The organism is Bacillota bacterium (genome assembly GCA_023511835.1).
Taxonomy (GTDB): Bacteria; Bacillota; Sulfobacillia; order JAIMAT01; family JAIMAT01; genus JAIMAT01.
The window spans coordinates 1-56,107 of record JAIMAT010000005.1; the positions used below are offsets into that span (position 1 = coordinate 1).

General features: G+C 74.8%; 53 protein-coding genes and 1 pseudogene (1 of these 54 cut by a window edge). 37 read left to right on the plus strand and 17 right to left on the minus strand.

Features of this window, described 5'->3' with window-relative positions; translation table 11 throughout:
- The first annotated feature begins 749 nt into the window (after positions 1-749).
- The 6 genes and pseudogenes from leuC (at position 750) to mtnA (ending at position 8,149) form a co-directional block, all read left to right on the plus strand.
- Positions 750-2,213: a 3-isopropylmalate dehydratase large subunit gene (leuC, locus tag K6U79_01810; GenBank protein MCL6521098.1), complete on the plus strand. Its 1,464-nt coding sequence runs from the start codon at positions 750-752 to the stop codon at positions 2,211-2,213.
- Positions 2,213-2,833, plus strand: coding sequence for a 3-isopropylmalate dehydratase small subunit (leuD, locus tag K6U79_01815; GenBank protein MCL6521099.1), 621 nt, complete (start codon positions 2,213-2,215; stop codon positions 2,831-2,833). Before leuC ends, leuD begins: the two co-directional genes overlap by 1 nt.
- A 19-nt stretch (positions 2,834-2,852) precedes the next feature.
- Positions 2,853-4,583 carry a dihydroxy-acid dehydratase gene (gene ilvD / locus K6U79_01820; GenBank protein ID MCL6521100.1) on the plus strand — a complete coding sequence of 577 codons (1,731 nt, stop codon included), beginning with the start codon at positions 2,853-2,855 and terminating at the stop codon, positions 4,581-4,583.
- A gap of 167 nt (positions 4,584-4,750) precedes the next feature.
- Positions 4,751-5,182 (plus strand): annotated as a pseudogene (locus tag K6U79_01825) (metalloregulator ArsR/SmtB family transcription factor).
- 313 nt (positions 5,183-5,495) lie between these two features.
- A complete protein-coding gene (locus K6U79_01830) occupies positions 5,496-6,794 on the plus strand; it encodes an arsenic transporter (GenBank protein MCL6521101.1) in 1,299 nt (432 codons plus the stop codon).
- 203 nt (positions 6,795-6,997) lie between these two features.
- The gene (mtnA, locus tag K6U79_01835) at positions 6,998-8,149 is read left to right on the plus strand and encodes an S-methyl-5-thioribose-1-phosphate isomerase (protein ID MCL6521102.1); all 1,152 of its coding nucleotides are present in this window, start codon (positions 6,998-7,000) and stop codon (positions 8,147-8,149) included.
- Here mtnA and cydC read toward each other — a convergent pair.
- The 5 genes from cydC to K6U79_01860 all read right to left on the minus strand — a co-directional run bounded on the left by cydC (position 8,137) and on the right by K6U79_01860 (position 15,000).
- Positions 8,137-9,930, minus strand: a complete 1,794-nt coding sequence (cydC, locus tag K6U79_01840; GenBank protein MCL6521103.1) for a thiol reductant ABC exporter subunit CydC — start codon at positions 9,928-9,930, stop codon at positions 8,137-8,139. The two genes, mtnA and cydC, sit on opposite strands and share 13 nt — an antisense overlap.
- Positions 9,927-11,717, minus strand: a complete 1,791-nt coding sequence (gene cydD, locus K6U79_01845; protein MCL6521104.1) for a thiol reductant ABC exporter subunit CydD — start codon at positions 11,715-11,717, stop codon at positions 9,927-9,929. The genes cydC and cydD overlap by 4 nt, the downstream gene beginning before the upstream one ends.
- Positions 11,718-11,796: 79 nt before the next feature.
- Complete coding sequence (gene cydB / locus K6U79_01850; GenBank protein MCL6521105.1) at positions 11,797-12,810, minus strand: cytochrome d ubiquinol oxidase subunit II; 1,014 nt, start codon at positions 12,808-12,810, stop codon at positions 11,797-11,799.
- Positions 12,811-12,823: 13 nt separating this feature from the next.
- The gene (locus K6U79_01855) at positions 12,824-14,218 is read right to left on the minus strand and encodes a cytochrome ubiquinol oxidase subunit I (protein ID MCL6521106.1); all 1,395 of its coding nucleotides are present in this window, start codon (positions 14,216-14,218) and stop codon (positions 12,824-12,826) included.
- Positions 14,219-14,478: 260 nt separating this feature from the next.
- Entirely contained in the window at positions 14,479-15,000 is a 522-nt protein-coding gene (locus K6U79_01860; protein ID MCL6521107.1) for an OsmC family protein, read from the minus strand.
- 122 nt (positions 15,001-15,122) lie between these two features.
- Here K6U79_01860 and K6U79_01865 point away from each other — a divergent pair, with 122 nt between their 5' ends.
- The 3 genes from K6U79_01865 to K6U79_01875 all read left to right on the plus strand — a co-directional run bounded on the left by K6U79_01865 (position 15,123) and on the right by K6U79_01875 (position 17,396).
- Positions 15,123-15,860 carry a metalloregulator ArsR/SmtB family transcription factor gene (locus K6U79_01865; GenBank protein ID MCL6521108.1) on the plus strand — a complete coding sequence of 246 codons (738 nt, stop codon included), beginning with the start codon at positions 15,123-15,125 and terminating at the stop codon, positions 15,858-15,860.
- A gap of 43 nt (positions 15,861-15,903) precedes the next feature.
- Entirely contained in the window at positions 15,904-17,067 is a 1,164-nt protein-coding gene (locus K6U79_01870) for an aminotransferase class V-fold PLP-dependent enzyme (protein ID MCL6521109.1), read from the plus strand.
- Positions 17,068-17,174: 107 nt separating this feature from the next.
- Positions 17,175-17,396, plus strand: a complete 222-nt coding sequence (locus K6U79_01875) for an alpha/beta-type small acid-soluble spore protein (GenBank protein ID MCL6521110.1) — start codon at positions 17,175-17,177, stop codon at positions 17,394-17,396.
- Between the two features lie 84 nt (positions 17,397-17,480).
- Here K6U79_01875 and K6U79_01880 read toward each other — a convergent pair whose 3' ends face one another.
- Positions 17,481-18,881: a class II fumarate hydratase gene (locus K6U79_01880; GenBank protein MCL6521111.1), complete on the minus strand. Its 1,401-nt coding sequence runs from the start codon at positions 18,879-18,881 to the stop codon at positions 17,481-17,483.
- Positions 18,882-19,049: 168 nt separating this feature from the next.
- Here K6U79_01880 and K6U79_01885 point away from each other — a divergent pair, with 168 nt between their 5' ends.
- The 4 genes from K6U79_01885 (at position 19,050) to K6U79_01900 (ending at position 24,200) form a co-directional block, all read left to right on the plus strand.
- Complete coding sequence (locus K6U79_01885; protein ID MCL6521112.1) at positions 19,050-20,057, plus strand: TIGR01777 family oxidoreductase; 1,008 nt, start codon at positions 19,050-19,052, stop codon at positions 20,055-20,057.
- A gap of 74 nt (positions 20,058-20,131) precedes the next feature.
- Entirely contained in the window at positions 20,132-21,172 is a 1,041-nt protein-coding gene (locus K6U79_01890) for a hypothetical protein (GenBank protein ID MCL6521113.1), read from the plus strand.
- Positions 21,169-22,206 carry a methionine synthase gene (locus K6U79_01895; GenBank protein ID MCL6521114.1) on the plus strand — a complete coding sequence of 346 codons (1,038 nt, stop codon included), beginning with the start codon at positions 21,169-21,171 and terminating at the stop codon, positions 22,204-22,206. The genes K6U79_01890 and K6U79_01895 overlap by 4 nt, the downstream gene beginning before the upstream one ends.
- On the plus strand, positions 22,203-24,200 hold the full coding sequence (locus K6U79_01900) for a bifunctional homocysteine S-methyltransferase/methylenetetrahydrofolate reductase (GenBank protein MCL6521115.1): 1,998 nt from the start codon (positions 22,203-22,205) through the stop codon (positions 24,198-24,200). Before K6U79_01895 ends, K6U79_01900 begins: the two co-directional genes overlap by 4 nt.
- On the opposite strand, the gene K6U79_01905 is transcribed toward K6U79_01900, so the two are convergent.
- On the minus strand, positions 24,107-24,637 hold the full coding sequence (locus tag K6U79_01905) for an acyl-CoA thioesterase (protein MCL6521116.1): 531 nt from the start codon (positions 24,635-24,637) through the stop codon (positions 24,107-24,109). The two genes, K6U79_01900 and K6U79_01905, sit on opposite strands and share 94 nt — an antisense overlap.
- A 19-nt stretch (positions 24,638-24,656) precedes the next feature.
- A complete protein-coding gene (locus tag K6U79_01910; GenBank protein ID MCL6521117.1) occupies positions 24,657-25,565 on the minus strand; it encodes a serine acetyltransferase in 909 nt (302 codons plus the stop codon).
- A 132-nt stretch (positions 25,566-25,697) separates the two neighbouring features.
- Between K6U79_01910 and K6U79_01915 the strand changes: the two genes are divergently transcribed.
- The 9 genes from K6U79_01915 to K6U79_01955 all read left to right on the plus strand — a co-directional run bounded on the left by K6U79_01915 (position 25,698) and on the right by K6U79_01955 (position 32,211).
- Positions 25,698-26,093 (plus strand): SH3 domain-containing protein, encoded by a 396-nt coding sequence (locus K6U79_01915; GenBank protein MCL6521118.1) that lies wholly within the window; start codon positions 25,698-25,700, stop codon positions 26,091-26,093.
- 73 nt (positions 26,094-26,166) lie between these two features.
- On the plus strand, positions 26,167-27,432 hold the full coding sequence (locus tag K6U79_01920; protein ID MCL6521119.1) for an HD domain-containing protein: 1,266 nt from the start codon (positions 26,167-26,169) through the stop codon (positions 27,430-27,432).
- A 285-nt stretch (positions 27,433-27,717) separates the two neighbouring features.
- Positions 27,718-28,389, plus strand: a complete 672-nt coding sequence (locus K6U79_01925; protein MCL6521120.1) for a cytochrome b N-terminal domain-containing protein — start codon at positions 27,718-27,720, stop codon at positions 28,387-28,389.
- Entirely contained in the window at positions 28,370-29,137 is a 768-nt protein-coding gene (locus K6U79_01930) for a menaquinol-cytochrome C reductase (GenBank protein ID MCL6521121.1), read from the plus strand. Before K6U79_01925 ends, K6U79_01930 begins: the two co-directional genes overlap by 20 nt.
- 36 nt (positions 29,138-29,173) lie before the next feature.
- The gene (locus K6U79_01935) at positions 29,174-29,725 is read left to right on the plus strand and encodes a Rieske 2Fe-2S domain-containing protein (GenBank protein MCL6521122.1); all 552 of its coding nucleotides are present in this window, start codon (positions 29,174-29,176) and stop codon (positions 29,723-29,725) included.
- Positions 29,726-29,791: 66 nt separating this feature from the next.
- A complete protein-coding gene (locus K6U79_01940) occupies positions 29,792-29,953 on the plus strand; it encodes a hypothetical protein (protein ID MCL6521123.1) in 162 nt (53 codons plus the stop codon).
- Positions 29,943-30,920, plus strand: a complete 978-nt coding sequence (locus K6U79_01945; GenBank protein MCL6521124.1) for a c-type cytochrome — start codon at positions 29,943-29,945, stop codon at positions 30,918-30,920. Before K6U79_01940 ends, K6U79_01945 begins: the two co-directional genes overlap by 11 nt.
- 25 nt (positions 30,921-30,945) lie before the next feature.
- Complete coding sequence (locus tag K6U79_01950; protein ID MCL6521125.1) at positions 30,946-31,779, plus strand: hypothetical protein; 834 nt, start codon at positions 30,946-30,948, stop codon at positions 31,777-31,779.
- A gap of 3 nt (positions 31,780-31,782) precedes the next feature.
- The gene (locus K6U79_01955) at positions 31,783-32,211 is read left to right on the plus strand and encodes a 4Fe-4S binding protein (GenBank protein MCL6521126.1); all 429 of its coding nucleotides are present in this window, start codon (positions 31,783-31,785) and stop codon (positions 32,209-32,211) included.
- 31 nt (positions 32,212-32,242) lie between these two features.
- Here K6U79_01955 and K6U79_01960 read toward each other — a convergent pair whose 3' ends face one another.
- The 3 genes from K6U79_01960 to K6U79_01970 all read right to left on the minus strand — a co-directional run bounded on the left by K6U79_01960 (position 32,243) and on the right by K6U79_01970 (position 34,427).
- Positions 32,243-33,034 (minus strand): type III pantothenate kinase, encoded by a 792-nt coding sequence (locus K6U79_01960; GenBank protein MCL6521127.1) that lies wholly within the window; start codon positions 33,032-33,034, stop codon positions 32,243-32,245.
- Positions 33,018-33,806 (minus strand): ECF transporter S component, encoded by a 789-nt coding sequence (locus tag K6U79_01965; protein ID MCL6521128.1) that lies wholly within the window; start codon positions 33,804-33,806, stop codon positions 33,018-33,020. Before K6U79_01965 ends, K6U79_01960 begins: the two co-directional genes overlap by 17 nt.
- Positions 33,807-33,974: 168 nt before the next feature.
- Positions 33,975-34,427, minus strand: coding sequence for a DUF441 domain-containing protein (locus tag K6U79_01970; GenBank protein MCL6521129.1), 453 nt, complete (start codon positions 34,425-34,427; stop codon positions 33,975-33,977).
- Here K6U79_01970 and K6U79_01975 point away from each other — a divergent pair.
- A complete protein-coding gene (locus K6U79_01975; protein ID MCL6521130.1) occupies positions 34,399-35,505 on the plus strand; it encodes a phosphosulfolactate synthase in 1,107 nt (368 codons plus the stop codon). The genes K6U79_01970 and K6U79_01975 overlap by 29 nt on opposite strands.
- Here the strand turns inward: K6U79_01975 and K6U79_01980 are convergent.
- The 5 genes from K6U79_01980 to K6U79_02000 form a co-directional block, all read right to left on the minus strand.
- Positions 35,438-36,454: a 3-phosphoglycerate dehydrogenase gene (locus K6U79_01980; protein MCL6521131.1), complete on the minus strand. Its 1,017-nt coding sequence runs from the start codon at positions 36,452-36,454 to the stop codon at positions 35,438-35,440. The genes K6U79_01975 and K6U79_01980 overlap by 68 nt on opposite strands.
- A gap of 20 nt (positions 36,455-36,474) precedes the next feature.
- A complete protein-coding gene (locus K6U79_01985; GenBank protein MCL6521132.1) occupies positions 36,475-37,392 on the minus strand; it encodes an amidohydrolase family protein in 918 nt (305 codons plus the stop codon).
- 160 nt (positions 37,393-37,552) lie between these two features.
- Positions 37,553-38,347, minus strand: coding sequence for a succinate dehydrogenase iron-sulfur subunit (sdhB, locus tag K6U79_01990; protein MCL6521133.1), 795 nt, complete (start codon positions 38,345-38,347; stop codon positions 37,553-37,555).
- The gene (gene sdhA / locus K6U79_01995) at positions 38,344-40,032 is read right to left on the minus strand and encodes a succinate dehydrogenase flavoprotein subunit (protein MCL6521134.1); all 1,689 of its coding nucleotides are present in this window, start codon (positions 40,030-40,032) and stop codon (positions 38,344-38,346) included. The genes sdhB and sdhA overlap by 4 nt, the downstream gene beginning before the upstream one ends.
- A gap of 63 nt (positions 40,033-40,095) precedes the next feature.
- On the minus strand, positions 40,096-40,695 hold the full coding sequence (locus K6U79_02000) for a succinate dehydrogenase (protein MCL6521135.1): 600 nt from the start codon (positions 40,693-40,695) through the stop codon (positions 40,096-40,098).
- A gap of 175 nt (positions 40,696-40,870) precedes the next feature.
- On the opposite strand from K6U79_02000, the gene K6U79_02005 reads away from it, so the two are divergent.
- The 4 genes from K6U79_02005 to K6U79_02020 all read left to right on the plus strand — a co-directional run bounded on the left by K6U79_02005 (position 40,871) and on the right by K6U79_02020 (position 44,962).
- Complete coding sequence (locus K6U79_02005; protein MCL6521136.1) at positions 40,871-42,544, plus strand: ABC transporter; 1,674 nt, start codon at positions 40,871-40,873, stop codon at positions 42,542-42,544.
- 141 nt (positions 42,545-42,685) lie between these two features.
- Positions 42,686-43,435: a class I SAM-dependent methyltransferase gene (locus K6U79_02010; GenBank protein MCL6521137.1), complete on the plus strand. Its 750-nt coding sequence runs from the start codon at positions 42,686-42,688 to the stop codon at positions 43,433-43,435.
- A gap of 1 nt (position 43,436) precedes the next feature.
- Complete coding sequence (ychF, locus tag K6U79_02015; protein MCL6521138.1) at positions 43,437-44,519, plus strand: redox-regulated ATPase YchF; 1,083 nt, start codon at positions 43,437-43,439, stop codon at positions 44,517-44,519.
- Between the two features lie 68 nt (positions 44,520-44,587).
- Positions 44,588-44,962, plus strand: a complete 375-nt coding sequence (locus tag K6U79_02020; protein ID MCL6521139.1) for a HutP family protein — start codon at positions 44,588-44,590, stop codon at positions 44,960-44,962.
- A 14-nt stretch (positions 44,963-44,976) separates the two neighbouring features.
- Here K6U79_02020 and K6U79_02025 read toward each other — a convergent pair whose 3' ends face one another.
- Positions 44,977-46,047: a GGDEF domain-containing protein gene (locus K6U79_02025; protein MCL6521140.1), complete on the minus strand. Its 1,071-nt coding sequence runs from the start codon at positions 46,045-46,047 to the stop codon at positions 44,977-44,979.
- Positions 46,048-46,322: 275 nt separating this feature from the next.
- Here K6U79_02025 and aroH point away from each other — a divergent pair, with 275 nt between their 5' ends.
- The 10 genes in view from aroH to K6U79_02075 are tightly spaced (at most 46 nt apart) and all read left to right on the plus strand, a layout consistent with a single transcriptional unit that may run on beyond the window.
- Positions 46,323-46,715, plus strand: a complete 393-nt coding sequence (gene aroH / locus K6U79_02030; protein ID MCL6521141.1) for a chorismate mutase — start codon at positions 46,323-46,325, stop codon at positions 46,713-46,715.
- Positions 46,715-47,767 (plus strand): 3-deoxy-7-phosphoheptulonate synthase, encoded by a 1,053-nt coding sequence (aroF, locus tag K6U79_02035; protein ID MCL6521142.1) that lies wholly within the window; start codon positions 46,715-46,717, stop codon positions 47,765-47,767. Before aroH ends, aroF begins: the two co-directional genes overlap by 1 nt.
- Before the next feature lie 16 nt (positions 47,768-47,783).
- Entirely contained in the window at positions 47,784-48,719 is a 936-nt protein-coding gene (locus tag K6U79_02040; protein MCL6521143.1) for a prephenate dehydrogenase/arogenate dehydrogenase family protein, read from the plus strand.
- A 2-nt stretch (positions 48,720-48,721) separates the two neighbouring features.
- Positions 48,722-50,044 carry a 3-phosphoshikimate 1-carboxyvinyltransferase gene (gene aroA, locus K6U79_02045; protein MCL6521144.1) on the plus strand — a complete coding sequence of 441 codons (1,323 nt, stop codon included), beginning with the start codon at positions 48,722-48,724 and terminating at the stop codon, positions 50,042-50,044.
- A complete protein-coding gene (locus K6U79_02050; protein MCL6521145.1) occupies positions 50,044-50,910 on the plus strand; it encodes a shikimate dehydrogenase in 867 nt (288 codons plus the stop codon). The genes aroA and K6U79_02050 overlap by 1 nt, the downstream gene beginning before the upstream one ends.
- Positions 50,895-52,154: a chorismate synthase gene (aroC, locus tag K6U79_02055; protein ID MCL6521146.1), complete on the plus strand. Its 1,260-nt coding sequence runs from the start codon at positions 50,895-50,897 to the stop codon at positions 52,152-52,154. Before K6U79_02050 ends, aroC begins: the two co-directional genes overlap by 16 nt.
- Positions 52,145-53,815 carry a 3-dehydroquinate synthase gene (aroB, locus tag K6U79_02060; protein MCL6521147.1) on the plus strand — a complete coding sequence of 557 codons (1,671 nt, stop codon included), beginning with the start codon at positions 52,145-52,147 and terminating at the stop codon, positions 53,813-53,815. The genes aroC and aroB overlap by 10 nt, the downstream gene beginning before the upstream one ends.
- 4 nt (positions 53,816-53,819) lie before the next feature.
- On the plus strand, positions 53,820-54,608 hold the full coding sequence (locus K6U79_02065) for a hypothetical protein (protein ID MCL6521148.1): 789 nt from the start codon (positions 53,820-53,822) through the stop codon (positions 54,606-54,608).
- Positions 54,605-55,768, plus strand: a complete 1,164-nt coding sequence (locus K6U79_02070; protein MCL6521149.1) for a nitrilase — start codon at positions 54,605-54,607, stop codon at positions 55,766-55,768. Before K6U79_02065 ends, K6U79_02070 begins: the two co-directional genes overlap by 4 nt.
- Before the next feature lie 46 nt (positions 55,769-55,814).
- Positions 55,815-56,107: the 5' portion of a bifunctional folylpolyglutamate synthase/dihydrofolate synthase gene (locus K6U79_02075; GenBank protein ID MCL6521150.1), read on the plus strand. The gene runs 1,111 nt beyond the window's last position; the window shows 293 of its 1,404 coding nt (coding positions 1-293); it begins with the start codon at positions 55,815-55,817; its stop codon lies off the right edge, out of view.

Below are 56,107 nucleotides of genomic sequence, written 5' to 3' on the forward strand. Positions count from 1 at the left end.
CCCTTCGCCTGCCGCCTCTCCCGCCCGGCCCGCCGCCGGTCCTCGACCGCCGGCCCCCGCGGCTCCCGTCCGCGGGGTAAAAAAAAAGACCCCGCCCCTCCAGGGGCGAGGTCTCACGTGCCTCGCGGTACCACCCTGCTTTGCGCCGCACCCGGCCCCCCTCCGCTCCGGGCCCGCGCTGGGCGCCGGCCGGCAGGGCAGGATCCGAGGCGATCGCCTCGCTCCGGTATCGGCCCGTCGTGTCGGGCCGGCACGCCCTAGGCGCCGCTTCCGCCCCGCCCGGGACGGGGAGGCGCACTTCGGGCGCGCTGCTCGGGACCGAGGGACCCGCGCGGCCGGAACCGGTTCGCAGCTGCCCCGGCTCTCTGTCTCCGGCTCGCCCGCGGGCGCTGTCCCTCATCGCGCCATTCGGACTCCGGTTGTGGGAGGAGCGGCCCGGCCGGCAGCCCGGCCGGTTGTTGGCAGCGATCCTACCGGCGCTTCGACCGAAAGTCAACACCCCCTTCCGCCCTCCGGGACGACAGGCGGCGTTGACGGAGGCGAACTCGCCCTTTTTCGCCGCAAGGATCGTTCGCACTTGTGAAGAGGCGAACGCCTGCCCTCCGGCCGACGGGGGGAGGCGGCCGGGACGCCAGCGGCAGGAGTCCGCCGGGCGGCACCGTAATACCTGGAGCGATCTCCGCGTCACCGACCCTCTCTCGCGCTCGTCCCCCTTGCGAGCTCGCGCGACGCGGAGAGGAGGCTGGCGGGTGCCAGCAGAGACGCTCTTCGAGAAGCTCTGGCAGAGCCACGTGGTGCACGAGGAGCCGGGCGGCCAGGCGCTCCTCTACGTGGACCTCCACCTGGTCCACGAGGTCACCTCGCCCCAGGCCTTCGAGGGCCTCCGGCTGGCCGGGCGGCGGGTGCGGCGGCCGGACCTGACCGTGGCCACCGTCGACCACAACGTGCCCACCGAGCCCGGGCTCCTGACCCCCGAGCGGATCGCCGACCCGGTCTCGCGCCGCCAGGTGGAGGCGCTGGAGGCCAACTGCCGCGAGTTCGGGGTGCCGCTCTTCGGCCTCCAGAGCGCCGAGCGCGGCATCGTCCACGTGCTCGGGCCGGAGCTGGGCCTCACCCAGCCGGGCAAGCTGATCGTCTGCGGCGACAGCCACACCGCCACCCACGGCGCCTTCGGGGCGCTGGCCTTCGGCATCGGCACCAGCGAGGTGGAGCACGTGCTGGCCACGCAGACGCTCTGGCAGCGGCGTCCCGCCACCATGGAGGTCCGCTTCGAGGGCCGGCTGGGGCCCGGGGTGACGGCCAAGGACCTGATCCTCGCCTTCATCGGCCGCTACGGCCCGCGGGTGGGCCAGGGGTACGCCATCGAGTTCACCGGCCCCGTGGTGGAGCGGATGGGCATGGAGGAGCGGATGACGCTCTGCAACATGGCCATCGAGGCGGGAGCGCGGGTCGGCCTGGTGGCGCCCGACGAGACCACCTTCGCCTACCTGCGGGGCCGCCGCTTCGCCCCCCGGGGTGAGGACTGGGAGGCGGCGCTGGCCGCCTGGCGGCGGCTGCGCAGCGACCCCGGGGCCGCCTACGACCGGCGCCTGGTGCTGGACGCCTCCCAGGTGGCGCCGCAGGTGACCTGGGGGACGCACCCCGGCATGACGGTGGCGGTGACGGACCGGGTGCCGGATCCCGCCCGCATCGAGGAGCCGGTGGAGCGGGCGGCCGCCGAGCGGGCGCTGGCCTACATGGGGCTGGAGCCGGGCACGCCCGTCGAGTCCATCCGGGTCGACCGGGTTTTCATCGGCTCCTGCACCAACGCCCGCCTCGAGGACCTGCGCGCCGCGGCGGAGGTGGTCCGCGGGCGGCGCGTGGCGCCCGGGGTGCGCGCCATGGTGGTGCCGGGCTCGGAGGGCGTCCGCCGCCAGGCCGAGGCGGAGGGGCTGGACCGCCTCTTCCTGGAGGCGGGCTTCGAGTGGCGGGCCTCAGGCTGCTCGCTCTGCCTGGGCATGAACCCGGACGTCCTGGCTCCCGGAGAGCGCTGCGCCTCCACTTCCAACCGGAACTTCGAGGGGCGGCAGGGGCGCGGCGGCCGCACCCACCTGGTCAGCCCGGCCATGGCCGCCGCGGCCGCCATCGCCGGCCACTTCGTCGACGTGCGGCGCTGGCTGGAGCCGGCGGCGGGCGAGCGGGCGGCGGCGCCGGCGGGGGAGGTGGGCGCCTGATGGAGCGCTTCGTCCGTCACACCGGCCTGGTGGCGCCGCTGGACCGGCCCAACGTGGACACCGACGCCATCATCCCCAAGCAGTTCCTGAAGCGGATCGAGCGGACGGGCTACGGGCCCTTCCTCTTCCACGACTGGCGCTACCGCCCCGACGGCTCGCCCGACCCGGAGTTCGTCCTCAACCGGCCGGGCTACCGGGAGGCGACCATCCTGCTGGCGCGGGAGAACTTCGGCTGCGGCTCCAGCCGCGAGCACGCGCCCTGGGCGCTCCAGCAGTACGGCTTCCGGGCCATCGTGGCGCCCAGCTTCGCCGACATCTTCGAGGCCAACTGCCTCCAGAACGGCCTCCTTCCGGTCCGGCTGGAGCCGGAGGCGGTGGAGGAGCTCTTCCGGCGCGCGGCCGAGCCCGGCTACCGGCTGACGGTCGACCTGGAGCGGGAGCAGGTCCGCGACGGGGCGGGCTTCCTCGCCGCCTTCCGCATCGACCCGGAGCGGCGCCGCCGCCTGCTGGAGGGGCTGGACGACATCGGCGTGACGCTGGCCCACGAGGCGGCCATCGCCGCCTTCGAGGCGCGGCGCCCCGCCTGGAGCGAGATCGACTGGCCGGCCGGCGAGGGCTGAGCCGGGGGGAGGGGACGGCATGGCGACGAGCGAGAGGACGGCGGCGATGCGGGCGCGCAGCTCCCGGCTCCTGGACGGCCGCGACCGGGCGGCGGCGCGGGCGATGCTGAAGGCCATCGGCTTCGGCGACGAGGAGCTGCGCCGGCCGGTGGTGGGGGTGGCCAACACCTGGATCGAGACCATGCCCTGCAACTTCCACCTCCGCCGCCTGGCGGAGCACGTCAAGCGGGGCATCCGGGCGGCGGGCGGCACGCCCATGGAGTTCAACACGGTGGCCATCAGCGACGGCGTCACCATGGGCACCGAGGGCATGAAGACCTCGCTGGTCAGCCGCGAGGTGATCGCCGACTCCATCGAGCTGGTGGCGCTGGGCCACATGTTCGACGCCCTGGTGGTCCTGGTGGGCTGCGACAAGACCATCCCGGGCGGGGCCATGGCGCTGATCCGCGCCGACGTGCCGGGCCTCGTGCTCTACGGGGGCTCTATCGCGCCGGGGCGCTTCCGCGGCCGCGACGTCACCGTGCAGGACGTCTTCGAGGCCATCGGCGCGCACGCGGCGGGCCGGATCACGGACGAGGACCTGAAGGAGCTGGAGGACGCGGCCTGCCCGGGCCCCGGCGCCTGCGGCGGGCAGTACACGGCCAACACCATGGCCATGGCGCTGGAGTTCCTGGGGCTCTCCCCCTTCGGCTCGGCCGGCGTGGCCGCGGCCGACCCCTTCAAGGACCGCGTGGCGGAGGAAGTGGGGCGCCAGGTGATGGAGGTGCTGGCGCGCGGCATCCGGCCGCGCGACGTGCTGACGCGCGGCTCCTTCCTCAACGCCGTCGCCGCGGTGGCGGCCACGGGCGGCTCGACCAACGCCGTCCTCCACCTGCTGGCGCTGGCCCACGAGGCCGGGGTGGAGCTCTCCATCGACGACTTCGACGCCGTCAGCCGGAAGACACCCATCGTGGCCAGCCTGCGGCCCGGCGGCGAGTTCACCGCCGTCGACCTGGCGCGGGCGGGCGGCACCTCGCTCCTGGCCAAGGAGCTGATCGAGGCGGGGCTGGTGGACGGCGCCCAGCGCTCCATGACCGGCGCCACGCTGGCGGAGCAGGTGGCGGGGGCCGAGCCGGCGCCGGGCCAGCGGGTGCTGCGGCCGGTCCACGACCCCTTCAGCTCCAGCGGCGGCCTCGCCATCCTGCACGGCAACCTGGCGCCGGAGGGGGCGGTGGTCAAGATCGCCGGCCACGAGCGGCCCTACCACCGCGGTCCCGCACGGGTCTTCGACTCCGAGGAGGAAGCGATGCAGGCGGTCACCGGCGGCGCCCTCCGTCCCGGCGACGTGGTGGTCATCCGCTACGAGGGGCCGGCGGGAGGCCCGGGGATGCGCGAGATGCTGGGCGTGACCGCGGCCATCGTCGGCGCCGGCCTGGGCGAGAGCGTGGCGCTGGTCACCGACGGCCGCTTCTCGGGGGCCACCCACGGCCTGATGGTGGGCCACGTGGCACCGGAGGCGGCGCGCGGCGGCCCCCTGGCGCTCTTGCGCGAGGGCGACACGGTGGTCATCGACGTGGAGGCCCGGCGCCTGGACGTGGAGTTGGACGAGGCCGAGCTGGCCGCGCGTCGCCAGAGCTGGAACCCGCCCGCGCCGCGCTACACCTCCGGCGTCATGGCCAAGTACGCCGCGCTGGTGGGCTCCGCCGCCCAGGGCGCGGTCACCCGCCTGCCCGGCGGGCCGGGCGCTGCGGGCCGGCCGGCGGCGCGCTGAGCTTCCGCCGGGGAGGGCGGCGGAGACCGCATCCGGGAGCGGGCCGGCCCGGCGGCAGGCGGCCGGCCGCACGGCGCGCGGCTCCGGCTTCGGAGCGGCGCCCGGGTGCGGGCTCTTGCGGCTGGGAGGGCCGCGGCGTAGCCTGATAGGGAAATCGCGATAAGGTGATGGGATTGCGGACGCCCTCCTCGACCGTGGCCTTGGTCTTCCGCGCTCTCGGCGACGATACCCGCCTCCAGATCCTCTCCCTCCTGCGCGAGCGTTAACTCTGCGTCTGCGAGTTCGTCGAGCTCTTCGGCATCAGCCAGCCCGCCGTCAGCGAACACTTGCGCCGCCTCCGGGAGGCCGGCCTGGTGACCGCCGAGCGGCGCGGCGTCTGGGTCTTCTACGCCCTGCGCCGGCCGCTGCCCGCCTACGTCGACGAGGCGCTGCGCGCGGTGCGGCTTCCTGCGGAGCTGCAGGCCCGCTTCGCGGCCATGAGAGCCGTGGGCTCCTGCCGTCCGGAGCGCGGGGGGGGCGCGGCGGGGAGGGCCGGCATCCGGCAGGCCGGTCTGGGTCGCCTCGCCGCCCGGGAGCCCCGGGCGGACGGACGGGCATGAGCCGCCCGGAAAGGACTCCCCTCTTCAGCGCGGAGCCGTCTCACCCCGCGGCCCGGTGCCCCCTGCTCCCCGGCGCCTGCCGGCGGCTGCTCACGTGCCGGCCCCCCGCGCCGTGGCGGGCCTGCGCGCAGACGGCCCGGGCCGCCGGGCGGGAGGAGCCTCCGCTCCCCGCCGGCGGGCGCACAGGGGAGGGCTCCGCTCTCCCGGTGCCCCGGCTGTCCGAAGCGATCCCCCTCTGCCCGGCGAGCGGTTCCACCCGAAGCTTCCGAACCTCACGACGGAAGACGCGATCCTGGGGGGTGCCCTTTCCAAGATGCAGAGTCTCCTGGCCGTGGCCCTCTTCGTCGTCGTCCTCGTCCTCGTCATCTGGCAGCCCCGAGGCCTCTCCATCGGCTGGCCGGCGGCGGTCGGCGGCGCCCTGGCCGTGCTGCTGGGCATCGTGACCCCGGCCGAGGTGGGCCAGGTCGTCGGCATCGTCTGGGACGCCACGCTGGCCTTCGTCGCCGTCATCCTGATCTCGCTGGTGCTGGACGCTGTCGGCTTCTTCGAGTGGGCCGCCCTGCACATGGTCCGCCGCGCCGGCGGCAGCGGCGCCCGCCTCTTCGTCTACAGCATCATCCTCGGCGCCCTCGTGGCGGCCCTCTTCGCCAATGACGGCGCGGCGCTCATCCTGACGCCCATCGTCTACGAGCAGGTGAAGGCCCTCCGCCTCTCCTCCGCGGCCATCCTGGCTTTCGTCATGGCAGGCGGCTTCGTCGCCGACAGCACCTCCCTGCCGCTCGTCGTCAGCAACCTCGTCAACATCGTTTCGGCCGACTTTTTCCACATCGGGTTCGTCGGCTACTCCGCGCGCATGCTCCCCGTCGACCTGGCGGCGCTGGCGGCGAGCCTGCTGGCGCTCTACCTGTACTTCCGCCGCGACCTGCCAGAGCGCCTGGAGACGGCGGGGTTGAAGACGCCGGAGGAAGCCATCCGCGACCGGCGCCTCTTCCGCTTCTCCTGGCTGGTGCTCGCGCTTCTCCTGGCCGGCTATCTGGCCAGCCAGGCCCTGCACATCCCGGTCTCGGTGGTGGCCGGCGCGGCCGCGCTCCTCCTCCTCCTCGTCCTGGCCGCACGCAGCCCTGCCGTCGACGTGCGCCGTCTCGTCCTCGAGGCGCCCTGGAAGATCGTGGTCTTCTCCATCGGCATGTACGTGGTCGTCTTTGGCCTGCGGAACGCCGGGCTCATCGCCATTCTCGCCCGCTCGCTGGCCTGGGCGGCCCGCCACGGCCTGGCGGTGGCCGTCTTCTACACGGGCTATCTGGCCGCCGGGCTCTCTTCGGTCATGAACAACATGCCGACGGTGATGGTGGACGCGCTCGCCATCCACGCCAGTGGCCTCCACGGGGTGGCCCGCCTGGGCGCGGCCCTGGCCAACGTGGTCGGCAGCGACCTGGGCCCGAAGATCACGCCCATCGGCTCCCTGGCCACCCTTCTCTGGCTGCACGTGCTCGAGCGCCGGGGCGTGAAGATCGGCTGGGGGTACTACTTTCGGGTCGGCGTCACGCTGACGCTCCCCGTCCTCGCGGTCACCCTGGCCGCGTTGCTGGCCGTCCTCGCCCTCCAGGGCTGAGCCTGCCCGGGCGGGGGAACCGCGCAGGCGCCGGCTCGGGAGCGGCGCGAGCGGCGGCCCGAGCTCTACACCGGGCGCGCGCGGCGCCGACATGGGAAGGGGGGCGCCGCGCCGGCGAAGAAGCCGGTGCGGACCGGCGGTCGCGGCGCCCGCGACGACGGGCGCGGGCCGGCGGCGGAGGCGACGACGAGGTGGTGACGGGGATGGAGGCAGCCGAGCCGATCCGTCCCGTGGAGTGGACCGAAGAAGGGCTGGTCATCGTCGACCAGACGCTCCTTCCCGGCGAGCTGCGCAGGCGCTGGCTGCGCAGCGTGGAGGAGGTGTACGCGGCCATCCGCCGGCTCGAGGTGCGGGGAGCGCCGGCCATCGGCATCGCCGCCGCCTTCGGCGTGGTGCTAGGCGTCGACGAGGCCGCGCGCGGGGGGCGGGCCGGCACGGGAGGCGGCGCGGCGGGCGGGCCCGAGCGGGAGCGCTTCCTGCGCGCCGTGGAGGCGGCGGCCGACCGGCTGGCCAAGGCGCGCCCGACGGCCGTCAACCTCTTCTGGGCGCTGGGGCGCATGCGGCGCCGCGCGCATCGGGCCGTGCTGGGGGGCGACGACCGCCGCGACGGCCGCGGAGGCTGGGCCGCCTGGCGGCAGGCGCTGCTGGAGGAGGCGCTGGCCATCCTGGAAGAGGACCGGGCGCTCTGCCTTGCCATCGGCGAGCACGGGGCCGGGCTCCTGGAGGAGCTGGGGGCCGACGCCGTCCTGACGCACTGCAACGCCGGCAGCCTGGCCACGGCCCAGTACGGCACGGCGCTGGCGCCCGTCTACGTGCTGGCCGCCCGCGGCCGCCGGCTGCGGGTCTACGTCGACGAGAGCCGGCCGCTTCTCCAGGGCGCGCGGCTGACGGCCTGGGAGCTGGAGCGCGCCGGCCTGCCGGTCACGCTGATCGCCGACTCGGCGGCGGCCACGGTGCTGGCGCGGGGCTGGGTGCAGGCGGTGCTGGTGGGCGCCGACCGGGTGGCCGCCAACGGCGACGTAGCCAACAAGGTGGGCACCTACCCGCTGGCCGTGCTGGCCCGTCGCCACGGGGTGCCTTTCTTCGTCGCCCTGCCCTCGTCCACCGTCGACCTGGAGACGGAGACGGGCGAGGGCATCCCCATCGAGGAGCGGGGGCCCGAGGAGGTGCGCACCTGCGCCGGCCAGCCGGTGGCGCCCGCCGGGGTGGAGGTCTTCAACCCGGCCTTCGACGTCACGCCCCACGAGCTGGTGACCGCCTTCATCACCGAGCGGGGCGTCATCCGCCCGCCCTTCGCGGAGGGGCTGCGCGGCCTGGCCGGCGGGGCGGCGGCCGGCCGGCTTCACCCCTCCTGAGGGGGCGCCGTCCAGAGCGCGGGCTCCTCGGCCAGGACCTCCCGCTCCAGCTCCCACATGCGCCGGTAGAGGCCGCCCCGGGCGAGGAGCGCGCCGTGCGGGCCGCGCTCCACCACGCGCCCGTGGTGGAGGACGAGGATCTCGTCCATGGCCTCCAGCCCCGCCAGGCGATGGCTGACCAGGAGGAGGCTCTGCCCCTCCAGGGCGGCCAGCAGCCCCTTCAGCAGGCGGCGTTCGGTGAGCGCGTCGAGTCCGGCCGTCGGCTCGTCCAGGAGGAGGATGGGGGCCGGGCGGAGGAGCACCCGCGCCAGGGCCAGCCGCCGGCGCTCGCCGCCGGAGAGGCGGAGGCCGGCCTCGCCCACCGGGGTGGCCAGCCCGTCCGGCAGGCGGTCGAGCCAGTCGCCCAGCCCGGCCAGGCGGAGCGCGGCGCGCATCTCGGCCTCGCCGGCGGCCGGGTCGCCCAGGCGCAGGTTCTCCGCCAGACTGGCGTGGAAGAGGTGGCTCTCCTGGGCGAGGACGCTGTAGAAGGTGCGCAGCTCGCCCGGGTCCAGCGTGCGGATCTCCCGGCCGTCCAGGAGGATGCTCCCCGCCTCCGGTTCACGGAAGCGGACCAGGAGATCGAGGAGCGTGCTCTTGCCCGAGCCGCTGGCACCCACCAGCGCCAGTCGCGCCCCCGGCTCGAGCACCAGGTCGATCCCGTCCAGGGCGGGGCGTACGGTGCCGGGGTAGGTGTAGCGAAGGCCGCGCACCTCCAGCCGCACCGGCGGCCGGGCCTGCGGCCGCCGGCCGCCGGCGGCGGACGGCGAGGCCGGCGGCACCGGCGGCGGCACCCGCTCCAGCTCCTCGAGTCGCTCCGTCGCCTCCACGCTCTCGCCCAGGCCGGCCAGGGCCGCGGGGAGCGGGGCCACCGCCTCGAAGGCGGCCAGGGCGGCCAGCGCCGCGGCCACCGCCTCGGGGGCGGGGAGGCGGCCCTGACGGACCAGCGGCACGGCCAGGAGGAGGACGGCCAGCAGCGCGAGGTTCTGGAAGAGGCCCAGGAGCGCGCCGGTGGCCGCCTCCGCCCGCCGCACCCGCCGCTGGAGCGCGAGCAGGCGGTCGCCGGCCGCGTCCAGACGGCGGCTCCAGGAGGCTTCCTGGGAGAAGGCGAGCAGCTCGGCCATGCCGCGGACGGTGTCGACGGCCAGGTTGGCCAGGCGGCCGCGGGCGGCGGGCAGGGCGGCGGCGGCGCGGCCGGCCGCCCGCTGGGCGAGGAGCGGCAGGCCTGCGCCGGCCAGGAGATAGGCCAGCGTGAAGGCCGCGGCCAGGGCGAGGCCGCGCGGGGCCAGGACGGCCCAGCCCAGGAGCAGGGTGAGGAGCGCCACCCCCGGCGGGTAGAGGCCGCGCAGGAAGAGGTTCTCGAGTGTCTCCACGTCCCGGACCAGGCGGCTGAGCAGGTCACCCTGCCGCCGGCCCGCCAGGCCGGCCGGCGAGAGCGGCTCCACGGCGCGGTAGAAGGCGACGCGCAGGCGGGCGAGCAGGCGGAAGGTGGCGTCGTGCGTCACCAGCCGCTCCAGGTAGCGGAAGGCGCCGCGCGCGATACCGAAGAAACGGACGCCGACGATGGGCACCCAGAGGAGCAGGATGGTGGAGGGACGGAGCGCCGCGGCGGCGATCAGGTAGCCGGAGAGCGCCAGGAGGCCGAGGCTCGAGCCGACGGTCAGGAGACCCAGCAGGAGGCCGAGCCCCATGCGCGCCCGGAGCGGCGCGAGCCAGGCGAGCCAGCGTCGCCACGCGCGCCTCACGGCCGGCCCTCCCCGGCGGCGGCCGCGGCCGCGGGCCCGGCGTAGGCGCGCGCCAGGCGCGCGTAGAGGCCGCCGCGAGCCAGCAGCTGCTCGTGCGAGCCCTCTTCCGCCAGCCGGCCGTCCTCCAGGACGAGGATCCGGTCGACCCGCCGGACGGTGGTCAGCCGGTGGGCCACCACCAGGGCGCCGCGGCGGGCCAGCAGGCGGGCCAGCGCCTCCGCCACGGCCGCCTCGCTCTCCGGGTCAAGGTGGGCGGTGGGTTCGTCCATCACCAGCCAGGGCGCGTCGCGCAGCCAGGCGCGCGCGATGGCCAGCCGCTGCCGCTCGCCTCCGGAGAGGCCGGCCCCGTCCTCGCCCAGCCGCGTCTGGAGCCCCTCGGGCAGGGCGCGTACGAACGCCTCCGCCCCGGCCGCGCGCAGCGCCGCCCAGAGCTCCGCCTCGCTGGCGTCCGGGCGGGCGAGGCGCAGGTTCTCCGCCACGCTGGCGGCGAAGAGATACGGCCTCTGGGGCAGGAGGGCGACCTGCGCCCGCCAGGCGGCCAGGCCCACCTCCTCCAGCCGGCGTCCGCCGATGCGGACCGCCCCCGCCTGCGGCCTGAGGAAGCCCATCCAGAGCGCCAGCACCGTGCTCTTCCCGGCCCCCGTCGGCCCCACCAGCGCCACCCGCTCCCCCGGCCGCACGAGAAAGTCCAGCTCCTCCACCGCCGGCCTCTCCCTGCCCGGGTAGGTGTAGGTGACGCGCTCGAAGCGGACTTCGCGCCGCGGCCGGCCCGCGCGCGCCGCCGGCGCCTCCGCGGGGGTGGCTTCCTCCCGGGCCGTGCCGGCGGCCTCCGGCCAGGCCGCGGGCTCATCCAGCAGCTCGAAGATGCGCCGGCCGGCCGCCGCGCCGCCGGCGGCGGCATGGAACTGGGCGCCCAGCGTGCGCAGCGGCTGGTAGACCTCGGGGGCGAGGAGGAGGGCGAAGAAGGCCTCGCGGAAAGGCAGGTGCCCGTCCAGCAGGCGGAGCGCCAGCGCCACCGCCACCACCGCCGTGCTCAGCGAGGCCAGCAGCTCCAGCGCCAGCGCCGAGAGGAAGGCGACGCGCAGCGTCTCCATGGTGGCGCTCCGCAGCCGCTCGCTGCTCCGGGCCAGCGTCTCCGCCTCGCGCCGCTCCAGGCCGAAGAGCTTGAGCGTGGGCAGCCCCTGGAGCACGTCCAGAAAGTGCGCGCTCAGGCGCGAGAGCTCCCCCCAGCGACGGCGGGCGGCGGCCGCCGCCTGCCCGCCGATCAGCCACAGAAAGAAGGGGAGGAGCGGCAGGGTGACCAGGAAGATCACCGCCGAGAGCCAGTCGCGGGGGAAGACAAAGGCGACCAGCAGGAGCGGCACCAGCGCCGCCAGCGCCAGCTGCGGCAGGTAGCGGCCCAGGTAGCTCTCCAGCTGCTCGACGCCCTCCAGGAGCGTGTTGGCCAGCTCGCCCCCGCGCTCGCCCGTCGTCGCCGCCGGCCCCAGCGCCAGCAGGTGGCGGGAGAGCCGCCCGCGCAGCTCCCGCTCGACGCGTGCGGCCAGCTCGAAGGCGGCCAGCTCGCCTCCCCAGGCCAGGAGCGCCCGGGCGGCCATCACCGCCGCCAGCGCCAGCGCCGGCCGCGCCAGGGCCGCCAGGCCGGCGCCCCCCAGGAGGAGCCGATCGACGACGCCCGAGAAGAGCCAGGCCTGGGCGACGGCCAGGAGCGCGGTCAGTCCGCCCAGGAGCACCACCAGCGCCAGCAGGTGGCGGACCGGGCGGACCCGCGCCAAGAGCCTCCGGTCCATTCCCACGGCCATCCCCGTCCCGACGCCGAGGCCGGCCCGTGGGCCGGCCTCGGCCTCGCTCCTATTCTCCGTCATGCGGCTAGTAGGTCAGCCTCTCGCGCACGTCCACGCGCCGCCGGAAGACCCAGTAGCTCCACGCCTGGTAGGCCAGCACGAAGGGGACCAGCGTCAGGGCGACGATGGTCATCACCCGCAGCGTGTAAGGGCTGGAGGAGGCGTTGTAGACGGTCAGGCTCCAGGCGGGGTTGAGGCTGGAGATCATCACGTGCGGGTAGAGGCCGAGAAAGATCGCGGCCACGCTGGCGATGATGGCCAAGCCGTTGAACACGAAGGCCCAACCGGCGCGTTCGCGGCCGAGAGCGGCACGGACGGCCAGGAGCGCCGCCAGGCCGGCCAGCAGGAGGAGACCCGGCACCGGCCCCGGCCTCTGGAAAAGGCCGCTGGCGAAGTAGCTGTAGACGGCGAAGAGCGCCGCCGCCAGCGTGGCCAGGGCGCCCGACCAGAGGGCGGCCGCGCCGGCGCGCCGCCGGATCTCGCCCTCCGTCTTGAGCAGGAGAAAGAGCGCCCCGTGCAGCGTGAAGAGCAGCAGAGTGAAGAGGCCGCCCAGCAGGCCGTACGGGTTGAGGAGCGTCAGGAGGTTGCCGGTGTAGTTCATCTGCGCGTCGATGGGCAGGCCGCGAAGCAGGTTGGCCAGCGCCACCCCCCAGAGGAGGGCGGGCAGCAGGCTGCCGGCGAAGATGGCCCAGTCCCAGGCGTTCCGCCAGCGCGGGCTCTCGTCGCGGCTGCGGTACTCGAAGCCGACGCCGCGCAGGATCAGGGCCAGCAGCATCAGCACCAAAGCCAGGTAGAAGCCGCTGAAGAGCGTGGCGTACCAGTTGGGGAAGGCGGCGAACATGGCGCCGCCGGCCGTCAGCAACCAGACCTCGTTGCCGTCCCAGTGGGGTCCCACCGTGTTGAGCAGCACGCGCCGCTCGCGGTCCGAGCGCCCCAGCCAGGGAAGGAGGATGCCGACGCCGTAGTCGAAGCCCTCCAGGAAGAAGTAGCCCACGAAGAGGATCGCGATCAGCGCGAACCAGAGCGTGTTCAGGTCCATGCGCATCCCCCCCTCAGAGCCCCAGCGTCGACTCGACGCCCACTTCGGGGACTTCCTCGCTCTCGCGGCCCTCCAGGCCCAGGCGCACGTACTTGAGCGTCAGGTGCAGGTCGGCCGCGGCCATCAGGCTGTAGAGCAGCGTGAAGAGGGCGAGGCTGAGGCCGACGTCCAGCGCGCTGACGGTGGGCGAGACGGCGTCCGCCGTCTTCAGCAACCCCGTCACCACCCAGGGCTGCCGGCCGATCTCGGTCATCAGCCAGCCGGTGGCGTTGGCCACGTAGGGGAGCGCGATCGCCCAGACCAGGAGGCGCAGGTAGCGCTCCCGCGCCGCCAGGTCGCGCCCCCGCCAGAGCAGGACCGCCCCGTAGAGGCCGAGGAGCAGCATCAGCGTGCCGGCCAGCACCATCAGCCGGAAGCTCCAGAAGGTGACGCCCACGGGCGGCACGTAGTCGCCCGGACCGTAGCGCGCCACCGCCTGGGCCTGCAGCTGCTCGATGCCGGGCACGCTGCCGGAGAGGCGACCGTACGCCAGCAGGCTGAGGGCGTAGGGGATCTGGATCTCGAGGTAGTTCCGCTGGTTGGCGCTGTCCGGGATGGCCACCAGCGTCCAGGGCGCCGGGCTCGGGCTGGTCTGCCAGAGCGCTTCGGAGGCGGCCATCTTCATGGGCTGGGCGCTGACCAGGTGGACCGCCTGGGCATGGCCCATCACCACCACCAGCAGGCTGAAGACGGCGGCGAAGAGGACCCCCAGCCGCAGCGAGCGGGCGAAGAGGTCGGGGTGGTGGCGGCGCAGGATCTGGTAGGCGCTGATGCCCGCCATGAAGAAGCCGGCCGTGGCGTAGGCGCCGAAGACGGTGTGCGGGAACTCCACCCAGAGCTGCGGGTTGCCCAGCAGCGCCAGGAAGTCGGTCATCTCCGCGCGGCCGCCGCGCAGCGCGTACCCCACCGGCTCCTGCATGAAGGAGTTGGCGGTCAGGATCCAGAAGGCGGAGATCAGCGTGCCCAGCGCCACCAGCCACATGGAGGCGGCGTGGAGCGACTTGGAGATCCGGTCCCAGCCGAAGATCCAGACGCCCAGAAAGGTGGACTCCAGGAAGAAGGCGAGCAGCGCCTCCACCGCCAGCGGCGCGCCGAAGACGTCGCCGACGAAGCGCGAGTAGCTCGACCAGTTCATCCCGAACTGGAACTCCTGCAGGATCCCCGTGACCACGCCCAGCGCGAAGTTGACCAGGAAGAGCCGGCCGAAGAATTCGGCCAGCCTCCGGTACGCCTCGTCGCCGCGCCGCACGTAGATCGTCTCCAGGACGGCGATGAGCAGGCTGAGGCCGATGGTCACCGGCACGAAGAAGAAGTGGAAGACGGTCGTGACGCCGAACTGCCACCGCGCCAGCAACAGGTTGAGAGCCATGTCCCGCCCTCCTTGCGGGGGAGCGCATCCCGTAGCGAGATGGCGGCGCGGCACTAAAAATGGTTTGATCTGAATAAATAGCCCCGCCGCTAGCTAAAGCGTACGGCCCCCCGGGAAGGGCCGGAATCACCCAAGCGGGGGATCCGCTAACTATTCGCCAGGAGGATCTCCTTTCGAAGGGGACCGGGCCAAGGGGGCGAGGTGGCCGGCCAGGCCGCCACCCGGTTGGCCCGGGCGGCGGCCGGCCGGCGGAGCGACTCTCAGCGGCGGTGGACGGAAGTCTGCACGGGTACCGGGTTGCGCAGGCACCAGGTGGCCGGGCAGCGCTCCTCGGCCAGCCTCAGGAGCCGCTCCAGCTCCTCCTGCGGCGCGTCGCTCTCCACCTCCACCTCCCAGCGCAGCGCCTCGATGACCGGCGCGTCACCCAGCCCGAAGAAGCGCGCGAAGTTGACGTCGGCGGTGGAGCGGACGTGGAGGGCGCCGAGCGTGACACCCTCCAGGGCGGCCACCAACCCGAAGGTGGAGGCGAAGCAGGCCATCGCCCCGTACATGCAGTACTGGACGGCGCTGGGCGCCAGGCCGCTGCCGCCCATGTGCGGCGGGAAGTCGGCGCGGAGCGTCACCTGCCCGGCCTTGGGCGTGGCCAGCGTGGCGGCGAACTGCGGCTCCCCCGCCTCGAAGTTCCAGTCGCCCTCGAGGACGACGCTCTGGCGCGTGGAGCCTCCGGCGGACGCCTGCTGGATGGTGGCGCGCAGGGCGTCGACGTCCACGTTCTGGAACACCGCGACCCCTCCTGTCCGCGCCGGCCACCCCGGCGCCGCCCCGGGGCGGTCGGGGCGACCGGCGTTATTCAACGATGTTATTGAATATAGCAGAAGAGAACGTGGGACAGGGGCGTGAGAGCGTGGAGGGACGCGTGCGGCCGGCGGGCGGCGCCCGCCGACCCGGCCGCGGCGCCGCGGCAGCCGAGGAGCTGGCGCTGGCGGAGGTGGCGCGTTTCGCGCGGGCGCTCGCCCATCCCCAGCGGCTCCGCCTTCTCGGGCTGCTGGCCCAGGGGGCGAGGACGGTGGAAGCGCTGGCAGGGGCGGCCGGCCTCAGCGTGGCCAACGCCTCCGCGCACCTGGGCGTCCTCCGCCGCGCGGGCCTGGTCCGCGCCTCCCGGCGCGGCACGTACGTCGAGTACCGGCTCGACGGCGACGACATCCTTAATCTGTGGCTCGGCCTCCAGGAGGCGGCACGCCGCCGCTCGGAGCGCCTGGTACTGCTCGCGCGCGAGGCGGCTGGCGCCGGAAAGGCCGGCTGGGGGCCGCCGCTGGAGCCGGGCGAACTGGCCGGCCGGCTCCGGCAGGTGCTGCTCTTCGACCTGCGGCCGGCCGCGGAGTACGCCGCAGGCCACCTGCCCGGGGCCCGTCCGTTGCCGGCGGAGGAGCTGGCCGAGGGCGGCGACGCGCTGGAAAGGCTGGCGGGGGAGCGGGGCGCGACGGAGGCGGTCGCCTACTGCCGGGGGCCGTATTGCTTCCTGGGGCGGAGCCTCCTGCCCCATCTCGCGCGCCACTTCCCGCGCGTCCGGCTGCTGGCGGGAGGGTTCGCGCGCTGGAGGGCCGAAGGCTACCCTGTCGAGGGAGGGGCGGGCGGCACCTGAGCTCTGCGGGCGCCGCCCGTCCCGCGGAGGGGGGAACGGCGCGGTGTGGGACCTGGAGGCCGTGCGCAGGGAGCTGCCCGCGGTGCAGCGGTACGTCTACCTCAACACCGGCACGGCCGGCCCGCTGCCGCGCCGGGCGGCGGCGGCGCTGGAGGAGGCGCTGGCCCGGGAGCTCGAGGAGGGCCGGGCCTGGCCGGACCTCTGGCCCGAGGCGGAGCGGCGGCGCGAGCTCCTGCGCCAGCGGGTGGCCTCGCTCATCGGCGCCCGGCCCGACGAGGTCGCGCTCACCCACCATACCAGCGAGGGTCTGAACATCGTCCTCTGGGGGATCGACTGGCGCCCCGGCGACGAGGTGGTGACCACCGACGCCGAGCACGAGGGCGGCCTCGTCCCGCTCTACCTGCTCCACCGCCGGCGGGGCGTGGGTCTCCGCTTCGCGCACCTCGGCGACGGCTCGGAGGAAGCCGCCCTGGAGGCCGTCCGCCGCGCGCTGACACCCTCCACCCGGCTCCTTCTCCTCTCCCACGTCAGCTACTCCACCGGCGCCCGCCTGCCGCTGGCCGAGATGGCCGCCCTGGCCCGGGAGCGGGGCGTGCAGGTGCTGGTCGACGGCGCGCAGTCGGTCGGCGCGCTGCCCGTCGACGTGGCCGCCCTGGGCGTCGACTACTACGCCCTCCCCGGTCAGAAGTGGCTCCTGGGACCCGAGGGGACGGGGGCGCTCTACGTCCGCGCCGACCGCCTGGAGGAGCTCCAGCCTACCTTCGCCGCCTGGGCCAGCGCCCGCCACGGCTCCGTCGACCCGCGGGCTCCCGGCTTCGAGCCGGCGCCAGGCGCACGCCGCTTCGAGGTGGGCACCGTCTTCGACCCCGGCCTCGAGGCCTGGCGCGCCTCGCTGGAGTGGCTGGACTCCCTGGGCTGGCCGGCCGTCTTCGAGCGCGTCGGACGCCTGGCCCGGTACGCGCGGGAGCGGTTGGGCGGGCTCCCCGGGCTGCGGGTGACGACGCCGGGGAACGCGGCCGGCCTCCTCCACTTCCGCCTGGAGGGCCGCGAGCCGGCCGGCGTGGTGGCGGAGCTGCGCCGCTCGGGCTTCATGCTGCGCGCGACGCCGCATCCCGAGCAGCTGCGCATCTCCACCGCCTTTTTCAACACCGAGGAGGAGATCGACCGGCTCGCCCGCGCGCTGGAAGAGCTGCCGCCCTCCGCCTGAGAAGGTTCTCGCCGCCGCGCCCTCCGGACTCCTCCTGAGGCTGTAGGGCCGGGGTCGGGCAGACTTCCTTCCGCAGGCCGAAGCCAGCTGCAGAGGTGGGATCACCGGTGGCACGGCGCGGTGGCCTGATGTCGGACGCCCTCAAGTACGAGCTGGCGCGCGAGCTGGGCGTGGCCGAGGTGGTGGGGCGCGAGGGATGGGGCTCCGTCTCCTCGCGCAACTGCGGCAACCTGGTCCGCCTGGCCATCGAGCGGGCCGAACGCTCGCTGGCCGGCCAGGCCGGCGGCCCGCCCGCCGCGCCGACGGGCTCTCCGCTGCCGCGGCGCTGAGCCGGGGCGGCGGCAGGGGCGGCGGCAGACGGACGGCCCGGGGGACTCCCCCGGGCCGTCCCCGTCCTCTTGGCGGGCCGGGGCTCAGCGCCGGCCCGGCACCGTCTGGCTCATGGGATCCAGGAGCTCGTTCAGCTCCTCCGGCGGCAGCACGTTCCGCTCCAGGCAGAGCTGGCGCACGGTCTTGCCGCTGGTGTAGGCCTCGTGCGCGATCTCGGCGGCGCGGTCGTAGCCGATGCGCGGCGCCAGCACCGTCACCATGGCCAGGCTCTGCTCCACCAGCGCCTCGCAGCGCTCGCGGTTGGCCTTGAGGCCGGCCACCAGGCGTGCGTTGAAGTTGCGCGCCCCGGCCGCCAGAAGCTCCACGGACTGGAGCAGGTTGTAGGCCAGGACGGGCATCATCACGTTCAGCTCGAAGTTGCCGTGCTGGCCGGCCAGGGTGACGGTCAGGTCGTTGCCCATCACCTGGGCGGCCAGCATCATCACCGACTCGGCGATGACGGGGTTGACCTTGCCCGGCATGATGGAGGAGCCCGGCTGGACGGCGGGGATCTCCAGCTCGCCGATGCCGCAGCGCGGCCCCGAGCCCAGCCAGCGGATGTCGTTGGCGATCTTCATCAGGCTGACCGCGATGGTCTTCATCTCGCCGCTGGCCTCCACCGCGCCGTCCTTGGCCGCCTGGGCCTCGAAGTGGTTGGCCGCCTCGCGGAAGTGCATCCCGGTCAGCTCGTTGAGCCGGTCGATGACGCGCTTGGCGAACTCGGGGTGCATGTTGATGCCCGTGCCCACCGCCGTCCCGCCCAGGGCCAGCTCGGAGAGCGCCTCGCGCGCCAGCTCGGCGCGGCGGATGGCGTGGTCCACCTGGCTGGCGTAGCCGGAGAACTCCTGGCCCAGGCGGATCGGCGTCGCGTCCTGCAGGTGCGTCCGGCCGATTTTGACGATGTCGTCGAACTCGCGCGACTTGGCCCAGAGGCCGTCCGCCAGCTCGTGGAGCGCCGGCAGGAGCCGCTTCTCCACCGCCTCGGCGGCGGCCACGTAGATGGCCGTGGGGATGACGTCGTTGGAGGACTGGCCCATGTTGACGTGGTCGTTGGGGTGGACGTAGCGCGAGCCGACGGGATGGCCCAGGATCTCCGAGGCCCGGTTGGCGATCACCTCGTTGGCGTTCATGTTGGTTGAGGTGCCCGAGCCCGTCTGGAAGACGTCGACCACGAAGTGCTCGTCCCAGCGGCCCTCCGCCACCTCGGAGGCCGCCTGGACGATGGCCCGTCCCCGTTCCTCGTCCAGGAGGCCCAGCGCCATGTTGGTCTCCGCCGCCGCCTGCTTGATCCAGGCCAGCGCGCGGATCATGGCCCGGGGGAGGCGGAGGCCGCTGACGGGGAAGTTGAGCACCGCCCGCTGCGTGGAGGCGCCCCAGTAGGCCCAGGCGGGTACCTCCATTTCGCCCATCGAATCCTTCTCGACGCGGTAGGCCGTCTCGGACAAGACCGGTACCCCCTTCCGCTCTCTAGGATTCCTTTCGCCGGCCGGGGCCGGTTTCCCCACCGCCGCGGCAGGCGGGGGCCGCGGCGGGGCGAATGGCTCCAGTCGGGAGGAAGACCCGCCGGGCGCGGCGCGCCGCCGGCGGGAGCTCCGCCGGAGAGGGTGGCGGGCGTGCGCGTGGTGGTGACGGGAGGGACGGGGCTGATCGGCCGCGCCCTGGCCGGCGAGCTGGCGGCCCGGGGGGAGGAGGTGGTCCTGCTCAGCCGGCGGCCGGCCGCCGCGGCGGCCGCCGGGCTGCCGCCGGGCGTCCGCCTCCTCCCCTGGCCGGCGCTGCCGCGCGGCGAGCTGGCCCTCCTGCCGGGGCCCCGCGCCGGCGAGTCGGGGGAGTGGCGCGAGGCGCTGGAAGAGGCCGAGGCGGTCGTCCACCTGGCCGGGGAGTCCATCGCCGCCGGCCGCTGGGACGGGGCGCGCAAGGCGCGCCTCGTGGAGAGCCGGCTCCTCTCCACGCGGGCGCTGGTGGAGGCGCTGGCGGCGGCGCGGCGGAGACCCGCGGTGCTGGTCAGCGCCTCCGCGGTCGGCTACTACGGGTCGCGCGGGGAGGAGGAGCTGGCCGAGGAAGCCGGGCCCGGCGACGACTTCCTGGCGCGCCTCTGCGTCGCCTGGGAGCGCGAGGCGATGGCGGCGGAGGGGCTGGGCCTGCGCGTGGTCCGGCTGCGCACGGGCCTCGTCCTGGCCCGCGAGGGCGGAGCGCTGCCGCGCCTCCTGCTGCCTCTCCGGCTGGGCCTGGGCGGACCGCTGGGCGGCGGCCGGCAGTGGGTGCCCTGGATCCACCTGGAGGACGAGGTGGGCCTGATCCGCTGGGCGCTGGAGGAGGAGCGCCTGGCAGGGGCGCTCAACGCCGTCGCGCCGGAACCGGTGCGCGAGGCCGACCTGGCCCGGACGGCCGGCCGCCTCCTCCACCGGCCCGCCTGGCTGCCCGCCCCGGCGCCGCTCCTCCGCCTGGCACTCGGGGAGATGGCCGACGCCCTCCTCCTGGCCAGCCAGCGGGTGCTGCCTGCGCGGGCCCTGGCGCTGGGCTACCGTTTCCGCTACCCTCGCCTGGAGGGGGCTCTGGCGTCGCTCCTGGGCGGCGGAGACGGCCGCCCGCCGGCCCGGGAGCGCTACGCCGAGCCGCCCTAGCGCCGCGCCCCGGGGCGGGGCAGGGGCTTCCTCGTGAGGGACGAGTCTGGAGCGCAAAGGAGCTGGCAGCCGAGGTGGCAGAGGAGAGGAGCCGGGCGCGCGGCCCCGAGGCCGCGCTCCTGGACGGCTACCCGCACATCCCCTGGCGGCGGGACGACGTCAACCTGCGCCGGGAGCGGAACCGCTTCGAGAGCGGCGAGATCGACGCGGCGGCCCTGGCGGCCGCCTACGACGCCACCGTCCTGCGCGTCCTGCGCGAGCAGGAGGCGGCCGGCCTCGACCCGGTGACCGACGGCCAGGTACGCCAGGACGACCTCCTGGAGCCGCTGGTCCGCGACCTGGCCGGGCTGGCGCCGGGCGGCCTTGTGCGGTACTACGACAACAACTTCTACTACCGGGCGCCGCGCGTCACCGGCCGCATCGCCCCGCTGGGCATGAGCCTGGCCGGGCAGACGGCCTGGCTGGTGCGGCGCACGGAGCGGCGCGTCAAGGTGGTGCTGCCCGGGCCGCTGACGGCGACGGCGCTGGTGGAGGACGAGCACTACCACGACCGCGAGCGGCTGCTGGCCGACGTGAGCCGGGCGCTCCACCTGCTGGCGGCCGCGGCGGTGGAGGCCGGCGCCGCCGTCGTCCAGCTGGACGAGCCCGAGCTGGTCCGCCCGCAGGGCGAGGAGCGCCGGCGGGCGCTGGCGGACCGGGCCGCCTGGCTGGCCGAGGCGCGCGAGGCGACGCGGCGGGTGACGGAGGGGCTGGGCGTGCGCACCCAGCTGGCCCTCTTCTTCGGCGACGCCGCCCCGCTTCTGGACGCCCTCGGCGACTGGCCGGTGGACGACGTCCTCTTCGACCTGGCCTCGGGACCGGCGGCGGCCGACCGCCTCGCCGCCGAGGGCTTCCCCCGCGGCGTCGGCCTGGGCTGCCTGGACGCCCGCCAGCCGCGCCTGGAGAGCGTGGAGGAGATCGAGCGGCTGGTGGAGCGGCTCTCGGCGCGCGTGGCGCCGGAGCGGATGACGCTGCATCCCAGCGCCAGCCTGGAGTTCCTGCCGGCGGAGAAGGCCCGCGCCAAGCTGCTCCGACTGGGCGAGGCGCTCGCGGCCATCAGGGGGGACGGGCGATGACGGGAGAGGTGCGGGAGCCGGGGCGCGCCGGCGCGGCGGGCGTCCGGAAGACGGGCATCCCCCACCGGACGCTGCGCACCACGGGGGTCGGCAGCCTGCCCAAGCCGCCGGCGCTGCTGGAGGCGCGGGAGCGGGTGCGGCGCGGCGAGCTGGAGCCGGCCGAGCTGCGCCGCCTGGAGCGCGAGGCGACGGAGGCCTGGATCCGCTTCCAGGAGGAGATCGGCATCGACGTCCCGGTCCACGGCGAGATGGAGCGGGGCGACATGGCCACCTACTTCGCCGAACTCCTGGAGGGCTTCGCCATCTCGGGCCCGGTCCGCTCCTACGGCAACCGGTACTACAGGAAGCCCATCGTCACCGGGCCGGTGCGGCGCACGCGGCCGCTGGTGCTGGAGAGCTGGCGCGAGGCGCAGGCGTTGACCGACCGGCCCGTCAAGGCCATCCTGACCGGCCCGTATACGCTCTGCGACTGGTCCTTCAACGAGTACTACCCGGACCGTCGCAGCCTGACGCTGGCGCTGGCCGAGGCCCTCCACGAGGAGGTGCTGGATCTCCAGGCGGCCGGCGCCCAGTTCATCCAGATCGACGAGCCGGCCATCTCCACCCGCCCGGAGGAGATCGGGCTGGCCATCGAGGCCATGGGCCGCGTGACGGAAGGGCTGAAGGCGCACACCGTCAGCCACATCTGCTACGGCCACTGGGAGGAGGTGCTGCCGGCGCTGCTCGAGCTGCCGGTGGACCAGCTCGACCTGGAGATGGCCAACGGCGGCTACGCCCTGCTCGACCTGCTGCGCCGCTACCCCTTCGAGAAGGAGATCGGCCTGGGCGTCATCGACGTCCACAGCCACCGCGTGGAGAGCGTGGAGGAGGTGAAGCGGGGCATCTACCGCGCCCTGGAGTTCCTTCCTCCCGACCGGGTCTACGTGGATCCGGACTGCGGGCTGAAGACCCGCACCGAGGAGGAGGCGAGGCGGAAGCTGGAGGTGATGGTCGAGGCCGTCCGGGAGGTGCGCCAGGAGCTGGGGCTGGCATGAAGAGCCCCTTCCTGGCCGCGCTGGAGGAGGGCCCGCTCCTGGCCGACGGCGCCGTGGGCACGCAGCTGCACGCGCGCGGCGCGCCGCTCTTCGGCTCGCTGGAGCTGCTCAACGTGCAGTCGCCGGAGCTAGTCCTGGACCTGCACCTGGACTACCTGCGCGCCGGCGCCCGCCTCCTGACCACCAACACCTTCCAGGGCCACCGGCTGGCGCTGGCCCGACACGGCCTCCAGGAGGAGGTCTGGCGGCTCAACGTGGCGGCGGTCAAGCTGGCGCGGCAGGCGCGGGAGATGGCGGGGCAGGAGGCTTTCGTAGCCGCCTCGCTGGGCCCGTGCCAGGGGGCGCTGGCGCCGCTGGGCCCGCTCCGCGAGGAGGAGGTGGAGGCCGCCTACCGCGAGCAGGTGCGGGCGCTGGTGGCGGGTGGCGCCGACCTCTTCCTGCTGGAGACCTTCTCCGACCCGCGCCAGCTGGCGCTGGCGCTCCGGGCGGTGCGCGCCGAGTCCGACCTGCCGGCGGTCGCCTTCTTCACCTTCTCCGCCGACGGGACCACCCTCTACGGAAGTCCGGTGGAGCGGGTGGTGGAGGAGTTCCTGGAGGCGCTGGGCGGCGAGCCGCTGCCGGAGCTGATGGGCGTCAACTGCGGCGCCGGGCCGGCGCCCAGCCTGGAGAGCCTGGCGCGCCTGGAGCGGGCGCTGGGCGGCCGCCTGCCCGGGGACCGGGAGGGGCGCTGGGCGCTCTCGCCCAACGCGGGCCTGCCGGAGCGGAGCGCGGAGGGCGTCCGCTACCCCTCCCGACCGGGCTACTTCGCCGAGACGGTGGCACGCGGCCTGGAGCTGGGCGCGCGGCTGGTGGGCGGCTGCTGCGGCACGTCGCCGGAGCATGTCGCCCGGCTGGGGCTGGAGCTGGCCCGCCGGAGGCCGGCCTCCGGGGCCGGAGGGGCGGCCACGCCCGGCGGGGCCGGGCCGGCCGCGCTCGTCGCCCCCGCCCGGGCGGAGGGCGGCGGGGCGTCGCGGGCGGTGCCGGCGGGCCGGACGGAGGAGGGGGAGCCTCCCGAGACGGCGCGGCCGCCGACCGGCGAGGCGCCGGGCGGCGGGCGCTTGGCGGAACGGCTGGGGCGGGAGCTGGTGGTCAGCCTGGAGCTCGATCCGCCCCGCGGGGCGGTGGCCGACCGCTTCCTGGCGCAGGCGCGCCAGGCCCGGGAGGCGGGCGTCGACTGCGTCAACGTGGGCGACAGCCCCATGGCCCGGGTGCGCATGTCCTCGCTGGCCGCAGCCCACCTGGTCCAGCGCGAGGCGGGCGTGGAGGCCATCCTCCACTTCACCACGCGCGACCGGAACCTGATGGGGCTGCAGGCCGACCTGCTGGGCGCGCACGCGCTGGGCGTGCGCACGGTCCTCGCCCTCACCGGCGACCCGCCCGCGCTGGGCAACTACGCCCACGCCACGGCCGTCTACGACCTCGACTCCGTCGGGCTGATCCGGCTGCTGCGCCGGCTCAACGCCGGCGAGGACGCCGCCGGCAACCGGCTGGCGCGACCCACCGGCTTTCTGGTCGGCTGCGCCCTCAACCCGGTGGCGGAGGACCTGGAGCGGGAGCTGGAGCGCTTCCGCGCCAAGGTGGCCGAGGGCGCCCACTTCGTCATGACGCAGCCGGTCTACGACCCGGCCGACCTGGAACGGGTGCTGGACCGCCTGGGCGGCTCGCCGCTCCCGCTGCTGGTGGGGCTGATGCCGCTGGCCAGCTACCCGCACGCGCTCTACCTGCACAACGAGGTGCCCGGCGTCCGCCTGCCCGAACCGGTGCTGCGGCGCATGGAGGAGGCGGGAGCCGAGGCGCGCCGCGCCGGGCTCGAGGTGGTGCAGGAGGTCTGGCTGGCGGTCCGTCGCTGGGTGGCGGGCGCCTACGTGGTGCCCAGCTTCCAGCGGGTGGAGGACGCGCTCTCGCTGGTCCGCTGGCTGCGCGGGCTGGAGGCGGGCGGCCGGGCGGCCGGCTGAGCGGCCGGGAGGAGCTCCTCCAGGCGGCGCCGTAACTCCGGCGGCAGCCGCCGCGGCCGGCCGCTGCGGGCGTCGACGAAGACCTGGACCGTCCGCCCGCTCGCCACGCGGCGGCCGTCGGCCGCCTCCACCTCGTACTCCAGCGCGAAGGAGGAGCTGCGCACCTCGCCCACGCGGACGCCCACGCGCAGCTCTTCGCCGAAGCGCGCCGGGCTCCGGTAGAGGCAGGAGGCCTCGGCCAGCACCATGGGCGGCAGCGGTTCGCCGTCGGCCGCACGCCCGGCCAGCGCCTCCGGGGTCACGCCCAGGACGCGCTCCAGCCAGAGCGTGCGCGCCTCCTCGAAGTAGCTCAGGTAGACCGCGTTGTTGACGTGGCCGAGCAGGTCGCAGTCGCGCCAGGCGACGCGGCGCGTGGCCAGGAAGTCGTACCCCTCCAGGCGTCCTCCCTCCCCGCGGTCAGCCGTTCTGGGCGCCGCCTGCCTGGCGCGGCGGCCGCAGCTCCACCGTCGGCCGGTGGAGGACCATGGCGCCGGCGGGCACGCTCTCGGTCACCCAGCAGTTGCCGCCGATGACCGCGCCGCGCCCGACGACGGTCTCGCCGCCCAGGATGGTGGCGCCCGAGTAGACCACCACGTCGTCCTCCAGCGTGGGGTGACGCTTCTGGTTGCGGATGAGCGCCCCGCTCTCGTCCTTGGGGAAGCTGAGGGCGCCGATGGTGACGCCCTGGTAGAGCTTCACCCGGTCGCCGATGACCGCCGTCTCGCCGATGACCACGCCGGTGCCGTGGTCGATGAAGAAGCTCCGCCCGATCCGCGCGCCCGGGTGGATGTCGATGCCCGTCACGCTGTGGGCGTACTCGGTCATCATGCGCGGGATGAGCGGCACGCCGCGGAGCCAGAGCTCGTGGGCCAGGCGGTAGACGAGGACGGCGAAGAAGCCGGGGTAGGCGAGCAGGATCTCGTCCAGGCTCTTGGCCGCCGGGTCGCCGTCGAAGGCCGCCTGCACGTCGTCGCAGAGCAGGTCGCGGATGCGCGGCAGCTCGGCCAGGAAGGCGGCGGCCACCGACTGCGCCCAGCTCAGCTGCGGGCAGAGCGAGGCCGAGGTGTCGCAGGCGTGCGCCCGCGCCGAATGGATCTCGTCGGCCAGGTCCCAGAAGATGTCGCCCAGCCGCTCGTTGAGGGCCGTCAGGTCGAGGCGGACCGCCTGGCGCCCGCTGTAGTGGCCGGGGAAGAGCACCCGGCGCAGCTTGCCGACCAGGCGGATGACGCGCTCGTAGTCGGGGTAGCGGGGAGCCACCGGCTCGCGCAGGTTGCCCTGCTGCTGCGCCGCGTGCAGGCGCTCGGCCGCCTGCAGCACGCGCCGCATGGCGCCTCCCAGCTCGTCGGACGCGGTGCGCCCGTCCTCCAGCTCGTGGGCCAAGGCCATCGCCCTCCTGTCCCCTCAATCTAGCATCGAGGGGCGCGGGGCCGCATACGGCTGGAGCGACGAAGCCGGGGGGTGAGCGCCATGTCCGACCTGAAGGCGCTGGCGGACCAGCTGCGGGCGCACGAGTCGGAGCTGATGCCCACCTACGAGGAGCTGGCGCGCGCCGCCGAGGCTCCCGCCGAGGTGAAGATCGTCCACCAGCTCCGCGCCTACCAGCGCCTGCAGCTGCTCAGCCTGGAGCTGCTGGGCGACCGGGTGCCGGAACGCTTCCTGGGTTTCGGCCGGGTGACCGCCAGCGACGTCAACATCCGCTCCGCGCCCAACGGCCAGGCGGGCCTGGTGGGCAAGGCGCAGCAGGGCGACCAGGTGATCATCTGCAGCTACCAGGGCTACTGGGTGGAGGTGCAGGTGATGCACGGGCCGTCGGGCTACATCTTCCGCGACTACGTGCAGGAGGAAGGCGGCTGAGCGGGAGGAGCCCGCCGCCCCGGGGCGAAGCCGCTTCCTGACGGAGGCGGCCGACCTGATCCTGCGCGACCCGGTGCACGGCGACATCACCCTGACCGGCGAGGAAGCCTGGCTCCTCGACGCCCCCGAGGTGCAGCGGCTGCGCTGGGTGCAGCAGCTGGGCACCGCCTACCTGGTCTACCCCGGCTGCCGCCACAGCCGCTTCGAGCACGCCCTGGGCACACTAGCCGCCGCCGGCCGCATCCTGGCCGGGCTCCGGGCGGCCGGCTTCGACGTGGCGCCCGAGGTGGAGCGGGCGGTCCGCGCGGCGGCGCTTCTCCACGACGTCACCCACGTCCCCTTCGGCCACACCCTGGAGGACGAGCGCGGCCTCCTCCCGCGCCACGACCGCGGCCCGCGCCTGGGCCTCCTGCTGCGCGGCGAGCTGGGCCGCCGCCTGGAGAGGCTCGGCCTGCTGGGGCCGGTGCGCGAGATCCTGGAGCCCGAGTCCGGGGAGGAGCGAGCCGCCGGGGGCGGGCTCCCCCCCTGGGCCCGGGAGCTGGTGGCCGGCACGGTCGACGCCGACCTCCTGGACTACCTGCGCCGCGACGCCTACTACGCCGGGCTGAAGCCCGACTACGACGACCGCGTCTACCGCTACTTCGTCCTGGACGGGGGCCATCTCGCCCTCAACCTGCAGGACCGCGGCATCGACCGGCCCGACGCGCGCTCGGAGGTGATCCAGGTCCTGCGCACGCGCTACTTCCTCACCGAGCGCGTCTACTTCCACCACGCCAAGGTGGCCTCGGGGGCCATGGTCTCGCGGGCGGTGGAGACGGTGCTGGAGGCGGGAGGCGTCGACGAGGAGCGGCTTCTCCGGCTGGGCGACCAGACGCTCCTGGAGTGGCTGGCGGGCGGAGCCGGGCTCCGGAGCGGCGCTCGCGAGACGGTGGCCGGCCTGGCGCGCGCCCTCCTGGAGCGGCGCCTGCTCAAGCGCGCCTACGTCCTGACGGCGCGGAGCACCGGGCGCGACGAGCGCGCGGAGCTGACGCGCCTCTACTGGCGCCGGGGCGAGCCCCGGCGCCGGCTGGAGGCGGAGCTGGCCGGGGAGGCCGGCCTGGCGGAGGGCTGGGTGGTCGTCTGGTGCGCCCAGGAGAGCGCCATGAAGGAGGCGCGGGTGCGGGTGGTCAGCGCCTCGGGCCGGCGGGAGCTGGACGGCCCCGAGGTGGAGGTGCTGGACCAGGCCTACCGCGGCCTCTGGCGCCTCTACGTCTTCGCGCCCCGAGAGGCGCGCACGCGCGTCGAGGCGGCGGCGGAGCGGCGCTTCGGGCGGCCCAGCGAACTCCAGCCGCCGTCCTAGTCGGGATTCCCCGGCCCGCCCCCTTCCCCCGCGGAGGGGGGCTTACTCATTTGAGCGGGGGGTCCTGGCCAGGTATAATGAACGCGCATTCCGATAGATGCACCCTTAGGAAATATACTTACAAAGCATAAGGGCGGACCGCCGGAGCCGGGCCGCGGCGGGGCGCCCGTAGGGGGGTCGGAGGTGGCGGAGCCCAGGCCGAGCCTCTGGGAGAGGATCCGCGAGACCTCGCTCTACCGGTCGATCTACCGGACGCGGTACCCCGACCAGCCGCGCTGGCAGTCGATGGTCATCCTGCAGAGCCTCGCGCTCCACCTGCACCCGGTCCGGGTGCCCAAGCGGGCCACCCGTCTCACCTACACCTGGGGATTGGGCGGGCTGAGCGTCTGGCTCTTCCTCATCCTGACGTTCACCGGCGTCTTTCTGATGTTCTATTACGTGCCCGACGTACCCGGGGCGTACTTCTCGATCCAGAACCTGGCCACCAGCGTCACCTTCGGCCAGTTCATGCGCAACCTCCACCGCTGGGCGGCGCACGCCATGGTCCTCCTGGTCTTCATGCACATGACGCGCGTCTTCCTCACCGGTGCCTATAAGCCCCCGCGCGAGTACAACTGGATGGTCGGCGTGGGTCTCCTCGTCCTCACCTTCCTGCTCAGCTTCACCGGCTACCTGCTGCCCTGGGACCAGCTGGCGCTCTGGGCCATCACCGTGGGCACCAACATGGCCGGCTCGACGCCGCTGATCGGCGGCGCCGTGCGCACGGCGCTGCTGGGCGGGTTCAGCGTGGGGCCGTCCACGCTGGTCCGCTGGTACACGCTTCACGTCATCTTCCTGCCGCTGGCGCTGATCGTGGGGATGAGCGTCCATTTCTGGCGCATCCGCAAGGACGGCGGCATCTCCACCCCCATCTACGAGGAAGAGGAGATCGGGAGCCATGTCCAGCTTGCCCAGTGAGCGCCGCGAGGCGGAGGCGCGCCCGCAGGCCGGTTCGCGCGAGCGCTTCTTCGAGGACGTGCCCGAGGAGGAGCTGCGCCGCGTCTACGTCTGGCCCAACCTGCTGAGCATCGAGCTGATCGGGGGCCTCTTGCTCCTGCTCCTGCTCAGCCTCCTGGCCATCTTCGTCAACGCGCCGCTGGAGTCGCTGGCCAACGACGAGAAGACCCCCGACCCCTCCAAAGCGCCCTGGTACTTCCTGGGGCTGCAGGAGCTGCTGCTCCACATGCACCCCTCGCTGGCCGGCGTCATCGTGCCCGGCGTGGTCATCCTGGGGCTGATGGCCATCCCGTATATCGACCGCGAGCGGGTGGGGACGGGCATCTACTTCACGACCAAGAAGGGCCTTCCCATCGCCCTCTTCTCCCTGGCCTACACGGCCGTCTGGGAGTTGGCCCTGATCCTCCTGGACCAGTACCTGCCGGCGGCCGAGGGCGGGCACGGCCTGGGGCCCTACCTGCACACGGTGCTGGGCTGGCCGGAGTGGATCTCGGCCATCGTGGTGCCCAGCGCCATCATGCTCTTCATCCCGGCGCTACTGGTCCTGCTGGTGAAGCGACGCTGGCAGGCGGACACGCGGGAAGTGATGATCGCGCTCTACGCCTTCTTCTTCGCCTCCTTCTGGACGCTGACCATCGTCGGGACGTTCTTCCGCGGCGAGAGCATGAACCTGGTGCTGCCCTGGAACCTGCCCGGTTTCAGCCAGTAGAGGCCGAGGCGGCAAAGGCACGGGGGTGAGCGTGGCATGAGCGTACAACCCGAGGAACAGCAGCCGGGGCCGGCGCAGAGGCCAGTGGCCGAACCGGAGAAGGTGGGCCGGAGGCGGCTCCTCCGCTACATCATGTGGGGCTCGACGGGCGTCTTCGCGCTGGCCACGGCGGGCATGGGCCTGGGCATGTTCTGGCCCCGGAAGATCCAGGGCTTCGGCGGCAAGGTGGTGGCCGGGCCGGTCAGCAAGTTCGCCCAGCCGCTCAGCGTCACCGTGGTCCGCGAGGGCAAGTTCTACGTCTCCCACGTCACCAGGCAGTACGCGCCCGTGGAAGGGCTGATCGCCCTCTACTGGCGCTGCGTCCACCTGGGCTGCACGGTGCCGTGGGTGCCGGCGGAGGACCGTTTCCACTGCCCCTGCCACGGCTCCATCTACGACCACGCGGGCAAGAACATCGCCGGGCCGGCGCCGCGGCCGCTGGACTGGATGCCGCTCACCATCGAGAACGGGACGGTGGTGGTGGACACCGGCAAGATCAACCAGCGGCACGCGGTGGAGGCGAACCAGATCACGCCCATCAAGGGCTGAGCGGGGACGCATTCGCGGCCGGCCCGGGCTGGCGCGAGGAAGGGCCGGCGGACGGAGGGGACCTGGGTGCTGTTGCAGCTGTCGGGCGCACGTGGTGAAGCGATCGAACTGCTGCTGGTGATGGTGACGCTGGGCCTCTTCTACGTGGCGATGTACGCCATCGACCGCTGGATGCGCGTCGACGGCGTCCAGCATCCCGTCCGGGGGGGTGGCCGGCGTGGCCGATGAGCCGGTCCAGGACCGCGAACGGGTCTACTTCCTGGTCACCACCCTGGCCTGGCTTCTCGTCCTGCTGGTGGTGGGCTACGCCATCTACGATCCGCTGCGCATGGCGAGCGCGGCCTCCCAGCAGCACCAGGCGGCCATCGAGGACGGGGCGCGCATCTACGCGCAGTACTGTATGGTCTGCCACGGCCCCAACGGCGAGGGCGTGGTGGGCAAGCCGCTCAACCGGGCCGACCTGCAGGGCGACCCGGCCACCAAGCAGGACGTGGTGGCCATGCTGACGCAGACCATCACCAACGGCCGCCCCGGCTCGACGGTGCCGCACTGGGTGCGCCTGCCCGACGGCAGCTGGGCCTCCTTCACGGCCATGCCCGCCTGGGGGCGGTCGCAGAACGGGCCGCTGGACGAGCAGATGGTGAGCGACGTGGTGGCCTTCATCATGAACGGCGACTTCTCGCTGGCCGGCAAGTACACGCCGCCCATGGGCACGGGGACGGTCAGCCAGGAGCAGGCCGCCAAGCTGAGCTCCTCGGAGCTGATGCAGAAGCTGGTCCAGCAGCTGCCGCGGCCGGCCGGGCTGGACGCCTCCACCTACGCCCGGGCGCAGCAGCTGATCGCCAAGTACGGCTGCCTCAGCTGCCACACCATCGGCTCGGTGGGCGGCCGCATCGGGCCCGACCTGACGCAGGTGGGCAGCTGGGGGCTGGACGCGAGCTTCCTGCAGAACTGGCTCTTGCACGCGCCCACGGTGAAGGACCGGGCGCCCGTCTACTGGTCCAACTTCCAGGATCCCTTCCCGGTGCTGGAGCGGGCGCTGGGCGGGACGGGCGGCTCGCAGGGCGCGCTGGCGCCGCTGCCGGCGCCGACGCCGCTGGAGCATCCGACGGATATGCCCAACTTCCAGCAGTCGATGGGCATGACCCCCGCGGATGCGCAGACGCTGGCCGACTATCTGCTGCACCTGAAGTAGGGGCGCGGGAGGGGGGAGGGGAGCCATGGAGCCCGCTTGGGAGCGGCTGGCCTGGCTGGCGACGCTGGCCTTCCTGGGCGGCGTGCTGCTCAAGCTCAACCAGCTGACCGGCTTCCCCTTCTTCCAGATGTTCGGCCTCTGGGCGCTGATCGGGGCGATGCTCCTGGCCAGCCGCTGGTGGGAGCGCCGCCAGGCCGCCCGGGCCGAGGCGGCGGCGCTGGCGAGCCTGCGCGCGCGGCTGCCTTCCGGCTCCCGTCTCCTCCGCCGGCGGGCGCGGCGGCGGGGCGGGGAGGCGGCGGCCGACCTGTTGCTGCTCGCGCCGGCCGGGGTGGGCCTCCTGGTCTACGAGGAGTCGGCCGAACACCGGCGACGGGGCGGTGCCGCGCGGGCGCTGGCGGCGGCACGGCGGCGGGCGCTGGCGGCGGCCGGGCGTGCGGAGGTGCTTCTGGCCGCCCTGCCGGGGGGCTCCGCGGGCCTGCTGGTCCGGGCGGGAGTGCTCCTCCTGCGCCGGCGGGCGCGCGAGGAGGAGGCGGCGGCTGCCGCCCGCGAGGCGCCCGGGGGGGAGAGGGAGGTCCGCTTCCTCAACCCGGAGGGGGTGGAGGCCTGGCTGGAACCGCTCCTGGCGAGCGAGGCCTGGGGCCCGGAGGCGCGTGCCGCCTTTGCGCGGCTCTGGCGGGAGGAGGCGGAGGGCGAGTCGGCGCGCCGGCCGGTTGTGGCGCCGGCGGGCGCGCCGGGCGTGGAGCCGGTGGGAGCGGACGGTCCGCCCACCCTGGCGGGCGGCGCCGAGGAGCGGGAGCGCCGCCAGGGGCGGGAAGAGCGGCTTCCCGTGGACGCGGGCTCCCGGGCGACGGGGGGATAAGGGATGGCGTACACCATCGTCGAGAAGTGCATCGGCTGCTCCGCCTGCGAGAAGGTCTGCCCCACCGAGGCCATCTGGGGCAGGCAGCGCGAACTCTTCCACATCGATCCCGAGCTGTGCATCGACTGCGGGGCCTGCGCCAGGGTCTGCCCGGTGCAGGCGATCCACGACGCCAGCGGCTATTTTCCGCCGCGCATCGCACGGCGCGCCGACTGGCCGAAACCCGTGATCGACCCCGATCTCTGCTCGGGCTGCACCTTCTGCGTCGACATCTGCCCGTTCGACTGCCTGGAGATCGAGGGGGGCTCCATGTTCGGCACGGCCAAGCTGGTGCGGCCCAACGCCTGCGTCAGCTGCGGCGAATGCGAGGAGGTCTGCATCAAGGGCGCCATTGTGGTGCCCGGCGTGCGCCGGCGCGGGCAGGTAGCCTGAGCCGCCCGCCCGCGCCGTCCGTCCGTGCCGTTTACTCCGGCTCGAGGGCCGGGGCCCTGGCCTGGTTCCGGCGGTAGACGATCTCCAGGCCGGCCAGCGTCAGGAAGGGGTCGACCCGCTGGATGCACTCGCTCTCCGACGCCACCAGCTCGGCGTAGCCCCCCGTTGCCACCACGGCCGTCTCTTGCCCCAGCTCGCGCTGGATCCGCCGCACCAGGGCGTCCACCTGTCCGGCGAAGCCGAAGAGGATGCCCGACTGCATCGAGTGGACGGTGTTCCGCCCGATGACGCGGGGCGGCCGGACCAGCTCGACGCGCGGAAGCTTGGAGGCGTGTTCGAAGAGCGCCTCGGTGGAGATGCCGATGCCGGGCGCGATGACGCCGCCCAGGTAGCTTCCGCCGGCGTCCACCACGTCGAAGGTGGTGGCGGTGCCAAAGTCGACCACGATGACCGGGCCGCCGTACTTCTCGTAGGCGGCGACGGCGTCGACGATGCGGTCGGCGCCCACCTCGCGCGGGTTCTCGTAGCGGATGGGCATGCCGGTATGCACCCCGGGGCCCACCACCAGCGGCTCCACGTGCAGTTCCTGGCGCAGGAAGCGTTCCAGGGCGGCCAGGGCGGGCGGGACGACGCAGGCGACGGCGGCCCCGTCCACCTCCTCCGGCCGCTCGCCGGAGCGGTCGAAGAGCACCTGGAGCACCACCGCCCACTCGTCCGACGTCCGCTCCGGGCGCGTCGAGACGCGCCAGTGGCGGACCAGCTGGCGCCCGCGGTAGAGGCCCAGCATGGTGGTCGTGTTGCCGACGTCAAGCGCGAGTAACATTCTCCACCTTCGCCTCCACGGTGCCGCCGGCGGCGGCCACCAGCCCGCTCCGCCTCAGCCCGCGGTAGACGGCCACGGTCAGCACCATGGCCACCAGCGCCTCCGGCAGCCCCTGCACCACGGCGATGCCCAGCGAGAGCTGCCAGGGCAGGTAGCCGCGCAGCGTGACCAGCCCCAGCACGCCCACGGTGTTGGTCAGGCTCCCGGCGAGCGCCGCCAGCGCCGGCCCCACGTCACGCTGGCGGAGCCAGCGCAGCACCAGCCAGGCGCTGGCCGCGGCCACCGCCAGCGAGGCGACCAGGCCCGCGGGGGTGACCCCCGGGTAGGGGGAGCGGACCGAGGTGGGCAGGCCCCCCGCCAGGCGGTAGGTGGCGTCGCCCAGCGCCAGCGCCACCAGCGCCGCCACCGCAGCGCGACCGGCGCGGTGGCGGGCCGCCCGGAAGGCCGCCCAGGCCACCAGACCGATGAGGATGCGCGGCACGAAGGCCACCAGGGGGTCGCTGAACATCACCCGGGCCACCGGGTTGGCGGCGTGGGTGAGCGCCTGCCAGTAGCTGAAGGTGCCGAAGAGAAAGCCGGCGACCGCGCCGGCCAGCGGGCCCTCGGCCAGGGCCGCCAGGATGACGGGGATGTGGATGGTGGTGGCCGAGCCCGCGGGCGTCGGTACCGGGATGAAGCCCAGCGGGGTCATGCCCAGGACGACAACCAGCGCGCCCATGAGGGCGGTGACGACCATGCTGCGGGTGCGGGAGCGGCGCTCTGCCACGTGCACGGGGATCCCTCCGTTCCGGCTCCGCCTCCGCGGATGCCGTTCGTCGGACTGGCGGCGGCCCGGGTCGCGCGGCCTCGCGGTGCGAGCCGGCGGCTTCCGCCCGCGCCTGCGAACCGGGCCGATTCAGTATAAGCGCCCCGCCCCCACCGCGGGAAGCGGAGCCTCCCTTCAGCGGAAGAGGCGGGCCACGAGGGCGGTGATGCCGGCGGCGATGAGCGGGCCGGTCGGCACGCCGCCCACCAGCACGCCGGCGATGGAGCCGGCGATCAGGCCGACCATGACCGAGGGCTGGCGGGCGAGGAGCTCCACGCCGTCCTTGGCGACATAGGCGGCGGCCGCGCTGACCAGCACCGCCACCAGGCCGGCCGGACGCAGCAGCTCGGCGAAGAAGGCGCCCAGCGGGATCCTCCCGTCGGCCACCGGGACCAGGATGGCCAGGATGAGCAGGAAGATGCCGGCGCTGATCCCGTAGCGGCCCAGCCAGCCCAGCAGCGGGGTCGCCCCGGCCAGGCGGAGCAGGATGAGGACGGCGGCCGAGCCGGCCAGGAGGCTGTTTCGGGCCAGGAGTCCCAGGGCCAGGAGAAGGAGGAGGATGAACAGCGGTTCCGACTCTCCGAGCACCCTCTCGCCCCCCAGGGCGGGAGCAACCCGCCCAGCCCCGTGTTATTCGACCGGGCCCGAAATATGCCGCGGGCCAAGAGGAGCGCGGCCCGGCGCCGGGGAGGGGCGCGCCCGCGGTGCGGTCGGGCGCGCCGCACCTCGGTCAAGCGGCGGCGAATACCCTGCTCCCGCGGCGCGGGGAGCCGGCGCTTCCGCCCGAGGCGCGGCCGCGGCGCCCCCGCCGGGAGGAGGGGAGAGCGTGCACGAACGAGGCTGGTCGGAGATCTTTCCCTATCCCGTCCAGGGCCGGAGACCGAAGCCCCGCGAGCAGGGGCTGACCATGGTCATCGACAAGGGGCTCGGCCTTCGGGCGACGCAGGATCTGCTGGAGATGGCGGCGGACGCCATCGACGTCATCAAGCTGGCCTTTGGGACGCCGGTGCTCTACCCGGCCGAGCGGCTGCGCGAGAAGGTGCACCTCATCCAGAGCTACGGGATCCCCGCCTACCCGGGCGGGACGCTTCTGGAGGTGGCCGTGGTCCAGGGACGCTTTCAGGACTTCCTGGACGAGGCGGAACGGATCGGCTTCCGGCGCCTGGAGGTCTCCGACGGGACCATCCCCATGACACCCGACGTGCGCGCGGAGATCATCCGCCTCTGCCGCGAGCGCGGCTTCGAGGTGGTCAGCGAGGTGGGCAAGAAGCATCCCGCCGACCGGGTCCCCTCCACCAACCTGGTGGAGCAGGTGGCCGCCGACCTCGAGGCGGGGGCCAGCCACGTGATCATCGAGGGGCGCGAGTCGGGCAAGGGCGTGGTCATCTACCAGGAGGACGGCTCCATCGACGACGACGAGCTGGAGTACATCACCCGCCACGTGCCCGACCTGAGCCGGCTGATCTGGGAGGCGCCGCTCAAGTCCCAGCAGCAGGACCTCATCCTGCGCTTCGGGCCCAACGTCAACCTGGGCAACGTCCATCCCGAGGACGTGCTCGCCTGCGAGGCGCTGCGCGTCGGCCTGCGCGGCGACACGCTCAGGGACGCGCTCCTCCGCCATCCGGAGCGCTTCCCCTTCCCCTACCTGCTGGAGCGCGAGGGGTGAGGCGGGAACGGCGGGAGCGCGGCCCCGCGGGGCCGGCCCCGCCCCCCGGCAGCCGCCGGGCCAGCTCGCCCAGCACGCGGCGCTCGACTGCGGCCAGCGCCTCACGACTCCAGCCGGCCACGTGCGGCGTCAGCAGCACCCGAGGGTGGCCGGCCAGGGGGTCGGGTTCGCGGAGCGGCTCCTCGCGCACGTCGAGCGCGGCCGCCGCCGGGCGGCCGCGCTCCAGGGCGGCGAGGAGCGCCTCTTCGTCCACCAGGGCGCCGCGGGCGGTGTTGACCAGGAGCGAGCCGGGCCGGAGGAGCGCGAGCCTCCCCGCGTCCAGCAGGTGATAGGTCTCGGCCGTCAGGGGCAGGTGGAGGCTGACCACGTCGGAGCGGCCCAGCAGCTCCTCAAGGCCGCTCCACGCCACCCCTGGCGGGGCGGGGACCGGATGCCGGGGAGGGAGGGCCAGGACGCGCATACCCCAGGCCAGCGCCCGGGCGGCCACCCGGCGGCCCACCGCCCCGAAGCCGACCACGCCCCAGGTGCGGCCCGCCAGCTGGCGGCCGGCCATGGCGAGGCGCTCCGCCGGCCCGGCGCGGCTCCGGCCGAGCGCCCGTTCCAGGTGGCGGCTGGCGGCCAGGGCGAGGAGCCAGGTGAAGTCGGCCGTCGCCTCGGCGTTAAGAGCGGGCGCGGAGACCACCTCGACCCCCAGGCGGCGCGCCGCCTCCAGGTCGACGTTGTCCAGGCCGCTGCCGAGCCGGGCGACGAGGCGGAGCGGAGGCGTCAGCGCCTCCAGCAGGGCCTCCTCCACCCGCGTCCGGTTCCGCACCACCAGCGCCCACGGGCGCTCGCCGGCCGGGGGGCGACCGCCCTCGAGCCTCCCGCCGGCCACGTAGACCGCCTCGTCCAGGCGGCGCAGCGAGTGCCAGAAGAAGGCCGAGACCGGCTCGGTCACCCAGACCGCCATGCTCTCCCCCGGGGAGGAGTCTATGCGGCCGCCTCCCAGTCGCGGAGTCCGAAGAGCCTGGCGGCGTTGCCCCCCAGGAAGAGGCGGATCGACTCCTCCGGCCAGCGCAGGTAGCGGACGGCGCGCAGCTGGTCGGCCAGGTAGCGTTCCACGAAGCCGCGCGGGAACCAGCTGGAATCGGTGCCGAAGAGGATGCGCTCCGGGCCCAGCATCTCGTAGGCCTTCTGCAGGAGGGACTCCAGGGTGAGCGGGTAGGGCATCCAGCGCATCCACTGGTTCGAGCCCGAGGTGTCCACATAGACGTTGGGCAGGCTCCAGCAGAGCTGGAGCAAGTCCTGCCAGTAGCCGGCGCCGAAGTGGGGGATGATGAAGGGGATGTCCAGGAACTCCCTCGCCACCGGCCAGATGGTGAGCGGGCTCATGCGCGGCGCGTAGACGATGCCGCCCGCGTGGCCCAGCAGGCCGAAGTGGATGAGCACCGGGATGCGCCGCTCGGCCAGGTATTTCCAGATCGGGCGCAGCGACGGATCCTCGAACGGGACGGGCATGCGCGGCCCGAACATCTTGTAGCCCACGAAGCCGTACTCCTCCACCCCGCGGCGAAGCTGCTCCAGCGCGTCGGGAGCGGTGGGGTCGTGGTGGACCATGCCCAGGAAGCGATCGGGATGGCGCCGGACCACCTCCGCCAGGCGCTCGTTGCCACCGCCGGTGACGAAGGTGATGCGGTCGACACCGTGACGGTCCAGATCCTCCACCCAGCGGTCGGCCAGGCGCGCCGCCTCCTCCGGCGTGGCGGGCGCGGGCTCGGGCGGTCCGGGGAACTGCCACTCCTCGCGCATCCGCCGGTCGCGCTCCCGGGCGTAGGCGGCCAGCGCGGGATGCTCGGGGCCGGTGGAGGGCCACCGGCCGTAGACGAAGTGGGCGTGGACGTCCAGGATGCGGAAGCCTTGGTAGGCCACCGGATCACCTCCTGAAAAGCCTTGCGGAAGCCGGCCTCCCGCCGGGCGGGAGGCGCGGGCGGCGGGAGTGGAGGAGGAGGGGGCGCGCCGCGCCCTCGAAGGGCGCGGCCGTCCCCGGGGACGGCCGCGCCGGAAGCTCTCAGGCGCCCTTCAACTTGCTCGCCAGCCAGCGCGAGAAGCCGCGGGCGATGGTCTGGCGGTTGGCCTCGGCGATGGCGGTGGTCAGCGGGATCCCCTTCGGGCAGGCGCGGACGCAGTTCTGGGCGTTGCCGCAGCCGGTCACCCCGCCCGCCTCCATCAGCGCGTCCAGCCGCTCGGCCGCGTTGTAGCGGCCCGTCGGGTGGGCGTTGAAGAGGACTACCTGGGCGATGGGCTGCGCGCCGATGAAGTCCGACTGCGGCCCGTAGTTGGGGCAGACCTCCAGGCAGACGCCGCAGGTCATGCAACGCGAGAGCTCGTAGCGCCAGGACTGCTCCGCGTCCGAGATGCGCGGCCCGGGCCCCAGCGGGTAGGTGCCGTCGATGGGGATCCAGGCCTTGACGCGCTTCAGGTTCTCGAACATGCGCGTCCGGTCGACGATCAGGTCGCGCACCACCGGGAAGGAGTGCATCGGCTCCAGCGTTACCGGCTCCTCCAGGTGGTCGATGAGCGTGGAGCAGGCCTGCCGGGCGCGGCCGTTGATCACCATGCTGCAGGCGCCGCAGACCTCCTCCAGGCAGCTCGACTCCCAGGCCACCGGCGCCGTCGGCTTGCCGGCGCTGTTGACCGGGTTCCGCTGGATGGCCATCAGCGCGCTGATCACGTTCATCCCCGGCTCGTACGGGATCTCGAAGTCCTCCCAGTACGGGTCCGCCTCGGGGTTCTCCTGTCGCCGGACGTGCAGCTTGATGCTCTCCCGGGCCACGGAACCACCCTCCGATCGTTCCGATTTCAGTCGTATTTGCGCGGGCGGGGCGGGATGAGCGAGGTGTCGACGGCCTCGTAGCTGAACTTCGGCCCGTCCGGCGTGAAGGTGGCGATGGTCGTCTTCAGCCAGTGCTCGTCGTCCCGCTGCGGAAACTCGGGCTTGTAGTGGGCGCCGCGGCTCTCGTTCCGGTTGAGCGCGCCCAGCGTGATCGCCCGCGCCAGCTGCAGCATGTGGTAGAGGTGGGCGGTGAACTGGACCGACTGGTTGGTCCAGCGGCCCGCGTCGGGGGTGCCGATCCGCTCCCAGCGCTCCAGCAGCTCCTGGAGCTTGGCGTCGGTCTCGCGCAGACGGTCGTTGTAGCGGACCACCGTCACGTTGTCCGTCATCACCTGGCCCAGCTCCTGGTGGATGCGGTACGGGTTCTCCTTGCCGTCCATGCGGTAGATCCGCTCGTACCGCTCCTCCACCCGCTTCCTCTCCGCCTCGAAGAGGCTCTCGGGCAGGTCCCAGGCGTCCTGGTCGAGCCCCTCCAGGTGCTTCTGGATGGTCGGGACGACGGTCATGCCGTCGTAGATGCAGGAGAGGAGCGAGTTGGCGCCCAGCCGGTTGGCGCCGTGGTGCTGGTACTCCGCCTCCCCGGCGGCGAAGATGCCCGGCACCGAACTCTGCATCCCGTAGTCCACCCAGAGCCCGCCCATGTTGTAGTGGACGGTGGGGAAGACCTTCATCGGCACCTTGCGCGGGTCGTCGCCGACGAACTTCTCGTAGATCTCCAGCACGCCGCCCAGCTTCCTCTCCAGCACCTCGGCCGGGATGTGGGTGACGTCCAGGTAGACCATGTTCTTGCCGTCGATGCCCAGGTGCTGGTTGACGCAGACGTCGAAGATCTCGCGCGTCGCGATATCCCGCGGCACCAGGTTGCCGTAGTGCGGGTACTTCTCCTCCAGGAAGTACCACGGCTTCCCGTCCTTGTAGACCCAGACGCGGCCGCCCTCCCCGCGGATGGACTCCGACATCAGCCGGTTCTTGTCCCCGCCGGGGATGGCGGTGGGATGGACCTGGATGAACTCGGGGTTGGCGTACTTCAGCCCCTGCTGGTAGAGGATGCTGAGCGGCGCGCCGTCGTTGATGATCGAGTTGGTGCTCTTGCCGAAGATGACGCCCAGCCCGCCCGTGGCGATGACCACGGCGTTGGCGCGGAAGGCGCGGATCTCCATGGAGTGCAGGTCCTGGGCGATGATGCCGCGCGCGATGCCGCGGTCGTCGATGACGGCGCCCAGGAAGTCCCACATCTCGTACTTCTGGACGCGCCCCTCCACCTCCCAGCGGCGCACCTGCTCGTCCAGCGCGTACATCAGCTGCTGGCCCGTGGTGGCTCCGGCGAAGGCGGTGCGGTGGAACTGCGTGCCGCCGAAGCGGCGGAAGTCGATCAACCCCTCGGGCGTCCGGTTGAAGGGGACGCCCATGCGGTCGAACATGTAGATGATGTCGGGAGCCGCCTGGCACATGCCCAGCACCGGCGGCTGATTGGCCAGGAAGTCGCCCCCGTAGACCGTGTCATCGAAGTGCTGCCAGGGTGAGTCGCCCTCACCCTTGGTGTTGACCGCCCCGTTGATCCCGCCCTGGGCGCAGACGGAGTGCGAGCGCTTCACCGGTACCAGCGAGAAGAGGTCGACCTGGAAGCCGGCCTCGGCGGCGCGGATGGTGGTCATCAGGCCGGCCAGGCCGCCCCCGACGACGATGATGCGGTTCTGCTTCGGCAACGTCTCTCCCCCCTACGCCACGAAGGCGATGGCCGAGCCGAGGCTGAGGAGGCTGAGCGCCACGAAGAAGACGCCCAGCACCCACTGCGCCACCTGCTGCGCCCGCGGGCTGACCAGGATCCCCCAGTCGATCCCGAAGAGCCAGAGGCCGTTGGCCAGGTGCCAGGTGGCCGAGAGGATGCCCACGACCCAGAAGGCGAAGGTCCACGGGTTGGAGAGCTCGGCCGCCACCTTGGCGAAGCTGGCGGACGGGCCCACGAAGCGCAGCGTCAGCACGTGGTAGACGATGAAGACGAAGACGATCACGCCGGTGGCGCGCTGCAGCGTGAAGTACCAGTTGCGGGCGAAGGGGTAGCGGTTGACGTTGTATTGCGCCGTCCGCATGATGACGAAACCGTAGATCGCGTGATAAAGGATCGGAAGAAAGATGAAGAGCGTCTCCACCACGATCAGAGCCGGCAGGCTTTCCAGCAGGCGCACCACCTGGTTGTAGGCCTTGGGTCCTGCCAGCGCCGCCGAGTTGGCCCAGAGGTGGAAGGTGAGGAAGACGCCGACGGGCACGACGCCACTGAGCGAATGGAGCCGGCTCCAGAAAAAGTGGCTGACGCGCAATCGCCCTCTCTCCCTTCGCCGTGCGCCCGGTCCGGCCGCCGAGCGGCGGCTAGGATGCTCGACACGGCTAGAAGTATAGCACCCGCTCCCGGCCCCGGCCGGGGCGCGCCCGCCCGGGGCGGGCGGCGGAGGGGCGGCACGATTTGGCTAGAATGGGCCCCGGGGAGGTCGCCCGTTGCTCGGCCGGCGCATCCGCCAGCTCGACCGTTTCCGTCAGGTGGCCCGGACGCTCGGCCGCTTCGGTTTCGGCTGGGTGCTGGGCCAGCTCGGCCTGGCCGGGCTGGCCCCGCTCACCCCGCTCCGCGGCCGGCCCGAGCTGGCCCGCCTGGGCCGCGCCGAGCGGCTCCGCCTCATGCTGGAGGAGCTGGGGCCCACCTTCGTCAAGCTGGGCCAGCTGGCCTCCACCCGCGCCGACCTCCTGCCCCCCGACATCCTGGGCGAGCTCTCCAAACTCCAGGAGCAGGTGGCGCCCTTCCCCTTCGCCGAGGTGCGGCGGGCCGTGGAGGGCGAGCTCGGCCGGCCGCTGGCCGAGAGCTTCCGGACCTTCGACCCGGTTCCGGTGGCGGCGGCGAGCCTGGGCCAGGTCCACCACGCCGTCCTCCACGACGGCCGCGAGGTGGCGGTCAAGGTGCAGCGGCCGGGCGTGCGCGAGCAGGTGGGCGTCGACCTGGACCTCCTGCGCGAGCTGGCCGCCCTGGCCGACCGGCGGCTGCCGCGGCGGGGTCCGACCAGCTTCCTGGAGATCGCCGAGGAGCTGGGGCGGATGCTGGACCGCGAGCTGGACTACGCCCAGGAGGCGACGCACACGGCGCGCGTCGGCCGTTTCTTCGCCGGCTCCGGGGAGGTGGTCATCCCCGCCGTCGTCCGCGAGCTGAGCGGCAGCCGGCTCCTCACGCTCTCCTGGGTGGAGGGCGTCCACCTCAGCCGCTTCCTGGCCGGGCAGGAGCGGCTGGAGGCGCCGCAGGAGGTGGCGCGCCGCATCGCCACCTCCATGTTCGACCAGATCTTCAAGCTGGGGCTCTTCCACGCCGACCCCCATCCGGGCAACGTGCTGGTCCTGCCGGACGGGCGCATCGCCTACCTGGACTTCGGCATGGTGGGCCGCCTGGGCCCGGCGCGGCGGGAGCAGTTCTCGGAGCTGGCCGTGGCGCTGCTCGAGCGCGACGCGGCAGGCATCGTCCGCGCCATCCTGGAAATGGGCATCGCCCCCGACGACCTCGACCTGCCCCGCTTCGAGGAAGAGGTGGAGGAGGTCCGCGACCGCTTCTACGAGCGCCCCCTGCGCGAGATCCCCGTCGGCGAGGCGGTCCGCTCCATCCTGGGCCTGGCCTGGCGGCATCGCATCCGCATCCCCGGCGACTTCACGGTCCTGGGCAAGACGCTCATCACGCTGGAGGGCGTGGTGGAGCGCCTGGACCCGTCCGTCAGCGTGGTCGAGCTGGCCGAGCCGTACGGCCGGCGGATCCTGCGCCAGCGGCTCGACCCGCGCCGCATCGCGCGGCGCGTGACGGAGGCGGCGGGCGAGGGCGCCCGCGAGCTGGGGGAGCTGCCCGGGGCTCTCCACGGCTTCTTCCGGCGCGCCGAGGCGGGGCGCCTCAGCCTGGAGGTGCGCAGCGCCCCGCTGGAGCGGACCGCGCGCAGCATCGAGCGCTCCTCGCGCCTCCTGGCGCAATCCCTCCTCCTCCTGGCGCTCAGCGTCCTCGCCGCCGGCCTGCTGGTGGCCGTCTCCCTGCAGGGGCCCCAGCCCCTCCTGCAGGCGCCGGGGTACGCGCGGGCCGCGCTGGCCGCGGGCGGCCTCCTCCTGGCGGTCCTGGCGGCCGAGGCGCTGCGCAGCCTGCGCGGCCGCTGAACGAGGGCCGGCCGGGCGCGGGAGGCCGGTGCCTTGACGGCCCGGCGCGCGCCCGGGATAGTGACAGCGGGCCGAGGCGGGGCCCGCGGAGGTGCAGCCGTGAGGGCCTACAGCTTCTTCGCCCGGCTCTACGACCGGGTGATGCAGGCGATCCCCTACGCCGAGTGGATCGAGTACGTGCAGGCCATCCTGGAGCGCTTCCAGGTGGCGCCGCGCTCCGTGGCCGACCTGGCCTGCGGCACCGGCAACACCACCCTGCCCTGGGCGCGCATGGGCTACCGGGTCTACGGCGTCGACCGCTCGCCGGAGATGCTGGAGGTGGCGCGCCGCAAGGCCGAGGCGGAGGGGCTCCGGGTGACCTGGCTGGAGGCGGATCTGCGCGCCTTCCGCCTGCCCGAGCCGGTGGACCTGGCCACCTGCCTCTACGACAGCCTCAACTACCTGGAGGACGAGGAGGCGCTGGAGGCCGCCTTCCGCGCAGCCTACCGCAACCTGCGGCCGGGGGGCCTGCTGGTGATGGACATGAACACCGAGTACAAGCTCCTGCACGTCGAGCCGGAGACGGAGTACTACCGCTCGCAGGACGGGGAGGAGGAGTGGCACCTGATCTGGGAGCACGGGACGAACATGGCGGAGCAGGTCTGGGAGGTGCGGCTGACCGGCTTCCTCCCCAGGGCCGGCCACCCCGGCTGCTACGAGCGCTTCGAGGAAGTCCACCGCGAGCGCGGCTACCCCGTCCGGGAGGTGGAGGCGCGGCTCGGGCGGGCGGGCTTCGAGCTCCTGGCCACCTACGACGCCTACACCTTCGATCCGCCGGTGCCGGTCTCCGACCGCCTCTTCTGGGTCGCCCGGCGCCCGCTGGGCGGCCGCCGGCCGGCGGGGAGGGCCTAGCGTGCAGATCGGCATCATCGGCCTGCCGCTCTCGGGCAAGAGCACGCTCTTCCGCCTCCTCACCGGCGGGCGCGCGGAGTCGGCGCACCCGGGCGGGCGCGCGGACGTCCGCACCGGCGTCGCCCAGGTGCCGGATCCGCGCCTGGACTTCCTGGCGACTCTCTACCACCCGAGGAAGGTGACGCCCGCCACCATCCAGCTGACCGAGACGGCCGGCTTCCTGCCCGGGCAGGGCGACCGCGCCAGGACCAACGAGTTCCTCAACGCGGTCCGCACCTCGGACGCCCTGATCCACGTGGTGCGCACCTTCGAGAGCGCCGAGCTGCCCCACCCGCGGGGGCGCGTCGACCCGCTGGCCGACGTGCGCGACCTGGACCAGGAGCTCCTCCTGGCCGACCTGGCGGTGGCGGAGAGCGCGGCCGGCAGGCTCCGCCAGGCGAGACGCCGCGGCCCGGAGGAGGAGGCGACGCTGGCGCTCCTGGAGCGCGTCCAGGAGGCGCTGGGCGAGGAGATCCCGGTCCACGACCTGGGGCTGGACGAGGAGGAGATGCGCCTCCTCCGGAACTACGCCTTCGTCACCGCCCGACCGCTCCTGGTGGCGCTCAACCTCTCGGAGGAGCAGTGGAGCGCGCGCGACTACCCGGGGCGGGCGGAGCTGGAGGACTACGCCCGGCAGCACGGGGAGCGGACGGTCACCTTCTGCGCCCGGGTGGAGCTGGAGGTGGCGGAGATGGAGACGGCGGACCGCGAGGAGTTCATGCGCGCCTACGGCATCGAAGAGACCGGCATCGTGCGCATCGCCAAGGCCGCCTACGCCTCGCTCGGCCTCGTCTCCTTCCTCACCGCCGGCGAGGACGAGGTGCGCGCCTGGCCCGTGCCGAGGGGGACGACGGCCAGGCGGGCGGCGGGGAAGATCCACTCCGACCTGGAGCGCGGCTTCATCCGCGCGGAGGTGGTCGCCTTCGACGACCTGGCCCGGCTGGGCTCCATGAAGGCCGTCCGCGAGGCGGGACTGCTCCGCCTGGAGGGGAAGGATTACGTGGTCCAGGACGGCGACATCCTCACCGTCCGTTTCAACGTCTAGCCGCCCCGGCGGCGCCGGGAGGTGGGGGTGTGCCCGACAACCTCAGCGTCGGACGAGCCGCGGTGCGCATGGCCATCTCGCTCTCACGCGAGGAGGAGGCGCGCCTCAAGGAGGAGCTGCGCGGCGAGGGCATCGCCGCCGCGGCGGTCGACCTGGGCGGCGACTTCGTCTCGAGCCTCGGCAAGATGGTGGAGCGGGCCATCGTCGCCGCCCGGCGGGAGGGCGTCATCCGCCCCATCCACGCCCACGAGGGGGCGGTGGCGGGCGCGGCGCGCGAAGCACTGGGCATCGTGGGCCAGCGGGCGCTGGGCTTCAACATCGGCGGCAAGCTGGGCGTCGCCCGCGGCGGCGGCCACCTGGCGGTGGCCGTCTTCGCCGGCGTCGGCCTGGTCTACCTGGACGACGTGGCGCTGGGGCTGGCCCACCGGGCCGTCCCCGAGTAGGCGCGCGGCCGGCCTCAGCGGCCGGCCGGCCCCTGGGGGGCGCCGCGGGGCGGCTTCCGGCCGTAAAGCCGCCCGTCCACCAGCGCCAGCAGCTCCTCGGCCGACATGCCGCCGCGGCTCTCGGCCAAGCCGAAGGTGAAGCCCAGCGAGGGCAGAGGGCGGTGGCGCGGGGCGGCCGCTTTCGCCTCCGCCGCGCCCGCCGCGGCGCGGGCCGCCGGCCGCTCCAGGCGGGCCAGCTCGGCGTTGGCCGCCTGGGCCATGCGCGCCGCCACCCGCTCGGCGACGGCGCGCGCGGTCGCCTCGTCGGTCTCCGGCAGGAGGAGGGCGAACTCGTCCCCGCCGTAGCGGGCGGGCAGGTCGGAGAGGCGGACCGCGTGGAGCATGGCGCGCGCCGCGGCGGCCAGGACGCGGTCGCCGGCGGGGTGGCCGAGGCGGTCGTTCACCTGCTTGAAGGCGTCGGCGTCGAAGAGGACCAGCGAGGTGGGGCGGCCGCTGCGGGCGCTCCGCTCCAGCTCCTGGCGGAGGCGCTGGAAGAACTGGCGGCGGTTGGCGAGGCCGGTCAGCTCGTCGGTCAGCGCCGAGGCGGCCAGCGCCTCCTGGAGGCGCCGGCGCTCGTCGCTCAGCCGGCCCAGCGCCCAGCCCGTGAGGAGCAGGGCCAGCGCCAGGCTGGCGTCCAGCGGCAGGAGGGCGGTCCGGTGCGCGGCCGCGTCCACGCCCACCACCAGCACCGCCGGCAGCAGGCCCAGCGCCACCGCCCGGCGCCGGCCCAGCGCGGTGGCGTAGAAGACGAAGGCGAAGAGGTAGCCCGACTGGAAGAAGGGGACCGGGACCACCGCCTGGGCGGCGGCGGCCGTGCCGAAGTCCAGGACGGCGGAGACGGCCAGCCAGGCGCCCAGGTGGGCCCGGCGCAGGCGGGGCACCGAGAGCAGGACGGCCAGGGAGTAGGCGACGGCGAAGAGGGCCAGCCAGGCCGTCTCGCGGCTGCGCGCGGCCGGCACCATGACCACCAGGAGGCCCAGGCTGCCGATCCAGACGGCCAGCCGGGCCAGCGAGGTGGTCCGGCTCGTCTGGCGATCCCCCACCACGGCCACCCCTCCGGGCGCGAAAGCTTTCCACCGCGGGAAGCGACTTCCTTCCCGCGGGGAGTCCCGAGCCCGCCCCGGCGCCTCGGCGCCGGCGGCCTCTTGCCGCACCCAGCGGCCTGTGGTAAAGTCCTGCGCAAATCCGGCCGCCCCGGGCGGGCGGAGCGCAAGACGGGAAGACGGTAGGGTACCGGGAGGTCCTCGTGGGCAAGACGGCAGGATGGTCCTCCTCGCCGCCGGGTGACTGGCGGCTCCCCAGGACACGTGCCCGCACGGCCCTGCGCGGCGTGCGCGGCGCCACCACGGCGGAGGACGACACGGCCGACGCCATTCGGCGGGCGACCCAGGAGCTCCTCGAGGAGCTGGTGCGGCGGAACGGCCTGCGGCCCGAGGAGCTGGCCGCGGTCTTCTTCACCCTCACCCCCGACCTGACCGCCTTCTACCCCTCCCAGGCGGCGCGCGAGCTGGGCTGGCGGCTGGTGCCGCTGCTCGACCTGGGCCAGGCCCCCGGCCCGCGGCCCGTGGCGCGCTGCATCCGGGTGCTGGCGCTCTGGAACACCACGCGGCGGCCGGAGGAGATCCGACACGTCTATCTGCGCGGGGCGGCGGGCCTGCGGCCCGACCTGGCCGCCGGCGAGGCGGGGGAGGCGGAGCCACCTTGGTCATCGTGATGCGCGAGGGTGCGGCGGCGAGCGAGGTCGAGCGGGTGGTGCGGGCGGTGGAGGAGCTGGGCCTGCGCCCGCACCGCTCCGACGGCGAGCTGCGCTCGGTGGTGGGCGTCATCGGCGACGTCAGCCGCGTCTCCGAGGAGCACTTCCTGGCGATGCCGGGCGTGGAGCGGGTGGTGCGGCTGGAGCAGCCGTACAAGCTGGCGAGCCGCGCCTTCCGCCCCGAGGGCTCGCGCGTCTGGGCGGGGCCGGTGGAAGTGGGGGGCCCCGGGATCGTGGTCATGGCCGGCCCCTGCAGCGTGGAGAGCCGCGAGCAGCTGCTGGAGGCGGCCCAGGCGGTGCGCGCGGCCGGCGCCGCCGTCCTGCGCGGCGGCGCCTTCAAGCCGCGCACCTCGCCCTACACCTTCCAGGGACTGGGAGCGGAGGGGCTCCGCCTCCTGGCCGAGGCCCGGCAGCGCACCGGCCTGCCCGTGGTGACCGAGGTGATGGCGCCCCAGGAAGTGGAGCTGGTGGCGGAGTACGCCGACGTGCTCCAGGTGGGCACGCGCAACATGCAGAATTTCCCGCTGCTCCGGGAGCTGGGGCGTGCCGGCAAGCCGGTCCTCCTCAAGCGCGGCATGTCGGCCACCGTGGAGGAGTGGCTCCTGGCGGCCGAGTACGTCCTCAGCCACGGTAACCCCGACGTCATCCTCTGCGAGCGGGGCATCCGCACCTTCGAGCCGGCGACGCGGAACACGCTGGACCTGGGGGTGGTGCCGCTGGTCAAGCGGTTGAGCCACCTGCCCGTGGTGGTCGACCCCAGCCACGCCACCGGCCTCTGGGAGCTGGTGACGCCCATGGCACTGGCCGCCGTGGCGGCGGGCGCCGACGGCCTGCTCATCGAGGTCCACCCCGACCCCAGCCGGGCGCTCTCGGACGGCCGCCAGTCGCTGCGGCCGGACCGGCTGGCGCGCCTGGTGGAACAGGCCGAGGCGGTGGCCCAGGCGGTGGGGCGCTGGATCCTCCGCCCGGAGCAGGCGGAGCTGCCCAGGCGGGCGGCGGCGGCCGGACGGTAGGGGAGGGGAGCCCGCCGTGCGTGAGCGGGCGGTGGCCATCTTCGGCCTGGGCCTGATCGGGGCCTCCGTCGGCCTCGGCCTGGCGGGGCGGCTGCGGCGGCTGGGCGCCGATCCCGACCCCGAGGCGCGCCGCGTGGCGGAGGCGACGGGCGCGGTGGAGGCGGCCCACGAGGCGCCGGGCCCCTGGCTGGGCGAGGCCTCGCTGGTCGTCCTGGCCGCGCCGCCCGGGGCGCTGCCTGCCCTGGCGGCCGCCGTGGCGCCGTGGCTCGCCCCGGACGCCGTCGTCACCGATGTGGCCGGCGCCAAGGGCCGTGTGGCCGCGGCGCTGGAGCCGCTTCTGCCCGCGGGGCGTTACGTGCCCGGCCACCCCATGGCGGGCAGCGAACGGACGGGCGCGCGCTGGGCCGATCCCGCCCTCTTCCGCGGCGCGGTCTGGTTCTTCTGCCCGCCACCGGCCGCCTCCGCCGCCGGCACCCCCACCGCGGCATGGGAGGCGGCGTACGCGCGCGCCGCCCGGCTCGCGGAGAGCCTGGGCGCCCGCCCCCTCCGGCTGCCGGCGGCGCTCCACGACCGCTGGGTGGCGCGCACCAGCCACCTGCCCTACCTGGTGGCGGCGGCGCTGGCGGCCGCGGCCGGCGTGGAGGAGTCGCAGGGCATCGCCCAGGCGGTGGCGGGCGGCTTCCGCGACGGCACGCGGGTGGCGGCGATGAACCCGGAGGTGGGCGCCGGCATGTGCCTGGCCAACCGGGAGGAGCTCCTGGCCGCGCTGGGCGCCTTCCGCCGGGCGCTGGATGCGCTGGAGGAGGCGCTCGGCGAGGGACGGGAGGAGCGGCTGGTCGGCCTCCTGGCGCGGGCCCGGGCCGCCCGCGCCGCCCTGCTCGAGGCGGCGGAGGCGGCGACGGATGGGGAGCCCGCGCCGGCGGGGCCCTCCGCGGGGAGGGATGGCGACTGAAGCTGCGCCTGGAGGCGAGAAGGCGACCGCTCGAAGGAAGTTTCCGTCCGCCCGGCGACAAGTCCGTCTCGCACCGCGCCGCGCTCCTGGCCGGCGCGGCGCGCGGACGCTCGTGCCTGCGCGGCCTGGCGCCGGGCGCCGACGTGGCCTCGACACTCCGCGCGCTGGAGGCTCTGGGCGTCCGCCTGGAACGCCGCCCGGAGCGGGGCGGGGAGACGGTGGTGGAGAGCCCGGGGCTCGACGCCTGGGCGGAGCCGGCCGACGTGGTCGACTGCGGCAACTCCGGCACCACCATCCGCCTCCTGGCCGGGCTCCTGGCCGCTCGGCCGGGGCTGGCGGTGCTGACCGGCGACACCTCGCTGCGCCGCCGGCCCATGGACCGGGTGGCCGAGCCGCTCCGCGCCATGGGCGCCTCCGTGGACGGGCGTGAAGGCGGCCGCTACGCCCCCCTGGTGGTGCGCGGCGGGCCGCTCCGCCCCCTGGCCTGGCGGAGCCCGGTGGCCAGCGCCCAGGTCAAGTCGGCCATCCTCCTGGCCGCCCTGCGCGCGCCCGGCGAGACCGCCGTCTGGGAGCCGGTGCCCAGCCGCGACCATACGGAGCGCCTCTACGCCTGGCTGGGGCTGCCGATCCGCACCGGGGGGAGCGGCGGAGAGGAGCCGGCGGGCGGTCCGCCTCCCGTCCGGCTGGCCGGCCCCGCCAGCCCGCCCCCCTTCGCTCTGGAGGTTCCGGGCGACCCCTCGGGCGCCTTCCCCTACGCTGTCCAGGCGGCGCTGACGCCCGGCTCGGAGCTGGAGATCGAGGGCGTGCTGCTCAACCCGCTCCGCCTGGGGGGCTACCGGCTGCTGGAGCGCATGGGCGCCCGCCTCGAGCTCGTCCGCGAGGGCGAGGCGGGCGGCGAGCCCGTGGGCCGCATCCGCGTACGGGCCTCGGCGCTCGGGGCCATCGAAGTACGGCCGGAGGAGGTGCCGGCGGCGGTGGACGAGCTGCCGCTCCTGGCCGTGGCCGCCTGCGCGGCCGAGGGCGAGAGCCGCTTCCTGGGGCTGGGCGAGCTGCGCGTCAAGGAGAGCGACCGGCTCCACGCCATGGCCGCCGGCCTGCGCGCCATGGGCCTTCCGGTGGAGGAGGAGGGGGACGGCTGGCGGGTGCGGGGGCCGGCACGGGGGCACGGCGCCGCCCTGGAGAGCGCGGGCGACCACCGGGTTGCCATGGCGCTGGCGGTGGCCGCCTGGACGCTGCTCGCCCCGGGCGAGGTGGCGGAGCTGGAGGGCGCGGAGAGCGTGGCCATCTCCGACCCCGATTTCTTCCGGCGGGCGGGCGTCGCCTGATGCGGCTGGCGGTGGTGGGCGACCCGGTGGCCCACTCGCTCTCTCCGGCCATGCAGGAGGCGGGCCTGCGCGCCGCCGGCCTGGGCGGGCGTTACCTGGCGCTGCGCGTCGAGCGCGGGCGCCTGGCGGAGCGCGCAGCCGAGCTGGAGGCGGAGGGCTTCCTGGGACTGAACGTCACCATGCCGCTGAAGGAGGAGGCGCTGGCCCTGGCCCGGCGGCGGTCGCGCCGCGCGCTCCGGGCGGGCGCCGCCAACACCCTGGTACGCCTTCCGGAGGGGGGCTGGGCGGCGGAGAACACCGACGTGGAGGCGGTGGCGGGGGCGCTCGCCGAGCGCGGCTGGCGGCCGGGACCGGCGCTGGTGCTGGGCGCCGGCGGCGCGGCGGGGGCGGCGGCGGTGGCGCTGGGCGAGCTGGGCGCGCCGCGGGTGCGGCTCCTCAACCACCACGCCGGCCGGGCCGAGCGGCTGGCCGCGCGGATGCGCGCCCACTTCCCGGCCACCCGCTGGGAGGCGGCCTCCTGGTCGGAGGCCGGTGGCGTCGGGCAGGCCGGGGCTCCGGAGGGGTGGAGCCTCCTCGTGCAGGCGACGCCGCTGGCCATGGAGGGCGTCGGGGCCGGCTACCCGCTTCCGCCGGAGGAGCTGGCGGCCGCGCTGGCCCCGGGGGGATGGGTGGTGGAGCTGGTCTACCGGCCGCCGCGCACGCCGCTCCTGGAGGCGGCCTCGGCAAGGGGCCTGGGCGTGGTCGACGGGGTCGAGCTGCTGCTCCGACAGGGCGCCGCCTCCTTCGAGCTCTGGACGGGGCGGGAGGCGCCGCGGGAGGCGATGCGCCGGGCGCTGGAGGAGGTGCTGGGTTGCTCCGCTGGCTGACGGGGGGCGAGTCGCACGGCCCCGGGCTGACGGTCGTGGTGGACGGGCTGCCGGCGGGCGTCCCGCTGGACGGGGAGCGGGTGGCGGCCGAGCTGGCGCGCCGCCAGCAGGGCTACGGCCGCGGCGGGCGGATGCGCATCGAGCGGGATCGGGCTCGCTTCCTGGGCGGGGTGCGGCACGGGCGCAGCACCGGGGCGCCGGTGGTCCTCTGGATCGAGAACCGCGACTGGGCCAACTGGCAGGAAGTCCTCTCCCCCGACCTGCCCTCCCCCGGCGCGGAGGCGGAGGGGGCGGGGGAGGCTCCGCGGGAGAGCCCCACGGCGGCGGAGCGGCGCCGGGCGCCGGTGGAGCGGCCGCGCCCGGGCCATGCCGACCTGGCCGGCGCCCTCAAGTACGGCCACCGCGACATGCGGGACGTGCTGGAGCGCGCCAGCGCCCGCGAGACGGCGGCGCGGACGGCGGCGGGGGCGGTGGCCAAGCGCCTCCTCGCCGAGCTGGGGGTGGAGGTGGGCAGCTTCGTCGAGCGCATCGGGCCGGCCACCTGGCGCAGGGAGCCCGCCTATCCGGCCGATCCGGACGCGTGGCGGGCCTGGGCGGCGGCGGCCGAGCGCTCGCCCGTCCGCTGCCCGGAGCCGCAGGCGGAGGCGGCCATGATGGAGGTCATCGAGCAGGCGCTGCGCGAGGGCGACACGGTGGGCGGCCGCTTCCTCGCCTTCGCCGTGGGCCTCCCCGCGGGCCTGGGCAGCTACGCCCAGTGGGACCGGCGCCTGGACGGCCGCATCGCCCAGGCCGTGGTCTCCATCCCCGGCGTCAAGGCGGTGGCCATCGGCGCCGGCGAGGAGATGGCGGAGGAGCCGGGTTCGTGCGTCCACGACCCGCTCCTGCCCGATCCCTCCGGTCCGCGGCCGGGGCGCTTCGTCCGTCCCAGCGACCGGGCGGGCGGGCTGGAGGGCGGCGTCACGAACGGCGAGCCGCTCCTGGTGAGCGGGGTGATGAAGCCGCTGGCCACGCTCCGCCGCGGCCTCCCCTCGGTCCACATGCCCAGCGGGCAGCCGGCCGAGGCGACCTACGAGCGCTCCGACGTCTGCGTGGTGCCGGCGGCGGGGGTGGTGGCCGAGGCCATGCTGGCGCTGGTCCTGGCGGACGCGCTGCTGGAGGCGGTGGGTGGCGACAGCCTGGAGGAGGTGCGCCGCCACGTGGAGGAGCGGCGCCGCGCCCGGGAGGCCGGCTGGCCGTGGGGCTGAGCGCAGCCGGCGGGGTTCGGCTGGCGCTGGTCGGCCTGAGCGGCAGCGGCAAGGGGAGCGTGGGCCGGCTCCTGGCGCGGAGGCTGGACGTGGCCTGCCTCGACCTGGACCGTCTGGTGGAGCTGGAGGCGGGTGCGCCCGTCCGCCACATCTGGGCGGAGGAGGGGGAGCAAGGCTTCCGGCGCCGCGAGGCGGCGGCGCTGGAGCGGGCTCTGGAGCTGGGCGAGGCCGTGCTGGCCACCGGCGGCGGCACGCCCCTCCTGCCCGGCGCCATGGACAGGCTCGTGGCCTGGGGCCGGGTGGTCTGGCTGGACGCGCCGCCCGAGGTGCTGGCCGCCCGGCTGGGGGAGGAGGAAGTGGCCGGGCGGCCGCTCTTCGCCGGCCGCCTGCCGGCGGAGGTGCTGCGCGCGCAGCTGGCCGCCCGGCGCGCCGTCTACGCGCGGGCGCTCCGCATCGACGCCGCGGCCGCCCCGGCCGAAGTGGCGGAGCGCGTCCTGGCCGCCGCCGGCCTTCGCCCGGCGGAGCGGCCGTCCGCCGTGCGCCGGCTCTCCGTGGGCGGCGCCTACGAAGTGGAGGTGAGCGACGCGGCGCCCGAGCGGCTGGCCGACTGGCTGGCCGGGGCGGGGGCGGAGCGGCTGGTGCTGCTGGCGGAGCCGCTGGCGGGGGCGCTGGCCGGCGGGGAGATCCTGGAGGCCTGCCGCGCCCGGGGGCTCCAGGCGGAGCTCCTCCTCTTCCCCGGCGGCGAGGAAGCCAAGCGCCTCGTGACGGTGGAGCGCCTCTACCACGAGCTGGTGCGGCGGGGCGTGGAGCGGACCACCTGGCTGCTGGCCGTGGGCGGCGGGGTGACCACCGACCTGGGCGGCTTCGTCGCCGCCACCTTCCTGCGCGGCCTGCCCTGGGTGGCCGTGCCCACCACGCTCCTCGCCCAGGTGGACGCCGCCATCGGCGGCAAGACCGGCGTCGACCTGGAGGAGGGGAAGAACCTGGTGGGCGCCTTCTACCCGCCGCGCCGGGTCGTCGCCGACGTGCGCTGGCTGCGCGCCCTGCCGCGACAGCTCCTCCTGGAGGGGATGGGCGAGGTGGTCAAGGCGGCGCTCCTGGCCGGCGAGCCCTTCTGGAGCTGGCTGGAGGAGGCGAGGCCGGCGCTGCTCGCCCGCGAGCCGGAGGCGCTGGCCGAGGCGGTGGCGCGCGCGGCCGCCGTCAAGGCCGAGGTGGTGGCCGCCGACGAGCGCGAGGCAGGGCGGCGCGAGCTGCTCAACCTGGGGCACACCTTCGCCCACGCGCTGGAGTGGGCCAGCGGCTACCGGCTCCGCCACGGCGAGGCGGTGGCCACGGGACTCTTTCTGGCCGCCCGGCGGGCGGAGGCGGAGGGGCTCCTGCCGGCGGCGGAGCGGCGCCGCATCGAGGCGCTGCTGGAGGCGTACGGGATCGGGAGGAGCGCCGCGCTGCCGCGCGGGGAGGCTTCCTCGCCCGACCGGCTGGCGGCGGCGCTGGCCGTCGACAAGAAGCGCCGCCATGGCCGGCTCCGCCTGGTGCTGCCGCGGGCGGTGGGCGACGTGGTCGCTGGCTGGCCGGCCGAGACGGAGGAGCTGGCCCGCTGGCTCGCCTCCGCGCTGGAGCGGTTATCCTGGGAAGGAGAGAAGCCCACGGGAAGAGGGTGACCCCTTGCGACTCTTCGCCGCCGCCATGCCGGACCTCGGGCGGCTGCCGGCTCAGCTCCCCGAGGGGGCGCTGGTGGTGGTCGCGCCCTCCGGCGAGGCCTGGGAGGAGCAGCTCGGCCGGGCCGGCGAGCTGGCCCGCTCGCGCGCGCTCTGGGTGGTGGTGGCCGGCCCGCGTCGGGAGGGGGAGGGGTGGCGCCTCTCCGCCGCCTGCCTCTCGCCCGAGGGCCGCCCGGTGGCCGTGCAGGACGAGCTCTTCCCGCCGCAGGGCTGGCGCGCGGGCGGGCGCCTGGAGCTCTTCGAGCTGGCGGGCTGGCCGGCGGCGCTGCTGGTGGGCGAGGACGTCCTCTGGCCGGAGGTGGCCCGACTGGCGACGCTGGAGGGTGCGCGCCTGCTGGCGGTCCCCAGCCTCTACCCGCCGGAGGAGGCGGGGGGCGCGCCGACGGGGCCCTGGCGCCAGCTGGCGGGCGGCTGGCAGGAAGTCCAGCAGAACCAGGTCTTCGCTGTCGAGAGCCCGCTGGACGGCGAGCTGGCGGGACGGCGCTCGCACGGCCGCGCCGCCGTCTGGGCCCCTTGCGAGATCACGCCCGACTCCCGCGGCTGGCTGGACTGGGCCGAGAAGCCCGGCGAGGCGGCTGCGGCATGGCTGGAGGAGGAGGCGCTCGAGGGGATCCGCGACGCCTACCCGCTGGAACGTTTCCTCAACCCGGCGCTCTACCGGCGGCGGCTGGCGGAGGCCTACGAGCGGTTGGCGGGCGAGGCGGGCGCGGGTGCGGCGGGAGGCGGGGAGCGATGAGCGGAGCAGAGGCGGAACGGGAGGGCGGGGAGCTGCTGCCGCTGCCCGGGGATGCACGGCTCTTCCGCCTGGCACCCGGCGTGGCCGAGGCGGCGCTGGCGGAGGCCGGCTTCGGCGCCGCCAGGGCGGCGGACGTGGAGGCGGCGGGCGCCGGGCAGGGCGGCGGGGCTCGGGACCGGGGAGCGCGACGGGGTCGCCTGCGGGCGGCGGCGGTGCAGATGGAGCTGCGCCTCCACCGGCGGGCTGCCGGCTGGGCGCGCCAGGTGCGCGAGCTCGGACTGCGGGCGGCGGAGCGACTGGAGGCGCTGGCGGGGGGCGCGGGCGGAGCCGCCCCGACGCTCATCGCCTTCCCCGAGGACGTGGCCACGGGGCTGGTCGGCCTCCTTCCCGGTTTCGACGAGCTGGCCAGCCGGGCGGCGGCGGCGCTCGAGGGCGGCGGCGCCGCCGAGGGGGCGCCGCGCGTCGCCGACGTCTTCGCCGCCGTCGGGCCGGCGGCGGAGGAGCTCTACCGGGCCGTCTTCGCCGCCCTGGCGCGCGAGACGGGCGCCTGGGTGGCGGCGGGCAGCGCCAACCTGCCCGCGCCCGACGGCTGCGTCTACAACGTCGCCCACCTTTTCGCCCCGGACGGCCGCCTCGTGGGGCGGCAAGCCAAGAGCCACCTCCTGCCGCTGGAGGCCGCCTGGGGCCTGATGCCGGGACGGGAGCTGGAGGTCTGGGAGCTGCCCTGGGGACGGCTGGCCCAGCCGGTCTGCATGGACGCCACCTACTTCGAGACCTTCCGCATCGCCCGCGGCCTGGGCGCCGACGTGGTCGTCATCCCCAGCGCCAATCCCGAACGGCCGTACAACGAGTGGACGGCTACCAGGGGGATCTGGCCGCGGGTGCAGGAGAGCCAGGTCTACGGAATCCAGGCCTCGCTGGTGGGCGACTTCCTGGGCGTGGGGCTGAGCGGCAAGAGCGGCCTCTTCGCGCCGCTGGCGCTCTCGCCGCGGGGCGACGGCGTACTGGCGCGGTTGGAGGACCCCTACGGCGAGGGGGTGGCGGCGGCGGTGTTCGACCTGGAGGCGCTGGACGAGTTCCGCGCGCGCCACCCGCTGGCCGGGCGGCTCAACCGCCCCGTGCTGGAGCGGCTCCTGGAGGCGTACAGCCGGCTTGGCTGAGCGGTTCGACGGGGAGGCTGCCCGGGCCCCCGGGGAGGCCGAGGGGATGGAGGCTCGGCGTCGGCTGGCCGCCCTCCTCGAGAAGGCTCCGCGCTTCGCACCCGTCCCCGGCCTGGAGAGCATGAGTCGCCTGGCGGCGGCGTTGGGCCGTCCCGAGCGCCGGCTCCGGGTCATCCACCTGGCCGGCACCAACGGCAAGGGTTCCACCGCCGCCATGCTGGCCTCCATCCTGGCGGCGGCGGGCCGCCGCGTGGCGCTCTTCACCTCGCCCCACCTGGTGGCGTGGGAGGAGCGCCTCCGCCTGGACGGCCAGCCGGTCGGCCCCGGCGAGCTGCTCCA

Excerpts from the sequence above, each read along its gene's own strand:
- K6U79_01830 (MCL6521101.1), top strand. The coding sequence starts at position 5,496 with ATGCAGAGTCTCCTGGCCGTGGCCCTCTTCGTCGTCGTCCTCGTCCTC.
- K6U79_01925 (MCL6521120.1), top strand. The coding sequence starts at position 27,718 with ATGGTCATCCTGCAGAGCCTCGCGCTCCACCTGCACCCGGTCCGGGTG.
- mtnA (MCL6521102.1), top strand. The coding sequence starts at position 6,998 with ATGGAGGCAGCCGAGCCGATCCGTCCCGTGGAGTGGACCGAAGAAGGG.
- K6U79_02010 (MCL6521137.1), top strand. The coding sequence starts at position 42,686 with ATGCAGGCGATCCCCTACGCCGAGTGGATCGAGTACGTGCAGGCCATC.
- K6U79_01900 (MCL6521115.1), top strand. The coding sequence starts at position 22,203 with ATGAAGAGCCCCTTCCTGGCCGCGCTGGAGGAGGGCCCGCTCCTGGCC.
- K6U79_01895 (MCL6521114.1), top strand. The coding sequence starts at position 21,169 with ATGACGGGAGAGGTGCGGGAGCCGGGGCGCGCCGGCGCGGCGGGCGTC.
- K6U79_01930 (MCL6521121.1), top strand. The coding sequence starts at position 28,370 with ATGTCCAGCTTGCCCAGTGAGCGCCGCGAGGCGGAGGCGCGCCCGCAG.
- leuD (MCL6521099.1), top strand. The coding sequence starts at position 2,213 with ATGGAGCGCTTCGTCCGTCACACCGGCCTGGTGGCGCCGCTGGACCGG.
- cydD (MCL6521104.1), bottom strand. The coding sequence starts at position 11,717 with ATGGACCGGAGGCTCTTGGCGCGGGTCCGCCCGGTCCGCCACCTGCTG.
- K6U79_02050 (MCL6521145.1), top strand. The coding sequence starts at position 50,044 with ATGCGGCTGGCGGTGGTGGGCGACCCGGTGGCCCACTCGCTCTCTCCG.
- K6U79_01910 (MCL6521117.1), bottom strand. The coding sequence starts at position 25,565 with ATGCGGCGCGTGCTGCAGGCGGCCGAGCGCCTGCACGCGGCGCAGCAG.
- K6U79_01935 (MCL6521122.1), top strand. The coding sequence starts at position 29,174 with ATGAGCGTACAACCCGAGGAACAGCAGCCGGGGCCGGCGCAGAGGCCA.
- K6U79_01975 (MCL6521130.1), top strand. The coding sequence starts at position 34,399 with ATGAACAGCGGTTCCGACTCTCCGAGCACCCTCTCGCCCCCCAGGGCG.
- K6U79_01855 (MCL6521106.1), bottom strand. The coding sequence starts at position 14,218 with ATGGCTCTCAACCTGTTGCTGGCGCGGTGGCAGTTCGGCGTCACGACC.
- K6U79_02020 (MCL6521139.1), top strand. The coding sequence starts at position 44,588 with ATGGCCATCTCGCTCTCACGCGAGGAGGAGGCGCGCCTCAAGGAGGAG.
- K6U79_01960 (MCL6521127.1), bottom strand. The coding sequence starts at position 33,034 with ATGTTACTCGCGCTTGACGTCGGCAACACGACCACCATGCTGGGCCTC.
- aroF (MCL6521142.1), top strand. The coding sequence starts at position 46,715 with ATGCGCGAGGGTGCGGCGGCGAGCGAGGTCGAGCGGGTGGTGCGGGCG.
- ilvD (MCL6521100.1), top strand. The coding sequence starts at position 2,853 with ATGGCGACGAGCGAGAGGACGGCGGCGATGCGGGCGCGCAGCTCCCGG.
- sdhA (MCL6521134.1), bottom strand. The coding sequence starts at position 40,032 with ATGACCACCATCCGCGCCGCCGAGGCCGGCTTCCAGGTCGACCTCTTC.
- K6U79_01980 (MCL6521131.1), bottom strand. The coding sequence starts at position 36,454 with ATGGCGGTCTGGGTGACCGAGCCGGTCTCGGCCTTCTTCTGGCACTCG.
- cydB (MCL6521105.1), bottom strand. The coding sequence starts at position 12,810 with ATGGACCTGAACACGCTCTGGTTCGCGCTGATCGCGATCCTCTTCGTG.
- K6U79_01950 (MCL6521125.1), top strand. The coding sequence starts at position 30,946 with ATGGAGCCCGCTTGGGAGCGGCTGGCCTGGCTGGCGACGCTGGCCTTC.
- K6U79_01955 (MCL6521126.1), top strand. The coding sequence starts at position 31,783 with ATGGCGTACACCATCGTCGAGAAGTGCATCGGCTGCTCCGCCTGCGAG.
- K6U79_02070 (MCL6521149.1), top strand. The coding sequence starts at position 54,605 with ATGAGCGGAGCAGAGGCGGAACGGGAGGGCGGGGAGCTGCTGCCGCTG.